Consider the following 57,671-nt stretch of genomic DNA (forward strand, 5'->3'; position numbering starts at 1 on the left):
TACCACCGGACCGCATGCACCAGACACGCGGCTGCGCCACCCACCATGAGAAGCTCGATCACCGGCAAGGTCCAGTTTTGTAGCGTGAACGGGTTGGCGAACTCAATGAAAGGATTTCCGTTACAGCGCAGGTGCCCCAGCGGCTCTGCAAGGCGTTGGAACTCCCGTGTACAGGTATTCATGGCTCAACCTCGCCCCGTTGCGACCATACATTCTCGTAAGAGTGTATAGCACCGCCCGGAGTCGCGTACCCGTTGTGCCGGTAGCCGACATCTCGAAGCGCGGAAGGCGGGTGGGGCGGAAGGCTGGTCATCGAGGATCCGAGACCCGACGGAGGGTGCCACCCTGCGCACCTTCCAGGCCAGCAGATCCGACCGCACCGTGAGGCGGCTCGCGCACGCCGATACCCGCCAAACCGTTGCCATACGCATTTCGATTTATGTATGGTCTGGATGTGAGCGCGGAAAGATATGAGGCCTTGATCGCGGGTGCGGGTTTCTCGGGCATCGCGGCCGCGATCGAGCTGAAGAAGCTCGGCTATCGCGACATCGTCGTCGTCGAGCGTGAAGATGATCTCGGCGGAACCTGGTACGTGAACCGCTACCCCGGTGCCGCCGTAGACATCTTCTCCACTAGCTACCAATACTGGTTTGAGCCGAATCCCGGGTGGGGGCGGCTGTACGCCCGGGGCCCCGAGCTGCACGCGTACGCCAAGCACGTCAGCGACAAGTACGGCGTGACCCGGCACGTCCGGTTGAATACCGTCGTTGAATCTGCGGTCTGGGACGAGGACGTCGAGGTGTGGCGTGTCACGCTCTCCGATGGCAGCACTCTGGCTACTCGTCTGCTGGTGAATGCCACCGGTTTTTTGTCGCAGCGTCACTACCCCGACATCCCCGGGCTGGGGAGGTTCGCCGGAACAATCCTGCACACCACGTGGTGGGATCCACAAAACGATCTCCGCGGCCGTCGAGTCGGCGTGATCGGCACCGGGGCGACGTCGGTGCAGCTATTACCCGAGATCGCTAGAGAGGTCGATAGCCTTACCGTCTACCAACGGACACCCATCTGGGTGACTCCCAAATTCGACTTTGCCGTCCCGGAGCGCGTCAAGAAGGCGTTCGCGAACGTGCCTCTGCTGCATCGGTTTGTCAGCTTCCTGACGAATATGCTCTATCAAATCGTGCTGATGACCGCGGTGATCAACCACGGTCGGTATCGCAAACTCGGCAAGTTCGTCGAATGGCAGTGCAAGGCTCTGCTCTTTCTGCAGGTGCGCGACAAGCAGCTGCGACGCAAGCTGACCCCTGACTATTCATTCGGGTGCAAACGTCCTTCACTGTCCAACAGCTACTACCGGATGTTCACCAAACGTCACGTACAACTCCAGACCGCCGGAATCGACCGTATCGAAGAGGACGGCATCGTCGCGGGTGATGGAACCAAGGCGCACATCGACACACTGATTCTGGCGACCGGGTTCAACGTCTACGACCATAACTTCCCCGCCTTTGAAACCATCGGCAAGGGCGGCATCGACCTCGGCAAGTGGTGGCGCGAAAACCGCTACGCCTCCTACCAGGGCATCACAATCCCGCATTTTCCCAACTACATCTGTATGACGAGTCCCTTCGCGTTCACCGGTCTGTCATTCTTCGACGGGATCCGCCAGCAGACGGTGCACATCAACCGGCTACTCGGCGAAATGCGCCGCCGGAACGCGATCACGTTCGAGGTCTCCGATAGCGCGACTCTGGAATGGACCGCAGAGATGCGGGCAAAAATGAACGATTCCGTGCTGTTCCAGGGCAACTGCGCAACGGCCAATTCGTACTACTACAACTCTGAGGGCGACGTCTGCTGGTTCCGGCCGACCTCGACCCGTGCCGCTTTGAAGCAACAGGCGCAGTTCCCGCTGAGCGATTATCGGATCGCCTGACAGGAAGCCCCACGGATGCCACGACAGGAAGCCACACAGCTGACTCGGCGGGTGCTCGCGCACATGCAAACGGACACCCTCGATATTGAGGAGGACGTTTGGTTCGAGCCTCGCGAATCCTTTGTGAGTAAGCGGAGATTCGAAGCCGACATCGAAATGTTACTCAGGACTCCCCACGTCGTCGGCTGGGCCGGAGAGGTTGCCCAGCCCGGCGAGTTCACTACCAAAGACGTGATGGGCAGGCCGATCGTGATCATCCGCGCCAAGGACGGTGTGTTGCGCGCGTTCATCAATGCATGCGCACACCGAGGAGCGCAGGTCGCTACGGGGTGCGGCAAGGCCCGAGTACTGGCCTGCGGCTATCACGGCTGGACCTACGGTCTGGACGGGCGTCTCACCGGAGCACCGGCGCGCAGGATGTTCGACGGCGCCGGCCTCGACTCACGCGGCCTGACGGAGCTGCCGATCAGTGAACGCTGCGGACTGCTCACTGTGGGATTGTCCGCAGATGTCGATGTCGAGACGCATCTCGATGACGCCGAAATACCGTTTTCCGAGTACAACTTCGGGACCCGACGCCACTACGAGACGCGACGCTACGATGTCGCCGCAAACTGGAAGCTCAACATCGACATCAACTTCGAGGGGTATCACATCAAATATGCCCACCCCGACACCCTGTTCCCGTTGATCACCAACAACTCAGTGATCGACACCTTCGGCCGCCACGGCCGATTCGCATTCCCTTTCCGTAACATCACCGACTTTGCCGATGTACCCGAAAGCAATTGGCCTGCAGACTTCCTGGGCGTTCTCGCCTGGCACCTGTTTCCTTCTACAGTTCTGGTCGAGGTACCGGGCAGCGTCCAGATGATCCGTGTGTACCCGGGCGCATTCCCCAATACGTCGGTCACGTACCTAACACAAGGCGCCTTGGCGCCCGTGGTCAACGACACCGAGCGGCAGTGGCACACCGGACTGATTGATTCGACAAGCCGAGTGCTGGCGGACGAGGACATCCCGCAGGCCGAGTCCTGCCAGAGGGGTCTCGACGCCGGCTTAGACCACGTCGTCTTCGGCCGCAATGAACCGCTGCTCCATCACTTGTCCGCGTCCTGGCGCGACGCTGTCGACGGCCCGACCATTGCGCCGCGCCCGGCCGTGACAATACAGAAGAACGGAACACGTCAATGAATCGACTCAAGGGCAAGGTTGCGCTTGTGACCGGCGCAGCCCGCGGTCAGGGGCGTAGTCACGCGGTTCAGATGGCCGACGAGGGCGCAGATATCGTCCTGATCGACGTCTGCGCCGACATCCCGTCGAACGGCTATCCCCTAGCTACCGTGGAAGACCTTGATGAGACGGTGAAGCTGGTCGAGAAGTCCGGTCGACGCGTGGCCTCAGGGATCGTGGATGTGCGCGACCGCGCCGCGTTGAAGGAGTTCGTCGACACCGCAGTCGCAGAAATGGGCGGGCTGGACATAGTGGTGGCGAACGCCGCGATTTGTCCGCTCGGCAACGACGTTCCCCAGCAGGGCTTCGTGGACGCGTTCGACGTCAACTTTATCGGTGTCGTCAATACCGTGCATCTGGCCGTACCTCATCTCGGTCGAGGGGGATCGGTGATAGTCACCGGTTCCGTGGCGGGTCTGGTCCCGACCACCGGAGTAATGAGTGGACACGGTCTGACCGGCCCGGGCGGCGCGGGCTACGGACTGGCCAAACGGCTGCTGTGTGAGTACGTGAAGTCGCTGGCGATGACGTTGGGAACAAACATGATTCGCGTCAACCTGATGCATCCCACCAATGTGAACACCGATATGCTGCACAACGAACCGATGTACCGCACATTCCGGCCCGATCTGCCCAACCCAACCCGCGAGGACGCGGAGGTCACCTTCCCGTTCATGCAGGTGCTCCCGGTTCCCTACGTTGAGGTGGAAGACATCTCGCACGCAGTCGTTTTCCTCGCATCGGATGAATCTCGCTACGTCACGGGACAGGAGCTCTACATCGATGCTGGCGCGGCGCTAAAACTGGGCATCTGAGATGCCCGCAATGTTATTGCGTGACCAAAGTTTCGGTGATCGACGTGACACGCCTCGCGACACATTTACAGCGCATTGTCCGACCCACGAGGAAGTTCGACTATGACGGCAAAAAAGGCCTTGCGCGTGCGAAGGGTTCGTTACGACTTCAACGCTGACGATGTGCCGTTCATCTGGCAGCCGGAACGACCGGCATTCAGCATCCACACCAACTACATGTCCTTCCTCGCACCAGGATTCGAGAGCATGATCGTTGACGTCACCCGTCAGGCGATCCCGCTGATGCGCGATCCAGCTGCGGTGCACGAGGCCAATCTGTTTCTGCGGCAAGAAGCGCAGCACACGGCGGCGCATGTTCGGCACGTCAACGCTCTGATTCGGCGCTACCCCGGCCTGCAGGAGACCATGGACGAGCTTTATACGTCCTACCGGCACCTTACGACGACAAAAACAGTAGTTTGGCGGCTTGCTTACACGGCCGTGTTGGAAAGCACCTTCACGCCATTCTTCAAGGTGTACCTGGATCACGAGGACAAGCTATTCAGGCCGGGCGACGAGCGGGTCGCCTCGTTGTTCCTGTGGCACTTCGCCGAAGAGATCGAACACCGCGGTTCGGCAATGGTTGTATATAAGGCCGTCAACCAGAGTTTCCTCTACCGGCTCAGAGCGATGGGGAGCGTTTTGAGACATATCGGTGACACGATCTCGATCGTCCACCGCGGCTTTCAGAAGCATGTTCCCGCCGAGGACGGAGGCCACTACGGCGCTGTCCTCCCAGACGGCTTGTCCTTCAGGGCGTTGCGTAACGTGAAGAGGGCGAGAATCGCTCTCAATCAGAAACCGGAGCAGAGCGCCTACGCCGGGATTCCCCGACGCGAAATTGCCAAGATGATCATGGGGTTGACCCGTTGCCAGGCGCCGAATCACGATTCGACATCCGAGGATATACCAACCTTCGCAAATCGCTTCTTTGATCGATACGAAGAGGAGCCACGCTGCGCCCTCCGCTGGTACAGCGCCGGGCCGACCGAAGTTGAAGACGAGTTTGGCGAATCACGTTGACTCAGAACAACTCCGCCGGATGTGACACCGCAAGCATTTGGTGGACGTGTTCGCGCTTCCAGCCGGACGCGTATTCACGTGCCCAAGGACAGGAGGGCAGATGGCCACCACCATTCCTGACGTCGACCTAACGGACGGCACCTTCTACGCAAGTTCGCAAGCCCGTGACGTTTATCGCTGGATGCGCCACTATCAGCCCATCTTCCGAGACCGCAACGGGATGGCGGCGCTGTCGACCCATGCGGCGATACTCGACGCCCAACGCCAGCCCGCTCTCTTTTCCAGCGCCGGAGGTATGCGTCCGGATTACCCCCCGATGCCGTTCATGATCGACATGGACGATCCTGAACACCTGAGAAGGCGCAAACTCGTCAACGAGGGTTTCACCCGCAAAGGTGTCCACGCACGATTGCCCTCGATCGCCAAACTCTGTGACACGCTGATCGACTCGGTGTGCGAACGCGGTGAGTGCGACTTTGTGCGCGACCTGGCCGCTCCATTGCCGATGATCGTGATCGGCGAGATGCTGGGAGTGCTGCCAGAGGAGCACGACATGCTCCTGCGCTGGTCTGACAACCTTATGACGGTCGGATCGCATCTCGACGCCGAAGGGCTGCAGGCCATGACCGACACATTCGAATCATTCACTGCGTTCTGCACCGATGCAATCGCCCGCCGGCGCAGCGAGCCGGGGGCTGACCTGATCAGCACCTTGGTTCGCGCGGAGATCGACGGATATCGACTCTCCGACGAGGAGATCGTCTTGGAAACTCTGCTGATCCTGCTCGGCGGCGACGAAACTACTCGACACACACTCAGTGGCGGAACTGCCCAACTCCTCCGCCACCTCGATCAGTGGACGGCATTGCGTGGCGACCCCACCCTCCTGCCAGGCGCAGTCGAGGAAATGTTGAGGTGGACGACCCCCGCTAAGAACATGTGCCGAACGCTCACCGCCGACACGCTGTTTCACGGTGCGGAGCTCTGTGAGGGCGAGAAAGTGATGATGCTCTATGAATCAGCCAATTTTGACGAGACCATTTTCGGGGATCCCGAAAACTTTCGCATCGACCGTAAGCCCAACAACCACATCACATTTGGCTTCGGACCTCACTTCTGCCTGGGAAACCAGCTCGCTCGGATCGAGATCATCACCATGATGGATCGACTATTGGCGCGACTACCCGACCTTCGGTTGACCGATGATGGTGACCTGCCCCTGCGCGCATCCAACAATGTCAGTGGGGTCGAAAAGATGCCGGTGACCTTTACCCCTACCAGACCGGCATGCTGAAGTGGCGAAGACGCAGCTCTCCCCCAACGCACTCGATCCGCACCATACGGACGTTCACGTTCGTATGATCACAGCGACAGATCTTCCCCTCTGCCGAAAGATGGTGCGACGCCGATGAGCATTGTGGGCATCCGATGAGGGCACCCGGCTTCGCTAACAGCTCAGGGTGGGTGTCGCTGACTGCCTCAGCAATTAGGGCAGCGGCCGTCGCCGCGGCTGTCCTGCGACGCACAGGGCTGGCGCGGACCGCCAACTGGCGGGTGACTTCGCTGATCACAGCCTACGTTGCTTCGTTCGCGGCAATGATCATCGGCAATTCGATAGATGCGGCCAACGTAATGCTCAACATCGCTGTGCAGGTTGTAGCGCTACCGGGAATGTTGGCCTGCGCGATGCTTCCGCTCCGGGCACAAAACGGCACCACTCGACCCCCGCGAAAGATTTGGGAACCTCACACTGAAGATTACAACCTGGCAAGCAGTCCAGGGCAATCAACCGAAACCGGTTGAGGCGCAGGCCGAATCGACAGGAACCAATTTATGCATCGTCTGATGGCGCATCATCGATCCCGGCGGGACATGGAGATCACGCATGTCGGCTAGATTCCCGAGGAATGCCTTTGTGTCGCAGCAAGCACTCGACCCGGGCCTGCGTAGACCAGCTCGTTTTCTGCCGCGCGGGTACGCCCTCCACCGCGGACTCAAACCCCAGCGAGCATTGATGACGCTGCTCGGCGGAATAGGCGCCGATCGCAGTGTCCCCGTGGCACCGGTCAACGAGTATGTTTCGGTCCGATTGCACCGGCCTGCTTCCCTGCCCGCCTACGCACCAGCGCTGCTGTGGATCCATGGTGGGGGGACGTTGATGGGCACCGCAGCACAAGATGATCTGTACTGTCGCCGTCTTGCTCATTGCGCCGGCATCGCCGTTGCTGCTGTCGAGTATCGATTGGCGCCCGAATACCCGTACCCAACCCCGGTCGAAGACTGCTTCTCCGCTTTGTCGTGGTTAGCCCGTCAGCGATGGGTGGACCCAGAACGAGTGGCCGTGGGTGGAGGCAGCGCTGGCGGGCTTTTCGCGGCTGCCGTTGCGCAGCTGGCCCTCGACCGCAAAGAAGTCACGCCTATTCTCCAAATGCTCGTCTACCCAATGCTTGACAATCGCACCGGCGCAGAGAGCGACAGTCGCATGCGCATAATGTGGACCGGTAGCGACAATCAACTGGCGTGGCGGTGGTACTTGAACGGAAGTGATCCTTCCGAAGCCGCGCCCGCGCGTCGACAAGACCTATCAGGGTTGGCGCCCACCTGGATCGGTGTCGGAACGTTGGATCTGTTTTACAGAGAGTGCATGGACTACGCGCAACGCCTGCACGCTGCCGGCGTGCCCGTTCACAAGCAGATCGCGGTCGGGGCCTTTCACGCATTTGATCAGATCGTACGGAATGCACCAATCTCTCTGTCCTTCTTTGCCTCCCAGTGTGATTACTTGAGGACCATGCTGGCCGATCCCAAGTAGAACACCGCCTGTACACCAAGCGTTGCGTAGAGGAGCAGACCCATGGCTACCCGGAGTGAGATGCTTGAGTTCGACCTCTCACATGTCAAGATGCGTGCGCTGGCGTGGGGTCCCCGTAACGGACGGCTTGCGTTGTGCCTCCACGGCTTTCCCGACAGCGCCGACAGCTGGCGGTCGCTGGCGCCAATCCTCGCCGAAAATGGACTCCGAGTTGTCGCGCCCTACACCAGAGGCTACGCACCGACCTCGCTCGCCGACGACGGCGACTACCACATGGGCGCATTGATGTCTGACGTCCTTGAACTCCACCGGGCACTCGGGGCGCCGGCTGATGCAATACTGATCGGCCACGACTGGGGAGCATGGACGTGCAACGCAATAGCGGCCCTGCCCGTCTCGCCTTTCGCCGAGCATATTTCGTTGGCGCTGCCGCCGATTCGAGCCGTCGACATCTCCGCGCAAGGGTCATTGCAGCGGATAAAGATGCTTGCGCGACAATGTCGGATGAGCTGGTACATCATGTTTTTCCAGCTTCCGCTAAAACCCCACCGCGCTTTGGCCCGAGTCATTCCACGGCTGTGGAAAGACTGGTCTCCACGTGGCGCCGATGTGAGCCGGGGAATTGCCGACGCACTCGCGGCATTGCCCGATGACGCTCATCGTCATGCTGCGGTCGCCTACTACCGCGCTATGTTTCGTTTCACTCGCACATCGCCTGCTTATGCCGATCTACACCGTTACCGGTTCAACCTTCCACGTCGTCCGATGTTGCTTCTGCACGGCGAGGAAGACGGCGCCATGCAAGTCGGCTACACGAGAAGAGTATTGGAGTCGCTTCCCGTTGACAGCAGAGCCAAAACTCTGCAGCGAGCTGGTCATTTCTGTCATGTCGACCAACCGAGGGCCGTCGCTGTTTCGATCCTGAATTACCTGCAATGCACACCCAGCATCACGAACTGAGCCCACATCCGTTGTCCTGCAAGCACGCCCCATGTGCCTAATCCGGCGCGGCTCGCTGGTCTGACTCCAGATGCCGCGTTGGACTGGGATCGCCCCAGCGCTTGTTGATCGCACCCCACGGGTCTGCGTAGGCACCGGGAAAACCACGATAGGGTGAATGACGTCTTAGGTACCGGCGCAGCACAGGTGCGAGCGGACGTAACATCCATCGCCGCCAGCCGACCGCTGCGCGAATCTCGTAGAGCATCGCGGGCAGCGAATGACGTTGATAATCCAGAACTTTTTGGGAGTGCAGGGTATCCATCCAGTCGGTCGCAAACCACGCGTGATCGTCGGCGGGGTTGCCGGGCCGTCCCGCCGGCAAGCCGCCCCTCAAGCCCATTGCGGCCGCCGACTCAGTTCCCACGTCGGCCTGAGTGACCCGATGGGTGTCATCGCCGCCGATCAGGAATATCTCTCGGACGTGATCGGTCATTGTTGCCGCACAGAACGCGTACGCCACGTCGCGCACATCGACAGTTTGGATGCGCCCGTCGGAGGGCAGGACTGCTTCGAAGAAAAGCAGATCGCGGTCGAGCGTCCACCGCGGTTCAGCCAGCAGTACCCCGCCTAGCCGAAGTATTACCCAGTCCAGATCGGAAGCAGTGACATGCTTCTCGGCCGTCGCCTTGTGCGCACCGTAGAGATCGCTGGGCTGTAAGGGTGTCGATGTCGTCAAGAACCCGTCGTGCCGACTGGGATTGCGAGCGCCATAGACGGCGACGCTGGACGCCTGTACGAATCGCGGTGGACTCGGCATTGCCGCGGCGGCCTTGACCAAGCTCGCGGTGACGTCCACGTTGACCGCCTCTGCAAGCCGGCGTCGCGCGTAGCAGAACGGCGGAATAATAGCGGCCAAATGGATGATGGCCGTGGGCGCAGCCGCTTCGAGCAGCGCCCACACGTCAGTCGGCGATGTCAGGTCGCCCCACCGCACCTCCACCCCTGCCCGGGCGGTGAATATCTTCGCGCGCTTGCGATTCGCGGGAATATCCAGGTCGGTCGCGATGACTCGGCGGCCCTGGCTGACCAATTCGGCCACCACAGCGGATCCGACCAAGCCAAACGCCCCGGTGACCAGAACGCAATCATCGGTCACAAGCAAACCTCCCTAACCGAGAACCGGAAATCGACGATCCGCAGCCAGCCCGTCCAGCGCCCGCTGCATCGTAATTCGGACGTGAGCGTCAACAGCCGCGATATCAGGATCGGAACCGAACTCCGCGATCACATCGATCGGATCGAGGACTTCCGTGACGATCTTGGAAGGCAACGGAATGTTCGGCGAAAGCATGACGGTCAACCCGAACGGCACACCGATGGACACCGGCAGGGTGTCCATCCGCAGAAACCGTTTCAGCCCAAGCCATTTAGCTAATCCCTGGCCGCGGGCAAGAAATAGCTGCGTCTCCTGCCCGCCGATAGAGACGACGGGAACGATCGGGACGTTCGTGGCGAGCGCGGTGCGAATGTAGCCGGTGCGGCCGTTGAAATCGATGGTGCGGCCCGCGCCGGTCGGACGATAGACGTCATACTCCCCGCCAGGAAATACCATCACCACCGCACCGGCGCGCAGCGCAGCGGCGGCGTTTTCACGGCTGGCTTGGATAGCACCAATTCGGGATACGACGTTGGCGATTGGCCAAATTGCCATCAAGTCGTGGCAGAGGGTGTACACCGGTCGACGTAGACCAAACCTTTCATAGAAGCCGGCGGCGAACACCGCGGTATCCATCGTCATCATTCCGCCGGAATGATTCGACACCACCAATGCTCCGCCGTCCGGCATCCTTTGTAGACCGCGCACCTCTGCGCGGTGGTAAATCCTGAGGAATCGCCGAACGGGTCCCAATACGCGCTCGATGAGCCGGGGATCCCTATTGTCGACGACGCTCGTCGTGTCGTGTTCGCTCTGTGAAGGCATATGCACCTGCCGGGCCCGCCGACGTGTGACGCAACGTCTTGAGAGCCAGGTTCTGGACAGTTGTCTGATTTCCTCTTCTAGATTAGCCACCACGACGCCATCGAGCAAGGTGGTGTCAGCCCAGATCAAGCACGGGCCGGTAGAAATCATTTCCCAGGCCGGATTTCATGCCCCTAGACCGAAGGCGGGACGCACCTTCCCTCCTGCGTACTGTCCGTCAGGAACTTGAGATGAGCCGGAGATCATCCTAGAGTTGCGTCTAGATACTGGACAACTGTCCAGATTATATTTCGGGGATGGAAGGCCGAACCATGGCGTATGTGATTACACAGAACTGCTGCAAGGACGCCAGTTGTGTGCCTGTATGTCCGGTGGACTGTATCCGGCCCACAGGTGGTGCCGACGAATTCGGTCGCACGGAGATGCTCTACATAGACCCCGAGGCGTGCATCGACTGCGGCGCGTGCGTTGAGGAGTGCCCCGTCGATGCCATTCACTACGAAGACGACCTACCGGAAAGCCTTGCCCCTTTTAGAGATATCAACGCGGCTTACTTCGCGAGAAACCCGCTGGGGCCAGACGTCTGTGCCCCCTCAGAGGAACATGAACCTGTCGTTCCAGGATCGTTGCGCGTGGCTATCGTCGGAGCTGGTCCAGCGGCCTGCTATGCCGCAACACAACTCTTAGCAATCGACGGCGTCGAAGTGGATCTTTTCGAACGTCTGCCCACGCCTTTTGGTCTGATCAGAGCCGGTGTCGCCCCCGATCATCAACACACCAAGTCGGTGACGACTATATTTGAACGCACCTTCGCCCATGAGCGAATTGGCTGCCACCTGAATGTTGAGGTGGGAACAAACCTCACACACGACGAGTTGATGGCCCATCATCACGCCGTGATCTATGCGGTCGGAGCGTCCACGAGTCGTGATCTCGGCATTCCGGGCGAAGACCTGCCGGGCAGTCATGGCGCGGCAGACTTCGTCGGCTGGTACAACGGGCATCCTGACCACGCCAACCACGACTTCGACCTCTCAGCAGAACGGGCCGTCATCGTCGGTAACGGCAATGTCGCGCTCGACGTCGCCCGCATGATGGTGATGGACCCTGCCCAACTCGTCGACACCGATATCTGCGACCACGCACTGGATGCACTGTCGCATAGCAATATTCGTGAAGTTCTCATCCTCGGCCGGCGCGGCCCGCGGGAGGCCGCATTCTCGGTGAGCGAGTTCCTCGCGCTGGGCTATCTAAAGGGCGTCGATATCGTAATTGAAGGCGGCGATGACCTTGACGGCCGGCCAGATGACGATATGGAGACCACGTGGAAACTGAAGATTGCTCACAAATATGTCCAACGCCCGACAACACCCGGAAACAAGCGAATCGTGTTCTGCTTTTTGACTTCTCCCATCGAGGTACTCGGAAACGAACGTGTTGAGGCGGTGCGCGTTACTCGCGGCCCCGGTGCCGACCGCGAGGACATTGAGACGTTCCTTTTTCTGAGGTCGATCGGTTACTGCAGCGCGCCAGTAGCCAGACTGGCACTCGACCCTACCAGTGGCGCAGTGCGCAACGATGGTGGTCGAGTTCTCGACGCGCAGGGCAACTCGGTGCCGGGTGTCTACGTGACCGGCTGGACTAAGCGTGGGCCACACGGCGTGATCGGCACCAACCGGATGTGCGCCGACGAGACCGTCACCCGTCTGCTGGCTGATTACGACGCGGGCACCCTGAAGCGCGACATTGCCGATCGCGAGGCGCTGCTGGCGTTGATGGCTGACCGCGGCATTGCTCCTGTTGACTGGAACGGCTGGCGCACCATCGATGCCGCTGAACGTGCACGCGGAAAGAAGATTTCGCGACCGCGAGTTAAGTTCATCTCTGTCGATGAGATGCTGGCGGCGATCAAGTCGTAAGCCGGATGCAGCAGGCAGGCGGTGGCAGATCCCTGAATCCGCCGCCACCACCGGAACTCTTAGCCGACATCGGATAGTTCAGCACGATGCGCCGGCACTGCGGGCGTCTTTTGGCCAGCACGAAGGAAGCTTCCGATCCGTTCCGTGCCCACGATCGGGGTCGGTTCGCCATTGACGAACGCCATTCGGCCGCTGACCATTACCGCGGTGACCGTCTCGTCGTTGCGGTTGACCATACGGGACAGGCCCCCGAAGTGATCGATCTTTGCTTCGGCGTAAGTTTCGAGACGCTCATCGAGCTTCTCAGGGTCGATCAGGATTAGGTCGGCGCGGTCGCCCTCACGCAGATGTCCCGCGTCGATGCCGTACCAGGATCCCAGGTCGCCCGTCATGCGGTGCACCGCGGCCTCGATGCTCATGAAAGGTCTTCCTGCGATCTCGGCGTCTCGCACATGCTTCAAGAAGCGCAGACCATTGTTGTAAAAGGCCATATTGCGCAGATGCGCGCCGGCGTCGGAAAAGCCCATCTGCACAGAGGGGTCCGTGGCGAATTTCTTGAGCACCTTAGGTCGATGGTTGGAGATGGTTGTCCGCCACCGTAACGCCCTGCCGTGCTCAAGCACGAGGTCCAGGAACGCGTCGACGGGGTGCATACCTCCGCGCTCGATACCGACCTCACCGAACGATTTACCGATTACTGATGCATCTGGGCACGAAACGATTTCGGCGTCGAAGAAGTTGCGGTGCCAAACGCGGATCCCCATCTTCTTCTCGTAATCCTTGCGGAACCGGCGGCGGTAGGATTCGTCGCGCAACATCTCGTTGCGTTCTGGACTGTCCTGCACATGCTGGGCCAAGCACCCGGCGCCGAATTCTTCGAAGATAACGAAGTCGATGCCGTCGGCATATACCTCAAACGGCACGGGCAGGTGTTGCCACCGGAAATCACCACCGAGTTTGTTCACCAGTCGCGCAGGTGGTCGCAAGATGTAGGGCGACAGTGGGTTGGATTTCGCATCGGCCGCTGCCAGCAACGTGGTCTTGAGGTTCTTGCGGAACACGCCGAGAGACTGCACCATCTGCGACAGCATGTTGAGCGGATTCTCGATATCAGGTCCGGATTGCAGGACGCGCCTGCGGCGCCTGACGAGCGTCTTGAGGCGGCGCAGCTCACGTCGACGCGCGTAGGTGGAGGGCAACATACGAGAGCGGCATGCTTCGCCATCGAGCTTGTCGAATTTGAGCTGCTGGGACGACAGCCCGACGAACCCCGCATCGAGTGCTTCGCCGAGCCACTTTTCCATTTGGGCCAGCTCGGCGCCGGTGGGACGTACATCGTCACGAGTGGCGCGATCCAAACCCATGACCGCGGTTCGCATGTCCGAGTGTCCGAGGAACGCTGCCATATTTGGGCCCAGGGGCCGTGACTCTAGCGCTTCGATGTACTCCTCAGCGGTGGACCAAGTTTTGTGGCGATCTACCGCCTCGATCACGTGCTCGCGGGGAATCGCCTCCACACGCCCAAACAGATCACCGGCCCCAACCCCACCGACATGCACCGTTGACAACGAGCATGACCCGATCAGCACCGTGGTGACGCCGTGGCGCAGCGACTCGGACAGCGCAGGGCCGTCCAGCACTTCCACGTCGTAATGGGTGTGAATATCGATCATGCCGGGAATCGCCCACTTGCCGGCCCCGTCGATGACGTGTGAACAGCCACTTTCGTCGAGCTCGCCCGCGGAGATGCGTGCGATGTGTCCGTTACGGATACCAACGTGGCGAATCGACGACGGAGCGCCGGTACCGTCGAACCACCGGCAATTGCGGATGATTGCGTCATACGCCATTAGTCCGTGGATCCTTTCCCGGGTTGTGGGCTGTCGGAGCGGCAGCGATCGCACGCACTGCGCTGTCCACAACGACTATAGCGCGTGACAAGACACAATTACTATATCGTCTAGTGAGAAACGGTCATGCTTGTCGGGACAGCGATTTCGGTTGGTTTACTTCGTCCGCGAAGAATTTTTGACTCGACCACGCTCCACCGCCCCGCCTCGGATGCATCAGCCCTGCCCAGCGCGGCGCCCGAAGCAGCGAGACCGCCCGAGAGCTTTGCGATCTCGGTCAGCCTTGCCGCTTCATTGACGGGGTCACCTATTACGGTGTATTCATACCGGCTGGGATCACCGACGTTGCCTGCCACCGCCCTACCGGCAGATGCGCCGATGCCGACCTTTAGGTCGCTATGGTTGGTGTTGAGCAGGACGTGGAGTTCTCGGGCCGCGGCGAGCGCGTGGGTGGCTGCTTGCGGGTCGGCGACGGGCGCGCCAAAGACTGCCAGCACCGCATCGCCTACAAACTTGTCGACCCGACCCCGATGCTGCTCCACGGTGCTCACGACGATTGCGAAGAAGTCGTTGAGCATTCCCACCAACTCGTGCGGATCCAGCGTAGTCGCCAGCCGTGTCGATCCCACCAAGTCCACGAATAGCACCGCGACTTCGCAACTGACTCCATGCATCTCGGTCTCGCCGGGCCTTCCCTCAGCGACTTGTTCAGCGAATTCGGCTACTTCGCGGCCGACGTGCCGGCTGAAAAGGTCGCGAAGCTGCTCACGTTCACGCAAGCCACGCGCCATCCTATTGAAACCGGCCTGCAGCAGACCCAGCTCAGTAGTGTCGAACACACGAACAGAGACACCGAAGTCACTGTGTTCGATGCGTCGCATACCGCGCGTGACCTCGTCGATCGGGTCGGCGGTGCTCGCCGCCGTAAACGCGGCGACAAATAGACCGCTGATCAGGGCGCACACAACCAGTGCAAGAACAACGACCGCCAGCCGGTGACTAGAGTAATCAACGACGAGTGCGCTCGCGGCGACCAGAATGAGCATCAACAGGGGAATGCCTGTTCCCACCACCCAGGCGCCGACCGTGCGCAGTCGCAGGCCTGGACCGTGTGGCCGAGTTGGTGGTTTACGAGTCAGCAATTCAGTTACGGGGGGCCGCAATGCGCGAAGGCATAACCAGTAAGACAATGCTGTTGTCACCGCTGCGCCCAGCGCCATCGACACGCCCAATGTCGTTGCTAGCCAGGGCGAATCAAAGTTCGTAAGAACTAGCAGCATCATTGCGCCACACCAAACAGCCCCGTGGATCACCGCAACACGAGTTGGAGTGCTGAGCAATGTACGGAGTTTCACCGCGTTACTAGCACCGATGGGCACAGTCACCCAGTAACGACCTCCGCAGATCGCCAAGGGTACAACGGCAGCCACATATAGGATGCAGGCAGCTATATTCGATTGAAGGACATGGCGCTGGGTCAAGCCCGCTCCGGTGGGTAGTGCCCACCACGTCAAGGCCGCAATAACCGCCGCACCAAGAATTGCCGGCACGACAACGCCAGATATCAGAAGCGCTCTAACTCCGCGCGATACCGGGTATGTTCGGTGGCCGTTGCGTGTCCAACATCCACGCGTCATCTTTGCGATACCAGATCCCCGGTTTCGCGACTCAACCCCTGAGCGGCCAGCCTGCAGCGAACCGTCCGGTGGAATGAGCATGGGCGTCGTCTCTCAATGATAATGTGCTGGAACGTAATTCCGCTGCGAGCTGCAATCAGGCCCGGCGTTCCGGCATTGCGTTCGGGTCCACAACGGCGCGCCTTGGCGGTGCCACTCGGCCATCGAAGGCCCTGTACCAACGTCGACGGCCCGACGCATATGGCCCCTGGGCATACCGTGACCGCCTAGGGTCTGAAATCGTAACGAGTTCCTCAGGATTGGCTCCTACCGCAGCGCGGGGTGGGGCGCGAGTCGCACCATTAGTCCAGTACCGGCGGCATGGGCCATAGCGGTGCGCTCATCGTTTCCCAGCTCGGATAGTGACCGGGTTGCCGTCCGGAGGTGATAGCTGCTATCCGCTCGTCGAGCTGCGGACTATTATTGCCGTCTTGCACGATGTCGAGCATGGCCGCGGTCGCGAGCCCGACGTCGAAGATGTCGCGCTGCCAGGCCCAACTGCGCTCGCCGCTGTACTGAAACCAACTGCCGCCCAACCCCTGAACTTCATAGCGCCCACCGCGCGGAGTTGGGAAGGTGGATAATTGGCGCCACAGACCGAAGGCCTGGCCGGTGGTGTCGTCGAAGAGAACTGCTTGGTACGGGTACACCCAACCTTGGAAACCAAGCATCTCGGTGCCCAGCGCCAGATCACGAATCTCGGCGCGGCCGTCGGCCATGAAGTGGTCGGTCGCTGAATAGGACCAGCCGTAGGTGGCCTGCGGCGCGTAAAAGTCAGCCAGCATCGTCCAGTCGCCGGTGTCTTGGGCCCTTCGGTTGGCCTCGATCCACTCTCGCCAGAAGACGTCGAAATCTGTTCTATCGTAGGCCATAAAGTCCCCTCCTCCGGTCATGATGTCCGATGCGCATATCGCATAATCCGCTTGCCGACGGACGGCTCGCTTCGATAACGAGCTGCCGGTGTCGGCGGGGTCATGCGCGTCTGTGAGGAAGCGGATCCGACTTGCAGCAGCACGCCAATGAGTTCGAGGTCAGTTTGAGTGGCAAGGCGCTTAATCATCTCGGAGCCGACGTTGCCGGTGGCTACCTGGAAAACCTTGATCGGCTGAGAATCACTCACTGCCGTACCTTCCTGGTGGATGGATCTGCTAGTCGGGGGATCGTCGCCCGAAAATCAGCCTTCAACGTTAGTGGTGGCCAGTTCGGCTGCGCTGCCGCCTTTGCCATCGGGATAGAACTTCATCGCCCACTCGCGGATGGCGGTAAAGCCCTTGTTTTCTGCAGTCGTCAGGGCTGGTGGATCGGAGTAGCGCTGGTGGGCCCAGATGCCCACGTCCTGGGTGAACTGCCGGATGACTTCGTTGCCGAATGCGCGGGCCTTCGCCTCGGCTCGCTCGTCATCGCGCCCGGGCGTGCGCCCAATGTAGACCATGAACCGCACGTCCGACACGTGGTCGTCGATCGGGGTGATGGCCGAGATGGTGCGATTGTCGACCATCCCCCAGCTCTTGGTGACCGCGACGCCTAGGCCGCCGTTGATGGCCATCACCCCACTTGTGACCTCGTCGATGCTCTGGGTGTCGTCGCCCTCGAAGGTGATGGTGAAATCGACATAGGAAACGGGATCGTCGAAATCGTGGCGAGTGAACACCGGCACGATTGGTGTGTTGTGTACGTACTTGAAGTGTGCGAAGTCCACCCCGTTTTCCAGCACGTACTGTGGGTGCAGCTCCAGGCATTGCTTGAATAGTCGCTGCTGAGCGTAATAATCGGCCGCAGTGCTGCCGTCGGCGAAGTCGGCAAAAACGTCGGGCGCGTCAAAAAACGGTTCGCGATCCTCGACGTCATGCCAGATGTAGACCGATTCATTGCGCTCCACGACCGGATAGGTACGGATGCGCCGGCCCCGGTTGGGTCGGTCCTGATACGGAATACAGACGTTGCGGCCCTGTGGATTCCACTGCCACCCGTGGAACGGGCACTGCAACACGTCGCCGACGACCCTGCCGCCATAACCTAGGTGTGCGCCCAAATGCCCACAATAAGCGTTCATCACGGTCAGCTCGCCGGACTGGGCCCGCCAAGCGACCATCTCCTGGTCGAAGTATTTCACCGTGTGGACGTCACCCACGCCGATCTCGTCAGACCACGCGACCTGAAACCATCCCGTCGGCTTCATCGACAACGGCGGCTTAGCCATCACGCTGTCCTTTCCTGTTGTGTCGCGGCGTGATTCACCAACTAGCAGCGACCTATAGCCGTGCACCGTGACGTGCACGCATAATCATAGTGCGGTCTATGATATCAGCAGAGAGCACTCTATGAAAAGCAAAATTTAGACTATGGTCATACACAACGCTACTTGTGTACGGTGAGTCAGTGTCTGATTCGACAGGGACTCGAACCGCCCCGGCGGCCGGCGATTCCGGCCTCGGGCGCTTAGTTGGTGTGCCGTTCCATGATCCCGACGAGGTCATCCGCGCCGCGATCGCCGAGGCGAGTGTGCCTGCCTTGTTGATGTCGATGGTGCACATGACCGGTGACATGAGCTTGCTCGGCGAGCTTCCCAAACCCTTCATGTTGATTGCGATGGATCTCCAAGGCGGCATGAGTGAGGTCGACAAGGAAGAGGTGCGTCAACGAGCCTTCGACGTGGTGCGCGATTACCGTGACCGGGGCTGCCCACCACCATTCGTCCCCGATGCGCCGCAATTGCGCCAGATGCTCGACGTCATCAGCGCCGGACAGGTCACCGATGAGTTCATCGACTACATCGCTGCCGATCTGCGCCTGTCCGACGCAGACCAAAGCGGCCCGGAACTGCGATCGACGCCGGCGCAACGCGCCACCTTCCCCGTTGTGGTGATCGGCGCCGGTGAGGCCGGATTACTCGCCGGGATCAAACTCAAGCGGGCAGGTATCCCCTTCACGGTCATCGAGAAGCAGCCGGGCGTGGGAGGCACGTGGCACGCCAACCGCTATCCCGGCTGCCGCGTCGACATAGCCAGTCAGTACTACACCTACTCATTCGAACCCACCGATCACTGGTCGCACTTCTACGCCGAACAGCACGAGATCCTGGCCTATCTCAACAAAGTAATGAACAGCCACGACATCGGTGGGCACCTGAGGCTCGAAACCGAAGCCACGGGGGCAGTTTGGAACGACCAAGCCGCCACCTGGACGGTGCACACTCGGGATATCAACGGCAATCGTGACGAGTTGGTGGCGCGCGCCGTGATCTGCGCCGTCGGTCAGTTCAGCAATGCCGTCATCCCGAACATCAAGGGCGCCAATGACTTCGGCGGACCAGCATTTCACACCGCCAACTGGGACGACACCGTTGATTTGGCGGGCAAACACGTCGCCGTGATCGGCGCGGGCGCCAGCGGGTTTCAGCTAGTCCCTGCGATCGCACCGGTCACCGAGCATGTCGATGTCTACCAGCGCACCGCGCAATGGATGGCTCCCAACGTCGACTACCACGCATCGATTGGCGAAGGCGCCAACTGGGCGCTGCGTCATCTGCCTTACTACGCGCGCTGGGTGCGGTTCGTCTCGTGGTGGCCGATTACCGATGGCGCCGCCGACCGGGTGGTGATCGATCCGGATTGGGACGACGGCGGATTGTCTTGTGGGCAGGCGAATCGCGATGTGCGTGAACTGTTCATCGCGTGGATGCGATCCTTCACTGACGATGAGGACCTGTTGGCAAAGGTCACGCCCAACTATCCGCCGATGGGCAAACGGACATTGCAGGACAACGGCACCTGGCTCACCACCCTGCAGCGCGATGACGTGGACCTGATCACTGACCAGATCGCCGAAATCACCCATGACGGGGTGACCACAGTCGACGGGGCGCATCGACATGCTGACGTGCTGATCTGGGCTACGGGATTCGACGTCAACCATCAGCTCGGGCCGATCAATATACGTGGCCTTGAGGGTCGCGAGCTCAACGAGGCGTGGGGAGATGCGGCCTACGCCTACCTTGGCATCACCGTCCCTGGGTTCCCCAACTTCTACTGCATGTACGGGCCCGGCACCAATGCGGTCAATGGCGCCAGCATCATCTACAACTCCGAATGCCAAATGCGCTACATCTTGGGATGCATCGATATGGTGCTATCCGCTGATGCCGCGTCGGCCATGGTGCGCGAGCAGGTATGCCACGACTACAACCAGCGCAGTCAGGCGCAACTGAAAACGATGGTGTACTCACATTCCTCGGTCAGCAGCTACTACAAGAACGCCGCCGGTGATCTCCCCACGCTATATGCCTGGCGCATCGTCGATTACTGGAAGTGGACCAACAGTCCCAACCCCGACGACTACGAACTACGGCCCTGATCCCAACAACCTAAGGAGTATCCGAATGTCAGAACGATTGGCTGGAAAGGTCGCACTGGTCAGCGGCGGCGCCCGCGGCATGGGCGCGTCGCATGTGCGGACGATGGTGGCTCACGGAGCCAAGGTCGTATTTGGCGACATCCTTGACGACGAGGGCAAAACGGTGGCGGCCCAACTCGGTGACGCAGTTCGCTACGTACACCTCGACGTCACTCAACCCGACCACTGGGCCTCCGCGGTCGCCACAGCGGTCGGCGACTTCGGTGGAGTAGACGTCTTGGTCAATAACGCCGGCATCCTCAACGTCGGGCTGATCGAGGACTACCAACTGACCGAGTGGCAACGCATCATCGACATCAACCTAACCGGAGTATTTCTGGGCATCCGTGCCGTCGTCAAACCTATGAAAGACGCCGGACGCGGCTCCATTATCAACATCTCGTCCATCGAGGGCCTCGCGGGCACCATCGCATCCCACGGCTACACCGCGACCAAGTTCGCAGTGCGGGGCCTGACCAAATCGACGGCTCTAGAGTTGGGGCCCAGCGGGATTCGCGTCAACTCGATACACCCCGGGCTGATTAAGACCCCCATGACCGAATGGATTCCCGACGACCTCTTCCAAACCGCCCTCGGCCGGGCGGCGGCTCCCCGCGAGGTATCCAACCTCGTCGTCTACTTGGCTAGCGATGAATCCAGTTACTCTACGGGCTCAGAATTCGTCGTCGATGGGGGCACCGTGGCCGGACTTGGGCACAAAGATTTCAGCTCCATCGACGTCAGTGAACAGCCCGAGTGGGTTACCTAGGACTTTGCGCATGATGCGCCGTAGGGCGCGGGAGAGCCCCGAGCTGCCTGCTTATCAGGGCATTTGATACCCCCGAACCGCAACCGAACTAAACCTTGACCCCAAGGCCGCAGCTCAATACATTGATAACTCTATGTGATAGAGCGCTCAATATTTTTGTCGGCAATGTCTGTGCAGTGCCTTTCAGCTGGCCGACCATGGGTAGGGAGGACTCGTGGCCCTAGACGCTCGCCCGAGGCGTTTGCAGCGGATCGCGGCGTTACTGCTGGCCGGTCTGCTTGGGGGTTGCACCGTGTTGACCTATCTCTTCTATTCGGCAGCCTTTACATCAACTGACAAGGTGACCATCGATTCCGCACGTGCAGGATTGGTAATGGATCCGGGTGCCAAGGTGAAGTACCTCGGGGTACAGGTCGGTCAGGTCGAGTCGATCTCGTACGAAGGCGATCACGCGCGTCTTGAGCTTGCGATACACAGCGATCAGATGCAGTACATCCCATCGAACGCCATCGTGCGCATCGCCAGCAATACGGTTTTTGGCGCCAAGTCCGTGGAATTCAAGTTGCCCGCGCATCCGTCTTCAATGCCCCTGCGGCCCAACACCCACCTGCAAGCGTCATCGGTATCGGTCGAAGTCAACACACTCTTCGAATCGCTGCTGCAGACCCTGCACAAGATCGATCCTGTCGAGCTCAACGGCACCTTGTCAGCCATCAGCGACGGCTTGCGCAACAACGGAAAGAACATGGGCGCGACCATCTCAGAGCTCACCGACTACCTGGGCAAGATCAATCCAAAGATGGCAACGCTGCAAGACGACTTCCAAAAGACCGCGGCCACCGCCGATATCTACGGCGACGCCGCCCCGGACCTGGTTACCATCTTCGACAACACCCCCACCATCGCGCACACCATTGAGGGCCAACGCGACAACCTCACCGCCACGCTGTTGGCCGTAACCGGCCTTGCCGACAACGGATACCAAACACTGGCGCCCGCCGAGAACGACTACATCGACGCAATTCAGCGTCTACGCGCGCCGTTAAAGGTACTCGGCGACTACTCGCCCCAGAACGGCTGCTTACTACAGGCAATGGCCAGCGCCTACAAGAAGTTCAAGCCCTACGTCGGGGGTATTGCGCCGGGCCTATTCCTCACCGCAAGTTTCATCCCCGGCGTGCCCGCCTACACCTACCCAGAGAGCTTGCCGATCGTCAACGCTTCCGGCGGGCCCAACTGCCGGGGGTTACCCGACTTGCCGACCAAACAGGGCGCCGGCTCGTGGTACCGGCCGCCATTCCTGGTCACCGACAACGCCTACGTGCCCTTCCAACCCAACACCGAGTTGCAATTCGATCCGCCCTCGACACTGCAGTTCTTGTTCAACGGCGCCTACGCCGAGAGGGACGAGTACTGATGTACAAGACCAAACATCTAGGAACCAAAGTGGCGATTTTCGCCGTCGTCATGCTCTTCATCCTCGGCGGGCTGGTGGTCACGTTCGGGCAACTTCGATTCTCCTCCACCGCGACCTATCACGCCGAGTTCACCTCGGTGTCACGCCTGGAAGCGGGCCAAGATGTACGCATCGCCGGAGTCACCGTCGGATCGGTCAAAAACATTGCGATCCAAGGAGATCACGCAGATGTTACTTTTAGCTTGGACAAGCAATACCAAATTTACAGCTCCACCCGCGCGGTCATCCGTTACCAGGATTTGGTTGGAGCCCGATACCTTGAGGTCACGTCGGGTCCAGGGGAACTTCGCAGGCTCCCTCCAGGCAGTACCGTCCCCCGCAGCCACACAGAACCGGCACTCGATCTCGACGCACTACTAGGCGGCCTGCGTCCGGTCCTTAAGGGCCTGGACGCCGGCAAGATCAACCAAGTCAGCAACGCGATCGTCGAACTGATGCAGGGCAAGGGCGGCGCACTGGCCGATTTCCTTTCCAGCACCGGATCATTCACCCACACCTTGGCAGCGCGAGACGAGCTGGTGCATGAGGTCATCGACCACCTCAACACCACCCTTGGCACACTCGACGAAAAAGGAACCCAGCTCGACACAAGTGTCGATCAACTTCAACGCCTGATCACTACCCTGTCGCAAGGCCGCGACCCTATCGCCGGGGCAATCCCGCCGCTGGCCTCCTCCGAGTCGGATCTCACCGAGATGCTCGCGCAGTCACGCAGACCGCTGCAAGGCGTGCTGGAAAACCTACGCCCACTGGCGGACAAGCTCGACGAGCGCAAAGGCGACGTCAACGCCGTCATTGAGCCATTGCCCGAAAACTATCTGCGCTTCGCCGCGCTCGGCTCGTATGGAGCGTTCTTCAACATCTACTTCTGCAAGGTGAAAATCAAAATCAACGGCCCGGCTGGCAGCGACATCCTCATACCGTTCGACGGATCTCCGGACCCCTCGAAAGGCAGGTGCGCTTTTGCCAAATAAGAACTCGAACACCAAGAGACCGGGCGAGCGGAATCCACTGCGCACCGGGATCTTCGGGCTGACCATAGTCGTGTGCGTGGTGCTGGCAACGTTCGGCTACACCAAACTGCCGTTCTGGCCACAGGGCCGGCACTACGACGCTTACTTCACCAACGCCGCAGGCATCAAGGCGGGCAACGACGTCCAGATCTACGGCTACAAGGTGGGGAATGTGGCCTCGGTCGAACTGGTAACAGGTACGGCAAAGGTTGGCTTTAGCGTCGATCGCAAGATCCGCATCGGCGACCAATCCCTGGCGGCGATCAAGACCGACACGGTTCTGGGCAAAAGAGCACTGGAAGTGAAGCCGGCCGGCTCGGGCCTCGTGACGTCGATACCGTTGGGCCGGACAACAACTCCCTACTCTCTCAACGATGCCGTCCAAGACCTAGGCCACAACGCCGACGCCATCGACAAAGGCAAGTTCGTGGAGGCACTGCAGGTGCTTACCAACGCACTGCACGACGCCACACCTCAGCTGCACGATGCCCTCGACGGCCTTACCGTGTTGTCGCGCAGCGTGAACGCCCGTGACGAGCAGGTCGGTCAGCTGTTATCACATGCCCATCAGGTCTCCGGCGTACTTGCGAAACGGTCCGGTCAGTTGAACCAGCTCATCGATGACGGCAATCGGCTGTTCGCTGAGCTGTCCGCGCGGCGGCAGGCGCTGGGCGTGCTGATTTCAGGCATCAACGACGTGGCCCGGCAGATCTCGGGCTTCGTCGCTGACAATCGCCGCCAGTTCGGTCCTGCACTCGCAAAGTTGAACATGGTGCTCGACAACCTCAACGAGCACCGGGACTACCTGGACGAGGCGCTCAAGCGACTGCCACCCTTTGCCACCGCACTTGGTGAGTCGGTGGGCTCCGCGCCAGCGTTCGTCGCAAACATTTACGGTCTGCCGCCGGCCAACGTTTCCGGAATGCTGCTGGACGCCGTCTTCCAGCCCGGAAAATTGCCCGCGAGCATCTCGGACTTCCTCAGAGGTCTGATCGCCGAACGTATGATCGTCAAGCCGAAATCGCCATGAAAATCAATCGTTTTGCGCTCACTCATCGCCGCGCCCGCGGCCTGCTGCTAGCTGGACTGGTGGCGTTGGGCTGTGGTGGTGCACGCCTGGCGTGGCCGGAACCGGCGATGATCACTATGACGGGGTATTTCTCGTCGGCGGTGGGGCTGTACCCCGGCGATGACGTCATGGTGGCCGGTGTGCCCGTCGGGTCGATCACCGCAATCAGACCGCAACCCACTCACACCACGATCACGATGACGGTACGGCGCGCCGTAGCGATTCCCGCGGACGCGCGAGCGGTGATCATGGCCCCCAACCTCGTCGCGGCAAGGTTCATTGAATTCGCACCCGTCTATCAAGGGGGTGCCAAGCTGGCCACCGGGACGGTCATCCCGAGCGGCCGCACTGCTGTGCCGGTCGAGTGGGACGAAGTCAAAGATGCCCTGACCCAACTCAGCGCCCGACTGGGCCCTCGACCCGGCTCCGTGCAAGGTCCGGTGACAAACTTCGTCAACCAGGCCGCCAACACTTTCGACGGACAAGGCGAGTCATTTCGTCAAGCCGTGCGCGAGCTCTCGGAGACCGCGGGACGCCTCGGTGATTCACGCACCGACCTGGTCGGCACCATCACAAATCTGCACACCCTGATCGACGCGGTGTCACACAGCAACGAGCAGATCGTCCAGTTTTCCAACCACGTCGCCTCGGTGTCACAAGTGCTCGCCGATAGCTCCTCGGACCTCGACACGTCGCTGCGGACCCTCAACCAAGCCTTAGCCGACGTCCGGGGGTTTCTGAAAGATAACAACGAGACATTGGTCAGCAACATCAACAAACTCGCCGACTTCACCACGTTGCTCAAAACTCACAGCGATGACATTCAGCAAGTCCTGCACGTAGCACCCAACGCCCTGGCCAACTTCTACAACATGTACGACCCAGCACAGGGATCGCTGTCGGGTCTGCTGGCATTCCCCCAGTTCGCCAATCCCGTCCAATTCATTTGCGGGACACTTGAGGCATCCATGCTCCCCGAATACCAGAGGCGCGCCGAAATGTGCCGCGAACGAATGGCGCCCGTGGTGCGGCGATTGGCCTTCAACTACCCACCGATCTTGTTCCACGCGATCAACAGCATTACTGCCTACAAAGGCCAGGTTGTCTACGACACCCCCGCCACCCAAGAGAAGGCCCAGACGCCGATTTCGCAGTTGCAGTGGCTGCCAGTGCCCGGCGTCACCCCTCCGAAGATTCCCGGCAACGCAGACCTGGGGGCGATGCTAGTACCACCCACCACGTCCGGAGCAGATGCACCTCGGCCCTCAGAGCCGGGACGGTGAGACGAATTATGTTGACTGACAATGCTAGTCGCGTAGCCCGCCGAGCAGCTGTGGTTGGCTGTGCCGTAATGCTGATCGGTGGCTGCCAATTCCGTGGTCTGAACTCTCTGGCCATGCCCGGTACCGCCGGCCACGGCAACGGTTCCTTCAGAATCACCGCAGAACTGCCCGACGTGACCACGCTTCCGCAGAACTCACCCGTCATGGTCGATGACGTCACAGTCGGCAGCGTCTCGGGCGTGCAGGCAGTTGAGCGCCCCGACGGAACCTTCTACGCGGCGCTGAAGCTGTCCCTGAAACCAAACGTCTCCCTTCCCGCCAATGCCGTGGTCAAGATTGCGCAGACATCGTTGCTAGGCTCCCAGCACATCGTGCTAGCCGCCCCGGAGGACCGGCCCGCGACGGGCAAACTCCGTGATGGAGCCACGATTCCCCTCAACAGGGCCAGCGCCTACCCGACCACCGAAGAGGTGCTGTCGTCACTGGGTGTCGTCGTCAACAAAGGTAATCTCGGCGCGCTACAGGACATCACCGACGAGCTATACAACGGGGTGGCTGGACGTGCCGGGGAATTCGCCAACTTCGTTCCACGCCTGGCCGAGCTGGCGGAATCCATCGACCAGGAAACCGGCGACATCGTCGCCGCTATCGACAAACTCAACCGCTTCGCTAGCGTGGTCGCGCGCGGCAACGACAAGATGTCCGGTGCGCTGAATGCACTTCCGGGAGCACTGCGCGTTCTCAACCAGAACGGCGACAATATAGTCGCCGCATTCAGCGCGTTACGGCGATTCGCCACGGTTACAGCACACATCCTCGCTGAGACCAAGAGCGACTTTGCCGCCGACCTCAAAGACGCCTACCCGGTGGTGAAGTCAATCGCCGAAAACGCCAATGCGCTGATCGATGCGCTGCCCATCATCCCGACATTCCCATTCCCGTCAAGCGGGTTCAAGCAAGCCGTCCGCGGTGACTACCTCAATGTCATCGCCACGTTCGACATAACCATACGGCGACTCGGCGAAACTATCTTCACCACATCGCCTTTGGATCCCAACATGAAGCACATGGGCGAAATCCTCAACCCCCCGGACTTTCTCGTCGGCGAGATGGCCAACTTGTCTGGTCAAGCTGCGGACCCGTTCAAAATTCCGCCGAAACAAGAGTCCGGTTCCCACTGATGCTGACTCGTCTAGCGCGTTGGCAACTGGGCATTTTCGCTGTCATCACGGTGCTGTCGATCGGTATCACGGCCGTGTTCTATCTGCATCTGCCGGCTGTACTGGGCATCGGCGTCTACACCGTGACCGCGCACTTTCCCGCCAGCGGCGGTTTGTACACCAAAGCGAATGTCACGTACCGCGGAACCACCATCGGTCAAGTGACATCGGTGTCTTTGAACCACCATCGCGGAGTTGATACGCGGATGCAGCTCAGCAACGGCACCGCGGTACCAGAGAACGTGACCGCGTTTGTGAAGAGTGTTTCGGCAGTCGGAGAGCAGTACGTCGACCTCGTTCCATCACCCGACCCGGCTTCCGCCGTACTGCACAACGGATCCCAAATCGACATTTCCCACACCGCCCTGAGCCAGGACGTTGCCGGTCTCCTGCGCGAGGCCGAAAACCTCGTCAACTCCATCGACAGCAGCCGGCTGCGCGACTTACTGCACGAAACCTTCATCGCCTTTGACGGATCCGGGCCCGAGCTGGCCCGGCTCATCGAATCTGCACGCCTCCTTATAGACGAGGCCAGCGCGCATTCCACCGAAACCACTGAACTGATCGATAAAACAGGACCATTCCTGGACACACAGATCCGCAGCGGCGACGCGATCAAGTCCCTCGCCGACGGATTGGCGCGGCTTACCGGCGACGTGCGTCGAGCCGACCCGCAACTACACACCTTGTTGCAAACCGGCCCCGACGTCGCCGACCAGGCGAGCACCGCTTTTCAGGGCATCCGACCGTCGTTTCCGGTCCTGGCCGCCAACCTTGCGGACTTCGGTCGCACCGGGGTCATCTACCACAAGTCGATCGAACAAGTACTTGTCATTTTCCCGGCACTCACCGCAGTCCTGCTGAGCATCGCTCAGCAGGAGCCGCCCGACGAAGGCGCCAAGACCGACTTTAAGCTCAGCCTCGGCGACCCACCACCATGCGAAGTGGGCTTCATTCCGCCGCCGCTAATCCGGACTCCGGCTGACCAGACGCTGCGCGACATCCCGAATGACTTGTATTGTAAAGCGCCGCAAAACGATCCCACCGCGGTACGCGGCGCGCGCAACTATCCGTGCCAAGAATTTCCCGGTAAGCGGGCCCCCACCGTGCAGCTCTGCCGCGACCCCCGCGGCTATGTGCCCATTGGCAGCAATCCCTGGCGCGGTCCACCGATCCCTCCCGGCACTCCAATCGATGACCCACGGATGATCCTGCCGATGAACAAGTACCCCTACATCCCGCCGCAGGCGGACTACGACCCCGCGCCTCCCGTCGTCCACTTACCCCCTGGCACCGAATCAGGCCCCGGACCCGCCCTGACACCACCGTTTCCGACGCAAGTACCTCCCGTCACCCAGGGCCCCCCACCGCCGCCGCTCCCCTACACTCCGCCTCCGGATCAACGGGTGCCACCCTATGACCAGCTACCGCCAGGAGCTTCCGCGCCAGGGCCCTCCCCGCCGGCGGAATCACCAAGACCCGAGGCCGCAACGCCACGCATCGATGCACCGGCCGCACGCAGCACGCCGCGCGTCCCCCAGCACCCCCCGGCCGCCACATACGACGCGAAGTCAGGGAAATTCCTCGACTCCAACGGGGATATCGGTGTTTTCGCTAGTGGCGCATCGGAACTACGGCCCGCCGAGAATTGGGTAGAGCTGATGATGGACCCCCGCCCAGAGTGACTAAACATGCGTCGGCGCGCGATCAGGACACAGGACGCCGCCGACGCCGCCGCGGACCGGGGCTACTCTCGTGCTGGGCGATGTAGGCGGTGATGGTGTCCAGAAGCGCGCGCCGTTGCCGTGACGTGTCAACCGTTCTGCCTACGACCATCTGCGCCAGGATGGAACCTAGCAGCGCTGTCCAGATCAGTTCACCGATCGCGTCCGCGCGCCGCCGATCCAGGGAATCGCCAATGTAGCGCCCCAGATGTGTTAACTCCGAAAGCAACTCAGTAAGATGCTTTTGCTCCAAGAGACTGCGCCCACTGCGGGTCGCCACCAAAATCTCCAACGCAGCTACCGACGTCGAGCTGGAAAACGCCGCCCAGACCGCATCGAGCAACATCGCCGTTCTGCGCCGGCCCGTCGTTTCAACCACATTCGGGTCCACGCCGCGCAGAGTGTCGAGCAATTGACTAAAACCCTGGTCAACCACGGCCATTAAAAGTCCATCGCGATCACCAAAGTGATACTGGACCACGCCCCAGGTGACGCCCGCACGTTCGGTGATGTGTTTGGCGCTCGCCGCAGCGGCCCCCTCTTCAAGCACGCACCGAACCGTCTCATCGATCACCATCGCACGAGTGCGCTCCGCGCGAGCTTGACTACCGCGTAGCGGCCGGCGCGGGGAAACATTGGTTGACATATCGCTGCAGATTTTATCATCAGTTTTATGCCCACTGTCATGCCGAGGTAAAGAACTAATTTCAGATATTGAAATTTTGGAGCACACGAATGCTTTTCCGCAGCCTGCGCAACAGGCACTGATAGGCCAGTCGACTAAGAACCCAAACCGGTTCCAAGAACCTGGCCAACAAATAGTGCTGAGCGACTTGACATCTATTGCGCTCGCACTGACGACAGAACGCGTTACTGCAATATGCTGCCGTGTTAAACACGACTAAAAATCATCGCTGCAGACTTTCCGTGGTGCTACCCGAGGCCGATCGACCGGTGCCCGACGGCTCGGTCCGGGCGATGCGGATCCTGCGGCAGCGCCCTCTGCAGGACTGCGCATGATGCAGGCGTAGCGTTCCAAGTACCCTGCAGCTCTTGGGCTTTCCAAATGGTGGTTGTATCCACTCGGCATGAGTCGTCTGACATGTATTGAGCCAACAGACAAGTCTGTTGTATATTGCGGCCTGGCCTACCCACTTCGCCGTGGGCGGGAAACAGAGAGGCCAGAGTTGAGGAATCAGTCAGGCCGAACCGGGTGCACGGCGGTCGCATATGAGATTCAATAATCCGTTGCAGCTGGGCTGGCAGCTTAACGCATTAGACGCGATAATGCTCGCCAGCTCGCTTTTCATCTTGATTTATTCAGTCCGTCAGTACAGAAGTGGTCGACCGACTTATCTGGTCTTGTATCTGGGGTGTCTGTGCTATGGACTGATGATGGAATTCACCACCGGAATGCTGATTTCACGCAGCTATATCCAGGGCAAATTCGCGGTCATGATCGAAACTGCCCACTTGCTGGGCTATGACACGGACATGCCGCTGTACGTCATGGCCGGCTTCTATCCGGTGATCATCTTCTTGGGGTTCAAGCTCATCGAGGCTTTCGGCATTCAATCGATCCTTGCGCGTTCGGTTTCAGCAGGAGTGGTCATGCTGCTAATCGACGCGCCCTACGTCGTCAACGGGCCACTCCCACAAGTGAATTGGTGGGTGTGGTTGGATTGGACGATCGGGGGTCGGCACATCTTCCAGTACTGGTATGGCTGGCCGATGGCGGACGCGTTCTGGGAACTGATCTTTCCGTCGCTGATGATGTTCATGGTCTGGCAATGGGAGACGCGCCGGGACGTGAAGGCCGACCCCGAGGCGGTCAAGTCCACCCCGTGGAAGACCTTGCTGGCTACACCGGTTGTTCTCGGCGTTCTGATGAACACGCTGGGCCCCCTGCTCAGTTTCCCCATGGGCATTTTCATCGCGCTCAACCTGCCGCACTATCCGCTCGTCATTTCCATCGCGCTGGCCTGGGCAACGGTGATGTGGTATAGCGCCAAGACGCCGACGGGATTAGACCGCGCGGGTTGGACATTGCTGGGAGTCCACGTCGTCGGCTACGGTGCCGTCACCCTGGCCAACTTCACCTATCGGCCCGTCCCGTCCGGGCAGATCACGGTCTGTCTGATTGCACTGACGACCATCGTCATCCTTGCTGCTTGGCCCGGTTGCCGCACACTGCCCGAACCTGGTGCCCGCTCCCGCGGCGGCGTTGGAAGCAAGCGCGAGTTGCGAGGTTTTTAAAGAACAGACTTGTTTGTTATCATGCTGAGCATGAGTTCAGAACATGCCGTTGTCATCGGAGCAAGCATCGGCGGGATGTGCGCTGCGCGTGCACTGCAGCGGCGCTTTGCCAAAATCACCGTGATCGAAGCCGATACCTTGCCGACGACCGTGCAAGGCCGGCGCGGTACGCCGCAGGCCTGGCACAACCATTCGCTACTCACCGCGGGGCGCGAAGCAATCGAAAGCCTCTTCCCCGGCTTCACCGAAAGGTTGGTGACTAACGGCGGCAACGACATCGATCCGGGTTTCGAAGCCGCTAACTGTCTGCTGCATGGATGGGCGTCGCGGTCACGCACCCAGTTCCGCATGTTCTCCGCGTCACGGCCGATGATCGAACTCACCATCCGGCAATTCCTGCGCGAAGATCCGCGCATCACCCTGGTGGAGGGTGCCAGAGTGAGCGGGTTGCGCACCAAAGGTGACGCGGTCACTGGCGTCACCTACCGCAATGAGTCTGGAACGCACGACGTCGACGCGGACTTCGTGGTCGACGCGGCGGGACGCGGCAGTCGCGCAGCGATGTGGATGCGCCAGTTCGGCGCCGAGGTCGAGGAAATGACGCTGGACGCCAAAGTCAGCTACTCGTCACGCTGGTACCGATGGCCTGACAACGCGCCCTGGTACAAGTGGTTGACCGTCTTCCCCGACCCCAACCCCGACGCGCCACCCGAGCACCAATACTTGTGTTCTTTCTTCCCCATCGAGGACAACGCTTTCATCGCGGTCATGCTCTCCTGGGGTCTGGACATGCCCACTGATGTCGCTGCCTACGAGGCCGCCGCCGCCAAAACCCGCACCCGCGAGTTCGCGCGAATTCTCGAGCAGGCCGACCCCCTGACCGGCGTGCACCATACTCGCTCGGGCAGCAACGTCTGGCGCCGTTTCGATCGCCTCGATAAGCCACCGCGAAAGTTCGTCGCGATCGGCGATGCCGTGTGTGCGTTCAACCCGATCTACGCGCAGGGCATGACGTGTGCGGCCACCTCCGCGGTTATCTTGAGCCGGCTCCTCGACACCGTTGACCCCGGCACACCAGCGCTGCCTAAACAGTTCTACGCCGAACAGGCCAAGTTCTTGCAAGGCGCGTGGACATTGGCATTCAGTCGCGACGTTGGATACCCACAAGCGACCGGTAACAGAGCGCTTCCCGACGGGAGGCGCAAGCGGCTGATCCGCGCGACAACGTGGCCGATCTTTCAGTACATCGCCGACGCCTGCTGGCAAGAAGCGGCTGTCGACCGACACATGAACCGCGTATTCAATCTGCAAGAAACCGTGACGGACGTACTGCGCAAACCCGAGGTGTTATTTGGTTTGGCCCGCTTCGGCGTCCTGCGTGCATTGAAACGAACCTCGCTGCCCACACCGGTCGCGCCGCACCAGGCACCGCCGTCGGCCGACCGGACCGCTGACCGCAACCGCGCAATGGGACGACGCGACACGGCATCGGTTGCAATCAGCACCGGGTAAGCTCTCTTTTCATGGCCGGCCAGGCGTCGCACCCGACTCCGTTGCGGCGCCGCGCAACCCGCACGCAAAAGCCGCGAGGGCTCGGGCGCCCACCTGGGGCCAACGCTGAAGACACGGTCAAACGGATCGTGCAAGCGGCGCAAGCCGAATTCGGGATGCACGGGTACTCCGGGGCTCGAATGACCAAAATTGCTGAAGCCGCAGGGATTACCCATTCATCGATCTACCAGTATTTCGCGTCCAAGCGTGACCTGTATGAAGCGGCCTTTGCAGCCGCCTTGGGTGAACTACTACCTGAATACTTGGCATCAGCAACCAGCCAAACGACGCTGCGCGATCAGATCAAAGAAATCATGCGCGCCTCGGCGCGTGCCCATCAGCGATCGCCACTCATCACCCCGTTTCTAGCGTCGTTGCCAATAGAACTGCGTCGCCACCCCGACCTGCTGCCAACCCTGCAAATACAGGGAGACAGCCTCAACGCGTCGCTCGCGGAAATGTTCACCCAAGCGCGTCAGCGCGGCGAAATCGCGGCGGATGTCACCGACCGAGACCTCCTCACGGGATTCATCGGCGCCGCAATGGGCGTTGGCCTGCTCAGCTACGCGCTACCCGACGGCGACATGACCGCCGCTATCGAGGTCCTGCTCGCCGGACTGGACGGCACTCTGTTTCACAGCACTTAGGCTGCGTCCGGCTCAGCACAGCCTCAATGAATCGAGAGCCCGGACGGCGCTTGGCTACGGCGTGCGATCCGATCGCCCCGACAGGACGGCGACGCCGCGATTTCTCGTTTGCGCAGTTGGGCTTTCAGGCCGGCGGTCTATAGGATTGTGGCCGTAGTCCGGGTGCCATGGTGTGGCGGCGAAAGCTGTCCCGGTTGACTTGCCGGCGACGGAGGCCAAGCCTCGCCGAACGCAACTGGTAGGCCACATTTTCTCGGTCAATCCCCGTGCGGAGGTCAAGTGATCTGCGTCGAACGTGGTGGTCGGCCCATACGACACGCTGAGTAGCTATCATCTCGCTATGAGCATTTCGATGCTGTTGACCATGGTGCAGTTTGATGCGTAGCCACGGATGGTCTGGCGATACGCCGAAGTCTGACGAAGAGGCGATCAGCCGGATCCTCGACGCCGCCGACGAGATTATCTCCGAACGCGGATCGGCGATGCGCATAGCAGACGTCGCTCGCTCATTAGGCGTGACGCGTCAGACCGTCTACCGATACTTCCCTGGGACCGAAGCTCTTCTCATTGCAACTGCCATGCGTACAGCTGACGGATTCCTCGACCAACTCGCCGCGCATGCGCAGGGGCACACTGACCCAGTTGCGGCAGTGGTTGAAGGCTTGGCCTTCGCGATCGAAAGCCTGTCCGCCGACAGCCAAGTCACATACCTTCTCAATCGGCAAAAGCCAAACGGCGAAACTGCCGCCTCGATCACCTCCGATACCGCGCTGACATTTGGGCGGGAAATGCTGCATCGCTTCGATGTTGACTGGGAGGAGCACGGTTTCACCGACGAGGATCTCGATGAGATGAACGAGTTCTGCCTGCGAGTTCTCCACTCTTTTCTCATCGATGACAACAAAGCCCCTCGACGCGCTGCTGAGCTGCGTCGGTTTCTCACTCGCTGGGTGGGTCCAGCGATCACCTATCCGTACCTGATCCGCGCGATCGGCGGCCTGACCGCGGCGAAACCGAAAAAGCGAAGCCGTCGGCCCGCAGCGTCCTAAAGACACTACCAATCACGCGGATTCGGAAGCAGCACAGCCGACGCCAAGAGTCGTTGTGGGGTTAGGCACTCATGCCCCGCCATGCACTTCATGTAATATGTATGGTCTCACTGATTAACGTCGCCTCGTCGCTCGCTTCATGCTCCACCACCGCGTGGATCAGAGTCTCGATTGACCGTGGTGGCGGTTCAGGGAGAAGTCGAACATTCATTGCCTTGGCCCCGGATAAGGCGGACACCATTGGATTTCCGATCAGATCACGGATTCCGCGAGCCAAGGGCCGCGCTGCCGACCGAATTGAAGTTGACACAGTCCCAGCGGAGACGACGCCAACGCATACTTCTGGCGGCCGCTGCCGTCGCATGTGATGGCGGGTATGACGGGGTACAAATGCGCCTAGTAGCCGAACGCGCGAGTGTCGCGCTGGGCACCGTGTACCACTACTTCCCCTCGAAGGAACACCTGCTTGTGACTTTGCTCGGCGAGTGGTTGGAAACCTTTTCCGACCCCGCAGCAGCACCGGTCCCACCCAACGGGGACTGCGCATCCGGGCGCCTTCGGCACATCGCCGATCGGTTGAGCGCGATGACTGGGGCTAATCCTCAGTTAGCGGACGCCATGGTGCGCTCCTACCTATTCGCAGACGCCAGAGTGTCCATCGAGGTCGCGAACGTCCGCAAACAGCTCGCGACGATCTTTGCGGGCGGCCGCAGCGACATACAACTAACGGAACGTGAAAAAGCTACGGGTTACCTTCTCGCCGATGTGTGGACATCACAAGTGCTCGCGATGGTCCGCGGCAGGGTCACGACGGAGCAGGTGCGTGCTCGCCTCGCGCGGGCGATCGACTTGCTTGCCCGGTCGCGGAACGACAGCTCGTACGTGCCACCGACCGGATAAGCGGCAAAACGCGGATATCACCCGTAACCGCTATCCCAGCGGCAGCGTCCTGGATCGGGGGCCGGGTGACCATACTATATATTCTTATCGTATGGTCACCCCCCCGTTCGGCGGCGGGGACTAGAAGCGACACGAGGACGACATGAGGACGACAGATGGCTCGCACTGATGACGACAGTTGGGATATCACCGAGAGCGTGGGAGCGACCGCGCTGGGTGTGGCGATGGGCCGGGCCGCCGAGGCATACGTTGAAAATCCCCTGTTCAATGACCCTTACGCCCAGTACCTCCTGGATGCCGCCACCGAGCACGGGTGGCATCCGTCCTATACCGAAGCAATTTTCGAAGAGATGGCCGCCGAGCCGGGGCTCATCGAACGGATGCAGGCGATGCATGGCTACACCGCGGTGCGGACGAGGTTCTTTGATGACTTTTTCACGGTTGCCAGCGCTGACGGCATCGACCAGGCTGTAATCCTTGGCGCCGGACTCGACGCTCGCGCCTGGCGGCTGCCGTGGCTGCCTGCTGCGACGGTCTACGAGATCGACCAACCAAAAGTGTTGGCGTTCAAGACTACAACGCTGCGAGAGCGCAACGTTGAACCGCGTGCGCGTCACGTCGCAGTTCCGATCGATTTGCGTCAAGACTGGCCGACTGCGTTACGGGAAGCCGGATTTGATTCATCGCGCCCGACGGCGTGGTCTGCCGAAGGTCTATTACCTTACCTGCCCGCCGACGGCCAGGACTTGCTCTTCGCACGGCTACAGGAGCTCAGCGCACCTGGCAGTCGGATCGCCGTCGAGGCGCTCGGTGAAAGTTTCTTCGACCCACAGTCGCTGGCCGATCGCGGCCAGGACATGCAAATTATGCGGGAAGCCGCCGGCAAAGTCGGCATCCAGGTGGGCGTCACCACGGATTTGTGGTACTTGGAGGAGCGTGCAGACGTCGCGGACTGGCTCGCCGACAGAGGCTGGCAGGTAACAGATTTCGCGGCCACCGACCTAATGGCCCGGTGTGGGCGGCCTGCGCCCGAGGGTGTCGAGGACGCCGTGTTCAGCACTGTGTTCGTTGAGGGCCGGCGGGTATAGGCGGACCGATCTCTCTCCGGCTCGCGTTAGCTCCGGACAGCCTCACCCGCCAAGGAGTGGCATCGGCTCATCCTACGGAGTCACGGTCCGGGGTGCTCGCGGTTTCCGGGCCGCGGACCGAGGCGGCGGCTGGTATCTGTGCACGAATTAGAGCTACGAAGCGGTAGCCGACGAAAGCGGCAAGGAAACCCATGGTCCATAGTGCGATGTTGCCGACCGTCTTGTTGGCCGGGTTGAGGTAGACCATGACGCCCATGGCCCCGAAGAGCACGACGGGTGCACCGTCCGACCATTGCAGGACAGGGTCGGCAGCACGCGCGACCGCAGCCTTGCCGATCAGCGGGAGCATGACAGCCGTGAATACTGCCGTTGTGACCAGGACATAGATCGCCCAGCCGCGCGGAGCGGTGGGGTCGCCGAGAAACATATCCGCCGCGGGCCTTTTCAGGCTTCGACCAACCCAGCGATAGACGCCGAACTTCTCACAGTCGGCGTTGAATACCAACATGAGCCAGGAATGAACCATCCCGTACAGCGCGCACCGCCATACGATCTGCCACCACACCATCGATCGCGGGTCGGCAACGATGCGCCCGTCGAGCGCCAGATTGACCATGGCATAGGTCGGCCACAACATGGCCGCCATCAACACAGGTACGACGACCGGCACATCGCCTAAATGGACACTGAACACGCCGAGGTCACCGTAGCGAATGTCGCCCCAGATGAACCCGCCAAGGGTGATGTTGCTTTGCTCGAACGCCCACTCGAGTGCCGCTCCGGTTGCGAAGAAGGCCGTCATCAGCGGTCCGCCGAGATGCTTCCACATGTGCCCTAACAACAGGACGCAAAGGGAAAGCGTCATGACGATCTGCGCCGCGATGGGCAGCCCCATGCCTCCGGGCCCCGTAGCCGCCCAGGCAATCACAGCTACGAAGATCAGGCATGCGGTGGTGATGACTTTGTCCAGCATTGTCCGCCTCCATCTCGTTCGCGGCGCGCGACAGCTCGCCGGCGACACCATACGATTATTTAGCACCCGTATGGCGAGACAGCACCTGACGTGGGGACGCCATCGTCACCACTGAGCCCCGTGCCTCTCGCGGAGGGGCCGGAGCAGCGCCCGAATGCAGTATGGCCATACATTAATCCATATACGTCTTGTCTACAACTCGCTTTCTCGATAGTCTCGAAGACATCCAGACGCGTAGATCCGACTTTGAAGGGGTTTCTGATGTCCGACCTCACGGTGCGGCGTGTACGGTTCGACTTTGCCGGCCGCGATGTACCTTTCAACTGGAATCCCGACCGTGGCTCCTTCGCGATGCAGTGCAACGTGATCTCGTTTTTCGCCCCTGGCTTCGAGAAATTCATCGTCGATGCGACGCGCGAAGCGATCCCGCTGATGACGAACCCGGCTGCCGCCGAGGAGGCCAATCTCTACCTGCGCCAGGAGGCCCAGCACTCCGCTGCCCATGTAAGTCACCTCAACGCACTGATCCGGCGCTGGCCCGGGCTGCAAGAGACGAAAGACAAGGTGATCGAATCGTATGATCGACTCACCGCGACCAAATCACTCCAGTGGCGACTGGCCTATCCTGCGGTAGTTGAAGCGACGTTCACGCCGTACTTCAAAGTCTTCCTGGACCACGAAGACAAGCTGTTCGCGCCCGGTGATGAGGCAGTGGCGTCGTTGTTCTTGTGGCATTTCGTCGAGGAGATCGAACATCGCAGTTCTGCGCTCGTAGTGTACAACGCCGTCTACGGCAATTACCTGTACCGGTTGAAGACCATCGTCGGTGTGGTGAAGCACCTGCATGAGATCCTGAACATCATTTCGAGCGGATTCCGTGAGCACGTGCCCGCCGAGGACGGCGGCCAGTTAGGCTTGCTTATCCCAAATGGCCTTACGCCCAGGGCAATCCGGGAGACCCTGCGCGCCGCACGCGACCTCGAGGGGATCGGTGAGCCGACCTACGCCGGCGTCCCGAAGCGCGAAATGTTGGAAATGCTAGTAGGTTTGGTCCGCTCGCAGGGCCCCCGCCACAACCCGCAATCCGAGAAGCTACCTCCGTTTGCCGACCGCTGGTTCACGCGGTACAAGGAGGAACCCAAGAGCGCCGCCCGCTGGTACTCGGTAGGTTCGGCGAGCTGACGCGACGTGGCGTCGTCGACCGCCAAACTCAGCGGTTTGACGCTGGAACTGTTGGCCGTTCACGAGATGCACCGCTTCGCCATACGCCCTGACTCCATGTCTTTGATAGCTCGTCACCCGATGAGAAAGAACCAGATCGCGCAATGAGTCCAATCATCATTAACAATCCATTGGACCTTCCCTGGCAGACCAATGTGTTCGATGCCCTGATGCTGTCGATCTTCGTTTCGGCAGTCGTCAACGCCGTGGTGCAGTTCCGCCGCGGCGTCCGAATGTACGCGTTCGTTTTGGTCAGCGCCTTCGTATACGGAGTGGTTCTGGAACTGGCCGGCATGGCAACGTTGAACATGTACGTGCAGGGCAAATTCGTGGTAATGCTGAACTTCCCTGTGGTTCCGCTGTTCGCCGGGACCACCGCGATGCCACTGTATGTAACGCTGTTCTATCCGGTCATCTTCTCCATCGGCTTCAAGATCGTCGAGGCTCTGGGAATCACCAGTCGGTTGAAAGCCGCCGCCACCGGTGGCCTGTTCATGATCGCCCTCGACGCGCCCTACATCATCGAGGGGAACCTGCGACATATCGTCTGGTGGACGTGGCGCAGTGACTTCGTGATGTTCCAGTATTGGCTCGGGTGGCCGCTCGTCGACATGGCGTGGGAGTCGTTGTGGGGGGCGGCCTTTTACTATCTGATGCTCGGAGCGCGCCCACATGTCGATGGCCTACCCGAGCACGGGTGGTCCACCGGTCGCGCGTTCGCATTCCATGCTCCTGCACGCGCACTCGGCGTACTGGCGATCGGCGTCCTGCTGCTGGCGCCGCTGTGCATCTGGACCTTTGTGGTGGGGCCGCAGTGGCCCTTCATGGCCCTGCTCGTCGTCGCACTGCTCATCGTTGCCGTCAGCGCACTCCGCGTCGCGCAACCATCCTCTCGCAGGCTTGATCGGGTCCTACTCTGTTGGCTGGCCGCATATGTGGCGTCCTTTGCCGCGATGATCGTCGCCAACTTGGTTCAAGAAGGGCACCTCACGCTTTACATCGCGGTACAGACGCTGGGCCTGCTCGGCATGACCGTCTTTGCCACCTTTCCGCTATGGACTCCCCGCCCGGCCGCAGCTACGGCCAGCGGGAAGAGCACGGCGCCCCCGGATTCTGAACGAACTCTGACGCAGACCTAGGGCCGAGGAATCAAGCCGAAGCGACCACAGGATGTACGGCAACGACCGACGGGAGAAGTAATCGATGGATCAGCACAGCGCGGCCGTCCAGGAATCCCACGACCTGACGCGGCGCGCGCTTGCGCACATCGAAGCAAACACTCTGGACATCGCCGCGGACATCTGGACGGAATCGCGGGGAGCCTTTGTCAGCCAGGAACGCTTCGAGGCCGACAGGGCGATGCTCCTCGGTGTCCCGCACGTCATAGCGTGGGCCGGTGAGATTGCTGAGCCGGGTCAGTACATCACTAAAGACGTGATGGGTATTCCCGTGCTGGTCGCACGTTCACGCACCGGGGAGCTGCGGGCGTTCGTGAACGGCTGCGCACACCGCGGGGCACAGGTGGCCGACGGCCGCGGCACGACCCGTATCTTCACCTGCCCCTATCACGGCTGGACCTATGGGCTCGACGGTCGCTTGACCGGGGCACCCGCTAAGGCGATGTTCGCCGGCGCCGAGCTCGACAAGCGCCGGCTCGTCGAGCTACCCGTCAGTGATCGCCACGGTCTCGTAACGGTCGGTCTCTCAGCCGATGTCGGCGTCGACGCCCACCTGGACAGCGCTGCACTACCGTTGGCCGGCTACGGCTTTTCCCACACCCACCACTTCGAGACGCGACGGTTCGAGCTGGCTACGAACTGGAAGCTGTGCGTCAACGTCAACTTCGAGGGTTATCACTTCCCCTACGTCCACGCCGACAGCCTCGCTCCGATGGTGACCAACAACTCGCCTTGCGATACCTTTGGTCAGCATGCGCGGTGGGCATTTCCGTTCCGCGACATCGTCCAATTCGCCGACAGGCCGTCCAAGGAATGGCCGGACCAATTCTTCGGGACCTCGGTATTCGGCCTCTTCCCGAGTTGTGTCCTTGTCGAGGCGCCCGGCACCTCACAGATGCTGCGCATCTACCCTGGCGCGCGGCCCGGTGAATGCGTCGCCTACCTGTCCTATGGAACCCCCAGCGCGGTAGAAACCGAGGCCGAACGCGAGTGGCATTCCAACGGCATGGAGGCGACTTGCCTGGTTCTGCGCGACGAGGACTTCCCGATGGCCGAATCATGTCAGCGCGGCCTCGACGGTGGTGTGGGCCAAGTTGTCTTCGGACGCAACGAGCCGCTGCTGCACCATTTCGCCTCAGCGTGGCAACAGGCTTTGCTGACAACAAATTTGGCTGCGGCGCACTAGGCGGCCGGACGCTAATCCCGGTGACGGTGCAGCTATTTGCTCTGGCTCACCGGGTCGAACCGAAGGAGAATCATGTCAGGCGATGCTTGCGGCTTCAATCTATCGACGGTCTTTTCGACCCTGGCGAAGACACTTCCCGATAACCGCGTGCTGCTCTGGCGGGGGCGGGAGTGGACGTACGCCGACCTTGATGCCCGCATCGACGGCGCCGCGAACTATTTTGTCTCCCTTGGCCTGGGGTGTCATACCGAGCGGAACCACCTGCAGGGGCACGAATCCGGCCAGGATCACGTTGGATTGTATCTACGCAACGGGAACCAGTACCTGGAAGCCATGATCGGCGGGTACCGGGCCCGTGTCGCACCCTTCAACGTCAATTACCGCTATGTGGAGGCTGAACTCGTCTACCTGCTGGACAATGCCAAAGCCCGCGCGCTGGTGTACAACGGCGAGTTCGCACCACGGGTCGCAGCCATCCGCGATCAACTCCCCCACTTGGAATTTTTGATCCAGGTGGCCGACCACAGCGGCCAGCCATTGCTGCCTGGCGCCGTCGACTACGAATCGATCGTGGCCAGTCCGCCACCGGCGATTGGCATGCCCACCCCCAGCGCCGACGACCTCTACGTCCTCTACACCGGTGGCACCACCGGTATGCCCAAAGGCGTGCTGTGGCGTCAACACGACGTATTCGTCTCCTCAATGGGTGGGCGCTCTTTCGGCACAGACGATGCATTGTCGTCCTACGAGGAAGTGGCCGAGCGCGCATCCGAGGCACCGGGCGCCACCTCGGTGCTGTTGATTCCGCCGTTGATGCACGGCGCCGCGCAGTGGGGCGCTTTCCAGGTGATGACGATGGGTGGCTGGGTGGCGTTTCCCGATGATGTCGAAAGTATCCGCGCCGAGCAGATTTTGGCGCTTGCCGAACGCGAACGGGTGATGAGTATCCCGGTGGTCGGTGATGCCATCGCGCGTCCGCTTATCGATGAATTGGAGCGACGCCCGTACGACCTGTCCGGGTTGGTGTCCATCAGCAACGGTGGCGCGGCGCTGACTCCCAGTGTCCGTAAGCGCTTGGTGGGCGCGCTCCCAAATCTACTGATAATCGATACCGCGGGCGCCTCGGAATCGGGTCTGCAGATGAACGCGATGTCGACGAGTTCGCAACCAATCGCGATGGCGACTTTCAATCCGAGTTCTGAAACATCGGTGGTGGCCGCCGACTTCAGTCGGGCACTAAGACCCGGAGACGGCGAGGGATGGCTGGCCCGCCGAAACCTGATCCCACTCGGCTACCTGGACGACGCGGAAAAGACCGCGCGCACCTTCCCGATCATCGACGGGGTGCGCTGGTCAGTGCCTGGCGATCGGGCCTGCTATCTCGCCGACGGCCGCATCGAGCTGCTGGGCCGCGACGCGGTCACCATCAACTCCGGCGGCGAAAAAATCTTCGCCGAAGAAGTCGAGGCGGCGATGGCCCAACATCCCGACGTCTACGACGTCGTCGTGGCGGGGCGCCCATCCGACCGCTGGGGCAACGAAGTGGTCGCGATCGTCCAACTACGCTCGGGCAGAGACCCTTCCGACCATGACCTGCTCCAAATCTGCCAGCAGCATGTCGCACGGTACAAGCTGCCCAAGGCAATCATCCGCGTTGACACCGTTCAGCGCTCACCGGCGGGCAAAGCCGACTACCGCTGGGCTAAGCGGATAGCCACCGAAAGCCTCAACGTCAAGGCGGGCCTTCCGCTTTTACCCGGCTGATCATACGTTTATAAGATTGCGTATGCTGCAGTCTTATACCTGCGCACCTTAGGCCCCAGGGGCCTCAGCGGAGGTGAACGCCTTGCTTGGAGAAAGTAGATTCCGGCGGTAACAGACGATTTGGGGACCATCATGGAACCGAAGGGCGCCTAGCGTGGCGGGCCAGCACGCCGCCGTGCTCGGAACCGGGCAGACAAAGTACGTCGCAAAGCGCCAGGACGTGTCAATGCTCGGCCTTGTGCGCGAAGCGATCGACGCCGCGTTGGCGGATTCCGGCTCTACCTTCGACGATATCGACGCAGTGGTCGTCGGTAAGGCGCCCGATCTGTTCGAGGGCGTCATGATGCCCGAACTGTTCATGGCAGATGCACTCGGCGCGACCGGCAAGCCACTACTGCGAGTGCACACCGCGGGATCGGTGGGAGGCTCGACCGGTGTAGTTGCGGCGAGCCTGATCCAATCAGGGAAGTACCGGCGCGTGCTAGCGACGGCATGGGAGAAACAGTCGGAATCAAACGCCATGTGGGCGTTGTCAGTCCCGATACCGTTCAATGCGCCGGTCGGTGCCGGTGCCGGAGGTTACTTCGCCCCCCCACGTACGGGCCTACATCCACCGCGCGGGAGCGCCGACACACATCGGCGCGGTAGTCGCGGTAAAGGATCGGCTCAACGGTTGTAAGAATCCTCTGGCACACCTGCAGCAGCCCGACATAACGATTGACAGGGTGCTGTCGTCGCCAATGCTCTGGGATCCCATCAGGTATGACGAGACCTGCCCATCATCGGACGGAGCATGCGCCATCGTCATCGGCGACGAAGACATCGCCGAAAAGCGGCTCGCCGAGGGGCACCCAGTAGCCTGGGTCCACGCCACAGCGCTCCGCACCGAACCGCTCGCATATTCGGGCCGTGATCAAGTCAATACGCTCGCCGGTCGCGAGGCCTCAGCCGCGTTGTGGCGCGCGGCCGGCATCACGAATCCAATTGATGAGATTGATGTCGCGGAGATCTATGTGCCGTTTTCCTGGTTTGAGCCAGTGCATTTGGAGAACTTGGGTTTTGCGTCTGAGGGAGGCGGGTGGAGGCTCACGGAGGCCGGCGAGACTGCGATCGGCGGTCGGATTCCGGTAAACCCGTCTGGCGGCGTGTTGTGTTCCAACCCTATCGGCGCCTCGGGCCTAATCCGCTTCGCGGAAGCAGCGATACAGGTGATGGGCAAAGCAGGTGCTCACCAGGTCGATGGCGCCCGAAAAGCACTCGGTCACGCCTACGGCGGAGCTTCACAGTACTACTCCATGTGGGTGGTCGGCGCCGATAAACCCTGACGGCGGGCCCAAACCAGTCGCCGCGTCGAAACCACAACCAAGACATAAATGCCGGAAAATAGCAGTCACCATAGGGGGTAACGGCAGTGACCTTACTCGAGGTTCCTCGCGTATCGGGTGGAGAGGAAGAACACGGACACCTTGAGGAGTTCCGCACCAATCCGATCGCACTGATGAAGCGCGTACGTTCCGAGTGCGGGGACGTCGGCGCATTTCAACTGGCGAACAAGCGAGTCGTACTCTTGTCGGGCTCGGAGGCCAACGAATTCTTCTTCCGATCCGCAGACGAGGATCTCGACCAGGCCGAAGCCTACCCATTCATGACACCAATCTTCGGCAAGGGCGTGGTCTTCGACGCCGACCCCGAGCAGCGTAAAGACATGCTCCGCAACTCAACTCTGCGTGGCGAGCATATGAAAGGCCACGCCACCACCATCGAAGCCGAAGTGCGCAGGATGATTAGCGGATGGGGCGCCGAAGGTGAGATTGACCTCCTCGACTTCTTCGCAGAGCTGACCATCTACACGTCATCGGCCTGCCTGATCGGCGTCAAATTCCGAAATGAACTCGACGCCCGGTTCGCCCACCTTTATCACGAGTTGGAACGCGGTACCGACCCGTTGTGCTACGTGGATCCCTACCTACCGATCGAAAGCTTCCGTCGCCGCGACGAAGCGCGAAAAGAATTGGTAGCACTCGTACAAAGCATCATGGACAACCGCATTGCCAACCCGCCGGCCGACAAGAGCGATCGCGATATGCTTGACCTGTTAATTGCCGTCGCCGATGAATCGGGCAAACCAAGGTTCTCCGCTGACGAGATCACCGGAATCTTCATCTCGATGATGTTCGCCGGCCACCACACCAGCTCCGGAACCGCCGCCTGGACGCTGATCGAATTGCTGCGTCATCCCAGCATCAGTGCCGGCGTGATCGAGGAGCTCGACGCGCTCTACGCCGACGGGAAAGAGGTCAGTTTCCACGCGCTGCGCCAAATTCCGCGCCTGGAGAACGTCCTCAAAGAAGCACTTCGGCTGCATCCGCCGCTCATCATTCTGATGCGGATCGCCAAGGGCGATTTCGAGGTGGCCGGACTCCCCATCAGTACGGGCGACATGGTGGCAACCTCGCCGGCAGTGTCCAATCGAATCCCCGAGGACTTCCCCGACCCTGATAGCTTCGCGCCCGAACGATACGAGCAGCCCCGACAGGAAGATCTCATCAATCGCTGGACTTGGATCCCCTTCGGTGCGGGCAGACACCGATGCGTGGGTGCACCCTTCGCCGCCATGCAGATCAAAGCCATCTTCTCAGTTCTTCTGCGCGAGTTTGAGTTTGAGATGAGTCAGGACGCCAACTCCTACCATAACGATCACAGCAAGATGGTGGTTCAGCTAGCTCAGCCAGCAAAAGTCCGCTACCGCAGGCGGACCGCGTGACTTTGCCTGGGACTCGCTGATGCAAATCCGGCGGGTGCGGACATCGTCGATACCCGACACATGCTGTTCGCTGTCCAAGCGAACACATCTTCGATGTCATGTTCGTAGCGAACAGCCGAAGAAAGGCCGAGCAACATGCTCCGTATAGCGCAGTGGACGACGGGGAATGTTGCCAAAGAGGCGGTCAAAGCGCTGCGGATGCGCTCAGATCTCGAACTTGTCGGCGCCTATGCTCACTCTCGGCAGAAGGTTGGGGCCGATGTTGGAACGCTCTGCGGGCTTGGCGAAATGCTTGGAGTCGTAGCGACGGACAGTATTGATCAACTGCTTGCCCTTGGATTGGACTGCGTCGTTTACACACCGCTACATTTCGACATTGAAGATGTCACGCACATCTTGCGGGCCGGAGTCAACATCGTCACCAGCGCCGAATTCCTCACCGGTAGAAACTTACCCAGTGAAGATCGAGACGCAATCATCGCAGCTGCACAAGGCGGGAACGCCACCATTTTCGGCAGCGGAGCCAACCCGGGTTTCATGCAGATGATCGCCGCGATCGCGAGCGGAATGTCTACCGACGTGCGGTACGCATCGATGGGTGAGTCCGTCGACGTTTCGCAGTTCATAGGAGACGCCAATTTCCAGTCGGTCGGGTGGGGACGGCCGAAGGATGACCCAGGCCACGCCGAGGATGTGCAGAGAGGTACGGCCGTCTTCGCTGAAGCCGTCGACATGTTCGCCCGTCTGATGCGGATAAACCTGGATGACATCACGTGTACGGTCGGGTTCGCCTATGCCAAGAATGATTTCGTCGCTGACGGGGTACCCATCCCGGCCGGACACGTGGCCGGAATGGACGTCAAATGGCAAGGCATTGCCGACGGCCGCGAGGTGCTCAGCGTCAATCAACGGTGGGTGGCAACGCGGTCACTGGATCCGCCATGGGTTGTCGAGGACGGATATCACCTTGAGGTTGTGGGAGACCCGAACATCCACGTGCGAATCAACATGCTGCCGACCGATGAGGATCTCGCCGACCTCAACCGAGAGCGAATGCGCGGCATAGGTCTTCGAATCACAGCGGCTCCACTGATCAACGCGATTCCAGCGGTATGCGCCGCGGCACCAGGCATCGCCACCTACGCTGACTTGCCCGCAATTGCGGCCTCCCTCATGCGATGACATTCACGGCGTCAGCTTGCGCCGAACTCGCGACATCAACGCTGATCAGTAACGGGCGTGCTCTTGCGGGTTACGGTGATCGGCACGTCGTGTTCCCAAGGCTGCCGCCTGACCACATCGATGACGCGGAAGGTGCCCCGCTCGAGCTCGCCGGTCGCGGCGTCGACGATGCGGTATTGCTGCCTCTGCTGGTGGATTGCCTGGCCGTCGACGATGAGGACGCGCAACTCCTCGGGCTCGAAGTGGCAACGACGCTGCAGCGCGTTAATCAGCTGTTCGTTGTGCAGGTGACCGTCGCCGAAGCTCCAACCGACCGCGTACCCCGCGACCGGCTCGCCGTCAATAACGGTGTAGTCGGCATCCCGGCCCGCCGGAATGACGTGCTCCCACAACGTCATCAGCGCCCGGCCATGCGCGTACATCGCGCGAAACGCGTGACCGAGCGACAGCGATATCAGGGTGCCCTCAGGGGTGGACAGCTTCTCGATCTGTTTGTGCTGAACAAGCCCGAGCCCGATCCGGCGATCGGCCAGTTTCTGGCTGGCCGCCTCGGTGAAGAACCACTGCGACGTATCCCAGTTCCCCGCGTAATAGCGCATGCCCGGTAGGAACGACACTTTCGTTGGGCAAAAGTTTCCGATCACGATCGTCGTGAGGATGACAGCGGACAATGCCGCGATCGGCCACGGTTCGGTGACGGCGCCCCATCCAATCCCAGCCTTATCGACGAACAGCCAACAGATGCCGAAGAGCATGAAGACGTTCCACTCCAAGGGAACTCCGAGCGGGATCGCCGTCAGGATGACGAGGTGGAACACGATCATAATGAAAGCGGCGACGTAGGTCACGACGCCGCCATGCGAGAAGAACAGTACCAGCGGGACGCCCATCTCGATCAGCGTGCCGAAATGGGCGAGGAACTCTGGGATCCTTCCTGGCCGTAAGTCGTCCGGAAACCTGCGGAAGAACATCCGCTTCATCCACCTCGCCCGCACCAGCGGGTTGTTGGCCATCATCGTCGCGACCACGAACGGGAAGTGGCGGTTGAGTTTCGAGGTCGCGGCCCCGATCCAGATGGCCAGCATCACAAGCTTCGCGGCGACGATCATGTTCGATCCTGCGAACAGGAACGTCACTGTCAACGACCCGTAGACCTCGCCGCGAGTGGCCAGGAAGATCACCTTGTCGCGCAAGCCGATCACCGCCAGAACCACCAAGACAGCGACGATCCGCTCGGGGGGAATCATTCCGATCGACGTACCCAGCCCGGCGATCGAGCCGGCGCCGTCGGACAGCAACGCGAAGACCGCAGACCCGAGGAGCGCACCGTAAAGCACCACATCGAACATCACGCGTCGATCACCGCCCGTGAGAGGAATCCTATTGGGCCACGGGGCAAGTCGAATCGTTCCGGGCCGCAACCAATACAGCGGCGAACCCATCGGAGGGGCGATCTTGCCCGTCAGCGGACCAAACCCACAGCCGAGGCCGAGCACTTCGAAAAGCAGCGACCACAACACAACCTTTTGGAAGACGATAGGTTCGTTCCACCATGTCCCGATGGTTCCCCAGCCGTCGATGCCCTGAGTGGACAGCACAAAGAAAACGCCTCCCAAGATGTAGAGGCCGATCTTCACTGAGTACAGCACATAGAACACGTCGGGATTCCCCATCCCGTTCTCGGCGATGTGCCGCGCCATCGGCTTGATCCGCTCGGAGCGACCGTGCGTGAGCCATTCCGTGACGTCGATCCGGGGCATATTGGGTTTTAGAAATACCACCTCGGCAGCCCTTTCTGGTAAAACATTCGGTTCGGGACCCGGCGCACAGAGGTGCGATGTTGTCGGGAAGCCGTCCCGTCAACAGATGTGGAATACGCACGACCGCATCTGCATTCAGCTTAGTCTGCCTTGGTCATCTCCTGTACTTCTGCACATGCGCTCTACCATGACAGCGCAATTTCAAAACGGGGTCGTTAGACCGCGTGTGCATCATCGCGGCCGTGAAGTTCGTAGATGGCGTCAAGGAAGAGGCCAGAACTTGCAACAGCGTAGTGCGCCGCGAGACGGTTGGTCATGTCAAATCCATGTCCCGCCCCGGGCATTTCTGCATATGCCACCAACGATCGGGACGCTGCGCGAAGTCTGTCCACGAATGCCCGGGCTTCCGAAACCGGAATCACTCGATCGGCATCGCCGTGAAGGACAAAAAATGGTGGTGCATCGGCATGAACGCGAAGAACAGGCGAGGCGTCATTGAACAACGCGGGATTTTCGCGCAGAGATTGCCCGACGATCACTCGCTCAACGAACCTAATAAATTGATCTCGCGCTGGGGTCGAGCGGTCAATCCAGCTGTAGCGTCCGTAGAAACTGACTACCGCATCCACAGCGGTGTCATCATCGGACGGTAATTCTTTTGTGAAATCCCTATCACGCGGCGCCAGCCCGGCGAGCACTGCAAGGTGAGCCCCGGCGGACGTACCGGCGATTGCAACGAAGTTCGGAGATCCCCCGAAATCAACAATGTTCCGTTTCGCCCAAGCAACCGCGGCTAAGACGTCACGGATGTGGTTGGGCCAGCGATGGCGGGGCGCTGTTCGGTAACTAACTGAAAGGCAAATCCACCCTCGCCTCACCATCTCCGACATGAGTGAATAGCCTTGGAGAAAGCGCCCGCTGTGCATCCATCCCCCGCCCGGAACGAAGATCAGCACTGGCGCACCGACGATATGCATATCCGGACGCCGCCAGATATCTAGGGTCTGCTGGACCGCCGAGCCGTAAGGGATACTACTGCGATAGAGAAACTTTTCGCGCTGTGCGCCTGCGATGGCCAACGGCCAGAACCTGGGCGGCTCCGGAAGGCCCTTGGTGATCGCAACGGGGACATCCTTCATCGCGTCGATGACAGCCGCTTCGATCGCGGCCGACGTCACGCGGTCATTATGTTGGGCGCAGTTTAATGAAACTCGCGTTCTGTTAGGGACGTTCCGCGATAACCACTTCGTCGAGCCAGCGACGGCGGCCCGGAACTCTGGATAGCTGTCCATCCCGGTCAACGACGCCGACAGGCTCGCTAGGGTCAGCGCCTGCTCGATCGGATCGATGTTCATTAGTTGCTCCACACCGGCCAGCAATCGGTGTTCGATCCGCTTACGCGCAGTCACGCGATCACCACCGGTGTTGGGTGGGTGAACCGTCGGTGCAGCTTCATGGCCAGGAGACCTTTGACAACTCGGAGTGAAACTCTGATCGGCTGGACATAATGTAACAAACGTATGGCCACCGCGCGCAGGATTCGGCTTTGAGCGGCTGCACACCTGACCTTGCCCGTCTGGCGGAACCGCTGCCTGTGATCAAGTACGAAAGCACTAGCCCAGTCGTCACCTTCATCAAGCCCATTCGAGCTACAGAACTGGACGCTGCCGGTGTGGGTGTACCTCGTCTTGAGCGGCCCCCTCTTTCGGTACAGGCTCACCGAGCCCAGTTCCTAAGACCGCCCCGGCTTCTACTAGCCGCAGCGAAGGACAGCCCGTCGTAGCCGCCCTTGACCCACCCGTAGCTCTGCGGACGTACGAAAATACTTTACGGCAGCAGCGGGTCGATGATGCCGTACCAGTCAGGCTAGGCCTTGTGATCTGAAAAGTGTTGTGCCATAGTGGATTTATGACCGCCGTAGCAACCCGCACAGCTCGCGAAATGCGTTGTGTTGCAGTGGTTTCTGGCCAGTTCACCTCAACCAAAATCGGTTGAAAAGCAAGGGGTCTAGCACATTTTCTGAAAACCTGGTTCGCTCGACGTGCGATCCGAACGGTCGCGACCATAGGGTGAGCTAGCGATTCCGACCCACCCCCCTCCCCTGTGAACTGAGCCTGACTGATCGAAAATCGACCAGTAGGCAGCCAGCGGACGTGGCTCTGAGTCGCCACCGACAAGCTCTGACGACATCGGCCTGGCCGATGTCGTCCTCGGGGTCCGTGCGGCGTTTGTGTATTCCAACTCTGCATGTGGAAACGCCCCGCGGAAGGCGATTGGGCGCATATGATCCCGGCATCGGGCAATGCTCACATCCCTCGTCGACCTAGACGGAGTTCATGTCGCGTGCAAACCGCCGGCTCATCGTTGCCCTCATGCCCACCGCAATCGCATTTGCGACCAGCGGTTGCATAGCAACCCCCGTAGAAACAGAACATCCCCTCGGGCATGCCCTACTGATGGCGTAAATCCCAAGCCGGAAAGTTAGCGGCAGCTTTCGATTCAAACGCTTAGGAGAAGTGTGGAGCTTAACCAACACCCGGAATCGTTGCCTCCCCCTATGTGGTCTCCAGACCCGGCAGGTACCAATCGGCTCCGTTGGTGGGACGGCTCAAAGTGGACCGATCATTACGCGCAAATTCCTGTACCAGAGCCGCCCGTGTCGGCTGTGCCCGCTCGATCTGCCACTGACTACCCGCTGCAGCCGACCATAGAGTCGCCAATGTCCCGTGCGAGAACGAACGGTCGAAAGTCATCTCCACTTGCCGACATTGTCGCTGCGGCAACTCTTGAGGAGCCCCGCTACCCTCTCGACGAGCAGATCGAGGTCGTCGGGGAGACTTACCACATCAAGGGCATTCGCCGGGTTTTCGAGGAAGCCGGGATGCCGATCACCGAAAGTGGTGTAACCCTCAAGTCGGTCCGCTGCATCCTCGTCCCCGAGCCTTGGAACGAGCACGACCCAAACGCGGTCGCTGTGATGATTGGGCAGAACCAGGTCGGCTACCTCGCCGCTGACCTTGCCGCTTCGTACACCGATGGCCTCCAACGCATCGCGCGGCTGGGCTATCTGGCAACAGGTGAGGCGCGGGTTTGGGTAAAGAGCGACGACGGGATCATCCGGGCTCGCGTGACGATCCTTATTCCAGACGCTTCCCAATTTGGCTAGGCCCGACCATTGAAGCGCTCTTCTCCAAGCCGAAGATGATGTGCAATGACACTGAATATTACCCTGCTGACGCCGGTCGCCATCTACCAGTCGGCTGATTTCCGGCTAACGGACCCAGCGGACGCTTCCCTTATACGTGATGAGTCGGCGAAGACGGTCGTGCTGCAATACATGTCCTGGGCCGGTTTTGTGACCTACACAGGCATTGGCTCATGGGAGGGCGAGAATCTCTCAGAGATCGTCGCTGATTGGCTGACGGGCATACCCAACCCATCAATGTCGGAGGTAGCTGCTCTCATCGAACGCGAGGGAACGCAGCTCATCACGGTATTGGAACGGCGAAACCGTACGCGTTTTCTACACACTTTTACATTGGCCGGATTCGAGGACGGTTTGGCTCGCGCTTTCGTGATATCTAATTTTGAGGACTGTTTAGGGAGAAAGCGGCCAACCGACAGTTCTCTCACAACGGCGATGCGCGAATTGGACACCGGAAGCAACGCCCTTGTCATTGTGACGGGATGCCCCAAGGCCGTGCCGAACACTGAGAAACGCATACTACGGAAGCTAGCTGTCCTAAACCCATTAGACGGCGGCCTTATTCGAACTCGAATGCAAGAGCTTAACGCTCAGGCTTCAAGATCACCTGAAAGCACGGATTTGGTGAGCGAAGACTGTGCCGTCATATCGTTTCGCTTTGACGGCTTCGGCATCCTGCAACGCAGTCAATCAACAGATGCTGGACCTAAGCATGTCCCTATTATTCTTAATGGCTTCAATCAGCATAAAATGATCGTCGACGCCATGGCTAATCTTGGCCTAGATATGTCCAATGCGCAGATGGGCAATGCGACCTTCGTTTCCACGCACGCGCCCGGACCCGCTGGTAATCTGCAATCTACGTGCAAGTTTCCCATCAAGGACACTGAATCATCCGGCGGCTACGAGATCCTAGAAATCACCGATCCGGATTTCGAGCCAATGTTCGCTTACGACATTAATGACGCCGGCAACGTCGTTGGGACGGGTCGTGACGAGCAAAAAGTTCCCTGGACGACTCAGGTTCCTTGGATAATGCAAGAGTACCAAGTCTCCCGGCTTAACTACGCGGGATCGGCCTGGGCCATCAATGACGATGGCTTGATCGTTGCCACCCCATCCAGCGATCCGAATCAGAACGCAGCACTTTACGCTAGCGGTTCAATTATTCCCCTGCCCATCATCGGACCGGATGCCGCCTCCGTTGGTGGTACTCGAATCTCAGGAACAGCAATTAATTGCGGCGGCATAGTTGCGGGTTCCGTTTGCACGCAGTCGGGCCACAATATGCGAGCGGCAGCATTTCATGCGGCGCAGCCGCCGAAGGTCCTAACAAACCTCGACGCGCCGTTCGGAACCCGCGCAGTCGATATAAACGACCATAATCAGGTGCTCGTACTAGTTAATTCCAGTCCCGGCGCGCGATCTGTCTTGTGGGATCTTGAAAACAATGCCTGGTCGTATGTTGGCGGCAGCACCGCGAACGTCACGCCAGTCGCCATCACGAATGGTGGACTGGTCCTGGGCACCACAGCCGACGGTGCATCACGCGCCGTGATTTGCGAACAAGACGGCGAATGGCAACCGCTTGGGACAAGCAATGGATGGTTGCCGCAGGCGCTTAACGACTTAGGCGATGTTGTTGGGCTTGTCGCTCAAGGAGGCTTGTTCCAGCCTTGGCTGAGGACCGCTGCTGGCGAAGAATTTCTACTGCCTTACGTCATGGGCCATAACACCGACCCCAAAGCCATCAATATCGCTGGCGTCATTGTGGGTACCTCGCATGCTGATCACGGCGGCCATGCCGTGATGTGGCGTCGTCCTTAGCGGGCCGCTCTTCGATGTGATGGTCGGGCCCGCGTCTCAGAACTTGCCAACTCCGTCCTCCAGGCCTGTGCGGACAGGGGACGGCCGCGTCTGTAGGACGTTCGCTATCCGCCTCACTCGCGCGTCGTCGTCTCGCTGTCGCTCGACGCCACCGCATGGAAAGGGGGTTGCCACGAGGGAGTATCCGGATCATCGGACTCACTCGCGGCATCCACCTGACGAATCTCGCTGGCTACGTTAGCGTTATGACGCCTCCACCAGTACGCACTTGCAGCACAGGCCGTCGTCGAGCGGCCAGTACCCGCACTGGCTACATACTTCTGCCGAGTATTCCTTCACCGTGCAGAAGTCGCACAGGCCCGGATGAATGCGGCCGGGCGCGCGTCCGCACCGGCTGCAGAGCGGTCGCCCGCTTTCGTGAGCCCCCAAGTAAGTCACAGCGGCAACCTCGAGCATGCGGGCACCTTCTTCGACCGTGTCGGCAGTAACCGGAGTAACCGGAGATTCTTCGTCGGGCGGCAGCTCCGACTCACAGTTCCCAGCCGGATCGCCATCGTGGCCGATCAATCCGTCGACATAGCGTTTCCATACATCGGTGAACTGCGCCCGCGAATATCCCTTGAACACCTTCCCGCAATCGCGCTGGGACTTGCTGCTGATCCCGTATTTCCGTAACTGCGTGGCCAGGCTGCGGTCGTCAAGAGGTTCCCCGCGTCGGAAGGTCTTCCATGGCGATTCCGAAACGTTCACGAGCGCGTTAATAAGCTCAACAGTCATTAGCTTGTCGCTACGGCTGTTATTGAACACTTTCTTGATGTCGCATAGCAGATGTACTCCGATGCTGGGCTCCCGGCGCCGGGATGCGGTTACAAGGGTTACAGCGGTTACGCGGGCGGCATCCGCCCACCGCTCTCCAGCCAAGTCCGCAACAGCCAGTAGTGCTTCCCATACGTCGGCATCTCGGTCATCGACGCCGTCGGGCATTGCCGGCCAGAAGTCACCGACCAGTGCTTCACGCGCCGCGGTCGACCACTCATCTAGCCGCGCATGGAGTTTCGCTGCTTCGGAGCCGACCACGCGCAATCGCCATGCCTGCACAACCTCGTCGGCTGCGCGCTTGCGCATCCGTATGACCAGGCTGCGCGACATGATGGTGTCAGGAAGATCATCCAAACCGGCAAGCGCGACAGCGCAGTACGCCGGCAGCTCCTCGGTAATGATCTGGTCGCCCCGGACCGCACACCGACCGGCCGTCGCTCCTTTGCGGTGGCCAGCATTGATCATTCCGCGAATCTCCTCGTTTCCTTTAGCTTTCGGCCCGAAAATCGTGTCGATTTCATCGTAGAGGATCGTAGGAAGCCCGGCCGGGTCACTGACCTTGCGGAACAGGTAAGCCGACGAGGTGTTGACCGCGTGCACCGGGCGCGGAACTAACGGCTCCATCACTTCCAGTGCGCGAGACTTACCGCTGCCGGGCTCCGGCGATAAAAACGCGATCCGCGGTGTGCAATCCCAGCAATCCATCAGCCAGGCATGGGCGATGAACAGAACGTGAGCACGACGCTCGTGGCAGGAGGGATAGACAACGAATCGCGAAACAAACTCCTCGATGTCGTCGAGTAGGCCACAGGTCTGAACATCAAGGGCTTCAACATCATTCATTTTGAATGCCATTCTTCTCTTTCGTGTTACAAGTTGTGGAACGGGTGGCCACGGTCGACCACCCCCCGTTCCGTTACAGTGCGGCCACTCCGCAGGACCAGGTGTCGCTCTCGCCGGCAGCGTCTCGAAGCGCATCGGCGAGGCGATTAGCCTGTACGGCGGTCAGCGGTACCACCTTGACTAAGATTCCCTGCTCTAGGGAGGCGTCGTCGTCGGGTAGTGCGCTGATGCCGAAGGTGACAAGCCCGACTTTGTCGCAGCAGGGGACGCCCCATAAGACCGCTACAGCGTCGTGGTCGGTGATACAGCTGTCGATAGTGGTCACCTTTTGTCCTCGTTATTCGTTATAGTCCATTGATTCCGTTAAGTTATTTCGGCGAGGGGTCTGAGTGCCCTCGTCGACATCACCTAGACCGCACCGACATCGAATGCGGATTCGATCCACGCCTCCACATCAACGCGGCGATAGATCACGCGTTTTCCTAGCTTTCCCCACTTCGGCCCTCGCCCAACGGCTTTCAGCCACCGGATCGTTGCGACCGGCTTGCGCGCCAGAGCGGCGACTTCGTCGGTGTAGAGAATGTCCGAATTCGATGGTTCGGCGATTTTTTGCATGACCGATTAACCCTCCAATAGATGCGAATGCTCCGCGAGCTAAAGTCGACACTGACCATGGCCGCGATGGAGGACCCCCCACGCTAAGTCCTTGATACCGGGTCTGTCGTGGGACTCCGTTAGAAGCGCCCGGCTGTTACTGGTTACGCTACCCCTGGGGTGTGACAACGCGCTGGAACAAAACGACTTGCGCCCGTAATGTCGTTCCCTGAAATCCGCTGGTGGCAGCTACTTATTTGCGCCCCGGACGGCCTTCTCCGTCGCGGCGGCCAGGTCAGTGAAGTCGTCGGGAAGCATATGGCTGTACACGTTCATGGTGGTGGTGACGTTCCGGTGACCCAGGAGCTTCGACACCGTCACGACCGAGGCACCCGATGCCAATGCCAGCGATCCTGCGGTGTGCCGCAGCGTCTTTGGAGAGATTCCCGACAGCCCCACCAGGTTAGCAGCCTGGTCAAACCGCCACCGGAACCAGTCGAGTGGCGTTGGCCCTCCGTCGCGGTACGGAAACACATAGTCGAACGGGTCACGGCCCCGGGTGACTTCGGCCAATGCATCGACCAATGTCTGAGTGAGAATCGGGACCGTACGTGTCTGGTGAGTCTTGGTCGTGCCTTCTACGTGCCCGTTGCCCCTTACGTATGTGACTGAGCGAGATACTTTGATCCGCCGGCGCTGCAAATCCACATCGCCCACCTGCAAGGCTGCTAGTTCGCCGTAGCGCATTCCGCCGTAAGCGAGCAGATAGACCATCGTCTGGATATCCTGGCGAGCTTCGGCGAGCTGGCGCACTTGCTCATGGGTAAGCGCCTTGTCTTCACGAGAAGCTTTGCGGGGTAGGTGCACATCGTCAGCCGGGTTAACTGCGATGTACCTTGCCCGAACGGCAAACCGAAGGACTTGGTCAACCACTTGGAATGCTTGGATAGTGCGGGCCGGTGATAAGCCCTTGGCGCTGCTGTCGTTATCGTCGGCCACCTTGACCGGTCGGCTGCGGGCGCCCGGGTCGGTGGCGAGCCAAGTAACCCATGCCTGAATTCCGGCGTGATCAATGTCGCGAAGCTTGACCTCGCCCCACTTGGGTAACACCACGACATCGAGCAAGCCGCGGTAGCCGGCGACGGTTTTGGGCTTAAGTGTGGTCCTGGACGCAAACCATTGGTCGGCCACGGTACGAAACGTCACCGCCGCCCGTCTCGGATCGGCATAGGTGCCTGTGGTGAGCGCCGCCGTCACCGTGGCGAGGTGGTCTTGAGCTTGCGCCTTGCGGTCGAACGACTTGCCGCGTTCGTTTCCGTCGTGGTCCACCCACCGGGCGAGCCAACGCTTCCCGTGCCCGTGGCGAGCTGTGGTGACCAGGATGCCTGGCTTGCCGTGTTTCGTGTCGGTGCACCATGTCCCTGGACCCTGCTCGTCGGCGGGCCATGGCACCTGCTCCTCCCGGCGCGCTGGCCGGTGCCAGCGATCTTCTACGCCTGCCCGGATGCTGCGTTTCACGCGGCGAGAGCTTACACTCTCTGCGGACTATCTGCGGACCGACCCATCTAGCTAAGTTGATCGATGGACTGGATATAACGGTTGAAGTGCACATTGAGTGTGGGGCGGGCGGGGCTCGAACCCGCGACCAACGGATTATGAGTCCGCGGCTCTAACCAACTGAGCTACCG

Annotated in this window: 45 protein-coding genes, 1 tRNA gene and 3 pseudogenes (1 of these 49 running past the window's edge); 32 read left to right on the forward strand and 17 right to left on the reverse strand. The window is 60.4% G+C overall.

The window, feature by feature from the left end; translation table 11 throughout:
• Window positions 1–182, reverse strand: a pseudogene (locus tag A5686_RS28145) (hypothetical protein); the annotation flags it as partial.
• Window positions 183–454: 272 nt separating this feature from the next.
• Here A5686_RS28145 and A5686_RS25285 point away from each other — a divergent pair.
• From A5686_RS25285 to A5686_RS25320, 7 genes are all read left to right on the forward strand, one after another.
• Entirely contained in the window at window positions 455–1,939 is a 1,485-nt protein-coding gene (locus A5686_RS25285; RefSeq protein ID WP_156750237.1) for an NAD(P)/FAD-dependent oxidoreductase, read from the forward strand.
• Window positions 1,940–1,954: 15 nt separating this feature from the next.
• Entirely contained in the window at window positions 1,955–3,133 is a 1,179-nt protein-coding gene (locus tag A5686_RS25290; protein WP_067940147.1) for an aromatic ring-hydroxylating dioxygenase subunit alpha, read from the forward strand.
• On the forward strand, window positions 3,130–3,987 hold the full coding sequence (locus A5686_RS25295; RefSeq protein WP_067940149.1) for a mycofactocin-coupled SDR family oxidoreductase: 858 nt from the start codon (window positions 3,130–3,132) through the stop codon (window positions 3,985–3,987). The genes A5686_RS25290 and A5686_RS25295 overlap by 4 nt, the downstream gene beginning before the upstream one ends.
• Before the next feature lie 102 nt (window positions 3,988–4,089).
• On the forward strand, window positions 4,090–5,049 hold the full coding sequence (locus A5686_RS25300) for a metal-dependent hydrolase (protein WP_067940151.1): 960 nt from the start codon (window positions 4,090–4,092) through the stop codon (window positions 5,047–5,049).
• A 100-nt stretch (window positions 5,050–5,149) separates the two neighbouring features.
• Window positions 5,150–6,343, forward strand: a complete 1,194-nt coding sequence (locus tag A5686_RS25305; RefSeq protein ID WP_067940153.1) for a cytochrome P450 — start codon at window positions 5,150–5,152, stop codon at window positions 6,341–6,343.
• 591 nt (window positions 6,344–6,934) lie between these two features.
• A complete protein-coding gene (locus tag A5686_RS25315; RefSeq protein ID WP_067940157.1) occupies window positions 6,935–7,861 on the forward strand; it encodes an alpha/beta hydrolase in 927 nt (308 codons plus the stop codon).
• Between the two features lie 60 nt (window positions 7,862–7,921).
• Window positions 7,922–8,821, forward strand: coding sequence for an alpha/beta fold hydrolase (locus A5686_RS25320; RefSeq protein ID WP_067940266.1), 900 nt, complete (start codon window positions 7,922–7,924; stop codon window positions 8,819–8,821).
• Between the two features lie 37 nt (window positions 8,822–8,858).
• On the opposite strand, the gene A5686_RS25325 is transcribed toward A5686_RS25320, so the two are convergent.
• On the reverse strand, window positions 8,859–9,959 hold the full coding sequence (locus A5686_RS25325) for an NAD(P)-dependent oxidoreductase (RefSeq protein WP_067940159.1): 1,101 nt from the start codon (window positions 9,957–9,959) through the stop codon (window positions 8,859–8,861).
• Window positions 9,960–9,971: 12 nt separating this feature from the next.
• Window positions 9,972–10,784, reverse strand: coding sequence for a 1-acyl-sn-glycerol-3-phosphate acyltransferase (locus tag A5686_RS25330; protein ID WP_067940161.1), 813 nt, complete (start codon window positions 10,782–10,784; stop codon window positions 9,972–9,974).
• A 311-nt stretch (window positions 10,785–11,095) separates the two neighbouring features.
• On the opposite strand from A5686_RS25330, the gene A5686_RS25335 reads away from it, so the two are divergent.
• Complete coding sequence (locus A5686_RS25335; RefSeq protein WP_067940267.1) at window positions 11,096–12,703, forward strand: FAD-dependent oxidoreductase; 1,608 nt, start codon at window positions 11,096–11,098, stop codon at window positions 12,701–12,703.
• Between the two features lie 59 nt (window positions 12,704–12,762).
• On the opposite strand, the gene A5686_RS25340 is transcribed toward A5686_RS25335, so the two are convergent.
• From A5686_RS25340 to A5686_RS25355, 5 genes are all read right to left on the reverse strand, one after another.
• Window positions 12,763–14,553, reverse strand: coding sequence for an amidohydrolase family protein (locus A5686_RS25340; protein WP_067940163.1), 1,791 nt, complete (start codon window positions 14,551–14,553; stop codon window positions 12,763–12,765).
• Window positions 14,554–14,663: 110 nt separating this feature from the next.
• Window positions 14,664–15,836, reverse strand: coding sequence for an adenylate/guanylate cyclase domain-containing protein (locus A5686_RS25345; RefSeq protein WP_197520699.1), 1,173 nt, complete (start codon window positions 15,834–15,836; stop codon window positions 14,664–14,666).
• Between the two features lie 695 nt (window positions 15,837–16,531).
• The gene (locus A5686_RS25350) at window positions 16,532–17,101 is read right to left on the reverse strand and encodes a hypothetical protein (protein ID WP_082947819.1); all 570 of its coding nucleotides are present in this window, start codon (window positions 17,099–17,101) and stop codon (window positions 16,532–16,534) included.
• Between the two features lie 17 nt (window positions 17,102–17,118).
• Window positions 17,119–17,349 (reverse strand): hypothetical protein, encoded by a 231-nt coding sequence (locus A5686_RS26975; protein ID WP_082947820.1) that lies wholly within the window; start codon window positions 17,347–17,349, stop codon window positions 17,119–17,121.
• A 54-nt stretch (window positions 17,350–17,403) separates the two neighbouring features.
• Complete coding sequence (locus A5686_RS25355) at window positions 17,404–18,429, reverse strand: Rieske 2Fe-2S domain-containing protein (protein WP_067940270.1); 1,026 nt, start codon at window positions 18,427–18,429, stop codon at window positions 17,404–17,406.
• A gap of 179 nt (window positions 18,430–18,608) precedes the next feature.
• Here A5686_RS25355 and A5686_RS25360 point away from each other — a divergent pair, with 179 nt between their 5' ends.
• From A5686_RS25360 to A5686_RS25395, 8 genes are all read left to right on the forward strand, one after another.
• On the forward strand, window positions 18,609–20,582 hold the full coding sequence (locus A5686_RS25360) for an NAD(P)/FAD-dependent oxidoreductase (RefSeq protein WP_067940273.1): 1,974 nt from the start codon (window positions 18,609–18,611) through the stop codon (window positions 20,580–20,582).
• Window positions 20,583–20,607: 25 nt separating this feature from the next.
• Window positions 20,608–21,390 (forward strand): SDR family oxidoreductase, encoded by a 783-nt coding sequence (locus A5686_RS25365; protein WP_067940169.1) that lies wholly within the window; start codon window positions 20,608–20,610, stop codon window positions 21,388–21,390.
• Between the two features lie 214 nt (window positions 21,391–21,604).
• Window positions 21,605–22,807 (forward strand): MCE family protein, encoded by a 1,203-nt coding sequence (locus A5686_RS25370; RefSeq protein ID WP_067940170.1) that lies wholly within the window; start codon window positions 21,605–21,607, stop codon window positions 22,805–22,807.
• A complete protein-coding gene (locus A5686_RS25375) occupies window positions 22,807–23,841 on the forward strand; it encodes an MCE family protein (RefSeq protein ID WP_067940172.1) in 1,035 nt (344 codons plus the stop codon). Before A5686_RS25370 ends, A5686_RS25375 begins: the two co-directional genes overlap by 1 nt.
• Entirely contained in the window at window positions 23,831–24,910 is a 1,080-nt protein-coding gene (locus A5686_RS25380) for an MCE family protein (RefSeq protein ID WP_067940174.1), read from the forward strand. The genes A5686_RS25375 and A5686_RS25380 overlap by 11 nt, the downstream gene beginning before the upstream one ends.
• Complete coding sequence (locus A5686_RS25385) at window positions 24,907–26,232, forward strand: MCE family protein (RefSeq protein WP_067940176.1); 1,326 nt, start codon at window positions 24,907–24,909, stop codon at window positions 26,230–26,232. The genes A5686_RS25380 and A5686_RS25385 overlap by 4 nt, the downstream gene beginning before the upstream one ends.
• Window positions 26,233–26,240: 8 nt before the next feature.
• Complete coding sequence (locus tag A5686_RS25390; protein WP_067940178.1) at window positions 26,241–27,413, forward strand: MCE family protein; 1,173 nt, start codon at window positions 26,241–26,243, stop codon at window positions 27,411–27,413.
• Window positions 27,413–29,137 carry an MCE family protein gene (locus A5686_RS25395; protein ID WP_067940180.1) on the forward strand — a complete coding sequence of 575 codons (1,725 nt, stop codon included), beginning with the start codon at window positions 27,413–27,415 and terminating at the stop codon, window positions 29,135–29,137. The genes A5686_RS25390 and A5686_RS25395 overlap by 1 nt, the downstream gene beginning before the upstream one ends.
• Before the next feature lie 22 nt (window positions 29,138–29,159).
• On the opposite strand, the gene A5686_RS25400 is transcribed toward A5686_RS25395, so the two are convergent.
• Window positions 29,160–29,753 (reverse strand): TetR family transcriptional regulator, encoded by a 594-nt coding sequence (locus tag A5686_RS25400; protein WP_369829746.1) that lies wholly within the window; start codon window positions 29,751–29,753, stop codon window positions 29,160–29,162.
• An 815-nt stretch (window positions 29,754–30,568) separates the two neighbouring features.
• Between A5686_RS25400 and A5686_RS25405 the strand changes: the two genes are divergently transcribed.
• From A5686_RS25405 to A5686_RS25430, 6 genes are all read left to right on the forward strand, one after another.
• Window positions 30,569–31,432, forward strand: coding sequence for a hypothetical protein (locus tag A5686_RS25405; RefSeq protein WP_156750238.1), 864 nt, complete (start codon window positions 30,569–30,571; stop codon window positions 31,430–31,432).
• A gap of 30 nt (window positions 31,433–31,462) precedes the next feature.
• Window positions 31,463–32,944 (forward strand): NAD(P)/FAD-dependent oxidoreductase, encoded by a 1,482-nt coding sequence (locus A5686_RS25410; protein ID WP_067940276.1) that lies wholly within the window; start codon window positions 31,463–31,465, stop codon window positions 32,942–32,944.
• A gap of 11 nt (window positions 32,945–32,955) precedes the next feature.
• Window positions 32,956–33,630, forward strand: a complete 675-nt coding sequence (locus tag A5686_RS25415; protein ID WP_067940186.1) for a TetR/AcrR family transcriptional regulator — start codon at window positions 32,956–32,958, stop codon at window positions 33,628–33,630.
• 377 nt (window positions 33,631–34,007) lie between these two features.
• A complete protein-coding gene (locus A5686_RS25420) occupies window positions 34,008–34,679 on the forward strand; it encodes a TetR/AcrR family transcriptional regulator (RefSeq protein ID WP_067940188.1) in 672 nt (223 codons plus the stop codon).
• Window positions 34,680–34,859: 180 nt separating this feature from the next.
• Window positions 34,860–35,579, forward strand: coding sequence for a TetR family transcriptional regulator (locus tag A5686_RS28255; protein WP_369829747.1), 720 nt, complete (start codon window positions 34,860–34,862; stop codon window positions 35,577–35,579).
• A 155-nt stretch (window positions 35,580–35,734) separates the two neighbouring features.
• A complete protein-coding gene (locus A5686_RS25430) occupies window positions 35,735–36,667 on the forward strand; it encodes a class I SAM-dependent methyltransferase (RefSeq protein WP_067940191.1) in 933 nt (310 codons plus the stop codon).
• A 67-nt stretch (window positions 36,668–36,734) separates the two neighbouring features.
• On the opposite strand, the gene A5686_RS25435 is transcribed toward A5686_RS25430, so the two are convergent.
• Window positions 36,735–37,640, reverse strand: coding sequence for a hypothetical protein (locus A5686_RS25435; RefSeq protein WP_067940193.1), 906 nt, complete (start codon window positions 37,638–37,640; stop codon window positions 36,735–36,737).
• Between the two features lie 261 nt (window positions 37,641–37,901).
• Here A5686_RS25435 and A5686_RS25440 point away from each other — a divergent pair, with 261 nt between their 5' ends.
• The 7 genes and pseudogenes from A5686_RS25440 to A5686_RS25470 all read left to right on the forward strand — a co-directional run bounded on the left by A5686_RS25440 (window position 37,902) and on the right by A5686_RS25470 (window position 46,935).
• Entirely contained in the window at window positions 37,902–38,822 is a 921-nt protein-coding gene (locus A5686_RS25440; RefSeq protein WP_067940195.1) for a metal-dependent hydrolase, read from the forward strand.
• A 143-nt stretch (window positions 38,823–38,965) separates the two neighbouring features.
• Window positions 38,966–40,000, forward strand: a complete 1,035-nt coding sequence (locus A5686_RS25445) for a hypothetical protein (RefSeq protein ID WP_067940197.1) — start codon at window positions 38,966–38,968, stop codon at window positions 39,998–40,000.
• 64 nt (window positions 40,001–40,064) lie between these two features.
• Window positions 40,065–41,225 (forward strand): aromatic ring-hydroxylating dioxygenase subunit alpha, encoded by a 1,161-nt coding sequence (locus tag A5686_RS25450; protein WP_067940199.1) that lies wholly within the window; start codon window positions 40,065–40,067, stop codon window positions 41,223–41,225.
• 72 nt (window positions 41,226–41,297) lie between these two features.
• Entirely contained in the window at window positions 41,298–42,989 is a 1,692-nt protein-coding gene (locus tag A5686_RS25455) for an acyl-CoA synthetase (protein ID WP_067940201.1), read from the forward strand.
• A gap of 154 nt (window positions 42,990–43,143) precedes the next feature.
• A pseudogene (locus A5686_RS25460) lies at window positions 43,144–44,314 on the forward strand (thiolase domain-containing protein).
• 86 nt (window positions 44,315–44,400) lie between these two features.
• Window positions 44,401–45,753: a cytochrome P450 gene (locus tag A5686_RS25465; RefSeq protein WP_067940203.1), complete on the forward strand. Its 1,353-nt coding sequence runs from the start codon at window positions 44,401–44,403 to the stop codon at window positions 45,751–45,753.
• Window positions 45,754–46,041: 288 nt separating this feature from the next.
• Entirely contained in the window at window positions 46,042–46,935 is an 894-nt protein-coding gene (locus A5686_RS25470; protein ID WP_197520700.1) for a dihydrodipicolinate reductase, read from the forward strand.
• 35 nt (window positions 46,936–46,970) lie between these two features.
• Here the strand turns inward: A5686_RS25470 and A5686_RS25475 are convergent, their stop codons facing one another.
• Window positions 46,971–48,716: a DUF3556 domain-containing protein gene (locus tag A5686_RS25475; RefSeq protein ID WP_067940208.1), complete on the reverse strand. Its 1,746-nt coding sequence runs from the start codon at window positions 48,714–48,716 to the stop codon at window positions 46,971–46,973.
• A 194-nt stretch (window positions 48,717–48,910) separates the two neighbouring features.
• Complete coding sequence (locus A5686_RS25480; RefSeq protein ID WP_156750240.1) at window positions 48,911–50,104, reverse strand: alpha/beta hydrolase; 1,194 nt, start codon at window positions 50,102–50,104, stop codon at window positions 48,911–48,913.
• 1,148 nt (window positions 50,105–51,252) lie between these two features.
• Between A5686_RS25480 and A5686_RS28535 the strand changes: the two are divergent.
• From A5686_RS28535 to A5686_RS25490, 3 genes and pseudogenes are all read left to right on the forward strand, one after another.
• Window positions 51,253–51,336 (forward strand): annotated as a pseudogene (locus A5686_RS28535) (DUF2510 domain-containing protein); the annotation flags it as partial.
• Between the two features lie 78 nt (window positions 51,337–51,414).
• Window positions 51,415–51,861: an HIRAN domain-containing protein gene (locus A5686_RS25485; RefSeq protein ID WP_067940213.1), complete on the forward strand. Its 447-nt coding sequence runs from the start codon at window positions 51,415–51,417 to the stop codon at window positions 51,859–51,861.
• A 45-nt stretch (window positions 51,862–51,906) separates the two neighbouring features.
• Entirely contained in the window at window positions 51,907–53,727 is a 1,821-nt protein-coding gene (locus A5686_RS25490; RefSeq protein WP_067940214.1) for a hypothetical protein, read from the forward strand.
• Window positions 53,728–53,970: 243 nt separating this feature from the next.
• On the opposite strand, the gene A5686_RS25495 is transcribed toward A5686_RS25490, so the two are convergent.
• The 5 genes from A5686_RS25495 to A5686_RS25515 form a co-directional block, all read right to left on the reverse strand.
• Window positions 53,971–55,401 carry a DUF3631 domain-containing protein gene (locus A5686_RS25495; protein WP_067940217.1) on the reverse strand — a complete coding sequence of 477 codons (1,431 nt, stop codon included), beginning with the start codon at window positions 55,399–55,401 and terminating at the stop codon, window positions 53,971–53,973.
• Between the two features lie 61 nt (window positions 55,402–55,462).
• Window positions 55,463–55,714 carry a hypothetical protein gene (locus A5686_RS25500; protein WP_067940220.1) on the reverse strand — a complete coding sequence of 84 codons (252 nt, stop codon included), beginning with the start codon at window positions 55,712–55,714 and terminating at the stop codon, window positions 55,463–55,465.
• A gap of 83 nt (window positions 55,715–55,797) precedes the next feature.
• A complete protein-coding gene (locus A5686_RS25505; protein WP_067940223.1) occupies window positions 55,798–56,004 on the reverse strand; it encodes an AlpA family transcriptional regulator in 207 nt (68 codons plus the stop codon).
• Window positions 56,005–56,232: 228 nt separating this feature from the next.
• Window positions 56,233–57,501 (reverse strand): site-specific integrase, encoded by a 1,269-nt coding sequence (locus tag A5686_RS25510; protein ID WP_067940225.1) that lies wholly within the window; start codon window positions 57,499–57,501, stop codon window positions 56,233–56,235.
• A 100-nt stretch (window positions 57,502–57,601) separates the two neighbouring features.
• Window positions 57,602–57,671 (reverse strand) — tRNA-Ile (locus A5686_RS25515); it runs 4 nt beyond the window's last position.

The organism is Mycobacterium sp. E2479 (assembly GCF_001667925.1).
Classification (GTDB): domain Bacteria; phylum Actinomycetota; class Actinomycetes; order Mycobacteriales; family Mycobacteriaceae; genus Mycobacterium.

What these genes read in the sequence shown, in the direction of transcription:
- A5686_RS25430 (WP_067940191.1), top strand. Translation starts at nt 35,735, where the DNA reads ATGGCTCGCACTGATGACGACAGTTGGGATATCACCGAGAGCGTGGGA.
- A5686_RS25445 (WP_067940197.1), top strand. Translation starts at nt 38,966, where the DNA reads ATGAGTCCAATCATCATTAACAATCCATTGGACCTTCCCTGGCAGACC.
- A5686_RS25495 (WP_067940217.1), bottom strand. Translation starts at nt 55,401, where the DNA reads ATGGCATTCAAAATGAATGATGTTGAAGCCCTTGATGTTCAGACCTGT.
- A5686_RS25350 (WP_082947819.1), bottom strand. Translation starts at nt 17,101, where the DNA reads ATGGCCTACGATAGAACAGATTTCGACGTCTTCTGGCGAGAGTGGATC.
- A5686_RS25435 (WP_067940193.1), bottom strand. Translation starts at nt 37,640, where the DNA reads ATGCTGGACAAAGTCATCACCACCGCATGCCTGATCTTCGTAGCTGTG.
- A5686_RS25390 (WP_067940178.1), top strand. Translation starts at nt 26,241, where the DNA reads ATGTTGACTGACAATGCTAGTCGCGTAGCCCGCCGAGCAGCTGTGGTT.
- A5686_RS25420 (WP_067940188.1), top strand. Translation starts at nt 34,008, where the DNA reads ATGCGTAGCCACGGATGGTCTGGCGATACGCCGAAGTCTGACGAAGAG.
- A5686_RS25315 (WP_067940157.1), top strand. Translation starts at nt 6,935, where the DNA reads ATGTCGGCTAGATTCCCGAGGAATGCCTTTGTGTCGCAGCAAGCACTC.
- A5686_RS25455 (WP_067940201.1), top strand. Translation starts at nt 41,298, where the DNA reads ATGTCAGGCGATGCTTGCGGCTTCAATCTATCGACGGTCTTTTCGACC.
- A5686_RS25440 (WP_067940195.1), top strand. Translation starts at nt 37,902, where the DNA reads ATGTCCGACCTCACGGTGCGGCGTGTACGGTTCGACTTTGCCGGCCGC.
- A5686_RS25450 (WP_067940199.1), top strand. Translation starts at nt 40,065, where the DNA reads ATGGATCAGCACAGCGCGGCCGTCCAGGAATCCCACGACCTGACGCGG.
- A5686_RS25405 (WP_156750238.1), top strand. Translation starts at nt 30,569, where the DNA reads ATGATGGAATTCACCACCGGAATGCTGATTTCACGCAGCTATATCCAG.
- A5686_RS25340 (WP_067940163.1), bottom strand. Translation starts at nt 14,553, where the DNA reads ATGGCGTATGACGCAATCATCCGCAATTGCCGGTGGTTCGACGGTACC.
- A5686_RS25345 (WP_197520699.1), bottom strand. Translation starts at nt 15,836, where the DNA reads ATGATGCTGCTAGTTCTTACGAACTTTGATTCGCCCTGGCTAGCAACG.
- A5686_RS25320 (WP_067940266.1), top strand. Translation starts at nt 7,922, where the DNA reads ATGCTTGAGTTCGACCTCTCACATGTCAAGATGCGTGCGCTGGCGTGG.
- A5686_RS25490 (WP_067940214.1), top strand. Translation starts at nt 51,907, where the DNA reads ATGACACTGAATATTACCCTGCTGACGCCGGTCGCCATCTACCAGTCG.
- A5686_RS25485 (WP_067940213.1), top strand. Translation starts at nt 51,415, where the DNA reads ATGTCCCGTGCGAGAACGAACGGTCGAAAGTCATCTCCACTTGCCGAC.
- A5686_RS25290 (WP_067940147.1), top strand. Translation starts at nt 1,955, where the DNA reads ATGCCACGACAGGAAGCCACACAGCTGACTCGGCGGGTGCTCGCGCAC.
- A5686_RS25395 (WP_067940180.1), top strand. Translation starts at nt 27,413, where the DNA reads ATGCTGACTCGTCTAGCGCGTTGGCAACTGGGCATTTTCGCTGTCATC.
- A5686_RS25415 (WP_067940186.1), top strand. Translation starts at nt 32,956, where the DNA reads ATGGCCGGCCAGGCGTCGCACCCGACTCCGTTGCGGCGCCGCGCAACC.
- A5686_RS25335 (WP_067940267.1), top strand. Translation starts at nt 11,096, where the DNA reads ATGGCGTATGTGATTACACAGAACTGCTGCAAGGACGCCAGTTGTGTG.
- A5686_RS25295 (WP_067940149.1), top strand. Translation starts at nt 3,130, where the DNA reads ATGAATCGACTCAAGGGCAAGGTTGCGCTTGTGACCGGCGCAGCCCGC.
- A5686_RS25410 (WP_067940276.1), top strand. Translation starts at nt 31,463, where the DNA reads ATGAGTTCAGAACATGCCGTTGTCATCGGAGCAAGCATCGGCGGGATG.
- A5686_RS25385 (WP_067940176.1), top strand. Translation starts at nt 24,907, where the DNA reads ATGAAAATCAATCGTTTTGCGCTCACTCATCGCCGCGCCCGCGGCCTG.
- A5686_RS25355 (WP_067940270.1), bottom strand. Translation starts at nt 18,429, where the DNA reads ATGGCTAAGCCGCCGTTGTCGATGAAGCCGACGGGATGGTTTCAGGTC.
- A5686_RS25365 (WP_067940169.1), top strand. Translation starts at nt 20,608, where the DNA reads ATGTCAGAACGATTGGCTGGAAAGGTCGCACTGGTCAGCGGCGGCGCC.
- A5686_RS25470 (WP_197520700.1), top strand. Translation starts at nt 46,042, where the DNA reads ATGCTTGGAGTCGTAGCGACGGACAGTATTGATCAACTGCTTGCCCTT.
- A5686_RS25400 (WP_369829746.1), bottom strand. Translation starts at nt 29,753, where the DNA reads ATGGTGATCGATGAGACGGTTCGGTGCGTGCTTGAAGAGGGGGCCGCT.
- A5686_RS25300 (WP_067940151.1), top strand. Translation starts at nt 4,090, where the DNA reads ATGACGGCAAAAAAGGCCTTGCGCGTGCGAAGGGTTCGTTACGACTTC.
- A5686_RS25305 (WP_067940153.1), top strand. Translation starts at nt 5,150, where the DNA reads ATGGCCACCACCATTCCTGACGTCGACCTAACGGACGGCACCTTCTAC.
- A5686_RS25330 (WP_067940161.1), bottom strand. Translation starts at nt 10,784, where the DNA reads ATGCCTTCACAGAGCGAACACGACACGACGAGCGTCGTCGACAATAGG.
- A5686_RS25505 (WP_067940223.1), bottom strand. Translation starts at nt 56,004, where the DNA reads ATGCAAAAAATCGCCGAACCATCGAATTCGGACATTCTCTACACCGAC.
- A5686_RS25375 (WP_067940172.1), top strand. Translation starts at nt 22,807, where the DNA reads ATGTACAAGACCAAACATCTAGGAACCAAAGTGGCGATTTTCGCCGTC.